Genomic DNA, 57671 nt, shown 5'->3' on the forward strand with positions numbered 1-57671 from the left:
TCAAACTCTTCATCGTTAAATTTTAAATATTATTTAAACGATTATAAATTTGTAACTCATAATGATTTATTCTCTTAATTCTAAAATATTGTTTCCAATATTTTAACGCTGTCAATTCAATATGTCTATGAACTTTTTTCTTCTCTTAAATAGTTGCTTATCTAAGCGGCTGCAAATATACACCCTATTTTGAAACTGCAAAACTTTTTTTAAAGTTTTTTTATTTTTTTTCAAAACTAAATAATCAATAAATCTAAATGAACTTTTCGTCTAAAAAACTTACTCGTTTTTAAGGAGTGCAAACATACAACTCTTTTTGTAATTCCAAAACATTTTTTTAAAAAATATTTCTTTTATTACTTCTTAATTACTCTGCAAATTTCTGAACGTTTCTCAACACGACTAGTGTGTTTCGGGGTGCAAATATAAATCCCTTTTTTAATCTGACAATACTTTTTTTTACCTTTTTTTATTTTATTTTTTCCAACCCTTTTAATTACCAAATTATCAGAGCTTTATACCAGAAACTTTTTTTTTATTTTTTTCTTCTTTACTTCTCTATTATAAAAAGAAATCCCAAACCAAGCCAAATCGAACCGTGAAATCCCTATATGGATACCCTGGTGCACTGAAATAATCTCGCCCCGTAAAACTCGAATTTAAATGCTCTGCTTTTATAATCGGTAATTTCTACCCTCATTATATATATAAAGTATTGCACGACTATATTCAACATAGTATATTTGCATTAAAATTATCACCTATATATAATGATTAAAATTACATTACCAGATGGCTCGATTAAAGAGTTTGAAAAAAACTCTACTCCTATAGACGTTGCTAAAAGTATTAGTGAAGGTTTAGCGAGAAATATTATTTCAGCAAAGTTTAATGATACCGTAGTTGAAACCACTACCCCATTAACAACCGATGGGTTATTAACGCTTTATAGCTGGAATGATACTGAGGGAAAAAAAGCCTTCTGGCATTCTTCTGCTCACGTACTAGCACAAGCTATTGAGGAATTATATAAAGGAGTCAAACTGACTATAGGTCCGGCTATTGAAAATGGATTCTATTATGACGTAGATTTTGGTGACCATGTAGTTTCTGATAAAGATTTCAAAACTATAGAAAACAAAATGATTGAAATTGCTCGTGGAAAACATGAGTTTAGTATGAGAGAAGCTTCAAAAGCTGAAGCACTTCAACTCTATAAAGATAATCCTTACAAGACTGAATTAATTGAAAATCTTGAAGATGGTACAATTACATTTTGCGACCATTCCACATTTACTGACTTATGTAGAGGAGGACATATCCCAAACACAGGGATTATAAAAGCCGTAAAAATTTTATCTGTTGCAGGAGCTTATTGGAGAGGTGATGAAAAGAACAAACAATTAACTCGAGTGTATGGAATTAGCTTCCCAAAACAAAAAGAACTTACAGAATACCTGGAACTATTAGAAGAAGCGAAAAGAAGAGATCACAGAAAATTAGGAAAAGAACTTCAACTTTTCACTTTTTCACAAAAAGTAGGACAAGGTTTACCTTTATGGTTGCCTAAAGGAGCTGCTTTAAGAGAACGTTTAGAAAACTTTCTAAAGAAAGCGCAGAAGAAGGCTGGATACGAAATGGTTGTTACCCCACATATTGGACAAAAAGAACTTTATGTTACTTCTGGACACTATGCTAAGTATGGCGAAGATAGTTTTCAACCAATTACTACTCCAAAAGCAGATGAAGAGTTTTTGTTAAAACCTATGAACTGCCCACACCATTGCGAAATATATAATAATCAACAATGGTCTTATAAAGATTTACCTAAGCGTTTTGCTGAATTTGGAACGGTGTATCGATATGAACAAAGTGGAGAATTACACGGTTTAACCCGAGTTAGAGGGTTTACCCAAGATGATGCTCATATATTTTGTACTCCAGAACAACTAGATAGTGAGTTTAAAAATGTAATTGATCTTGTCCTATATGTATTTGGATCTTTAGGCTTTGAAAACTTTACAGCACAAGTATCTATTAGAGACCCTAAAACTCCTAAGAAATATATTGGAGAGGTTGCCAACTGGGAAAAAGCAGAACAAGCGATAATTAATGCAGCTAAAGACAAAGGATTAAATTTTGTAATTGAAGAAGGTGAAGCTGCTTTTTACGGACCGAAACTTGACTTTATGGTTAAAGATGCCTTAGGAAGACAGTGGCAACTTGGAACTATACAAGTAGATTACAACCTGCCAGAGCGTTTTGAATTAACTTACAAAGGAAGTGACAATGAAACTCACCGACCTGTGATGATTCATAGAGCTCCGTTTGGCAGTATGGAACGTTTTATAGCTATTTTATTAGAGCATACCGCTGGTAATTTCCCACTTTGGTTAATGCCAACTCAAGTTTCTGTGTTAACTTTAAGCGAAAAATATGAGAATTACGGTCAAAAAGTTTTAGATTTGCTTGAAAATCACGAAATTCGCGCCGTAATTGATAACAGAAGCGAGACGATTGGTAAGAAAATTCGCGAAGCAGAAATGAATAAAGTGCCCTACATGGTCATTTTAGGAGAAAGTGAAGAAAACGAAGGAACCATTTCGGTTAGAAAACACGGCGGAGAGGATTTAGGCACGATTAGTGTAGATAAATTCTCAGAATTAATTACTGCCGAGATAAATAAAACATTGAAGCAATTTTAAAATAAAGTTTAATTTAAATTATAAAGTCATAGCAATTAGAAGAAGAAATTCAAGAGGCCCATTAAGAGTTGTAAAAGAAGATCAACACAAAATTAATAGAAATATTAGATCTGAAAAAGTACGATTAGTTGGCGACAATGTAGAGATTGGTGTTTACGACACAAGAGATGCATTAAAAATAGCGCAAGAACAGGAACTTGATCTTGTAGAAATTTCACCTAAAGCAGATCCTCCTGTTTGTAAAGTCATGGACTATAAAAAGTTCCTTTATGAGCAAAAGAAGCGTGATAAAGCGATAAAAGCTAAAGCAAGTAAAGTTGTGGTTAAAGAAATTAGATTTGGACCACAAACGGATGATCATGACTATGAGTTTAAAAAGAAACATGCCGAAAAATTCTTAAAAGAAGGTGCCAAATTAAAAGCATTTGTATTCTTTAAAGGACGATCTATCGTTTTTAAAGAACAAGGACAAATCCTTTTATTACGTTTAGCACAAGATTTAGAAGAGTTTGGTAAGGTTGAACAAATGCCTAAATTAGAAGGTAAGCGTATGACCATGTTTTTAGCTCCAAAAAAATAAATTACAGTTACATTAGTAACTAAATCATATTACGCTGAAAAAATTTCAGTGTTACCTTATTATAAGTGAAATAATAAAACCTAGGAAACAAGATGCCTAAAATGAAAACAAAATCTAGTGCTAAAAAGCGTTTCAAGCTTACTGGTACTGGTAAAATTAAAAGAAAGCACGCGTTTAAAAGCCACATCTTAACAAAGAAGTCTAAAAAACGTAAGCTAGCTCTAACGCATGATGGATTAGTTCATAAAGCGGACGAGAATAACATTAAAATTCAATTACGTTTAAAGTAATTAAATTTTAATCGGTTAAATTAATATTTATAAACCCTGGAGTTAGGCATTCTTAATTGAATATAAAATATCACCTAGTGATTGCCTACTACAAAAAAACAATTAAACTATGCCTAGATCAGTAAATTCTGTAGCCAAAAGAGCCAGAAGAAAAAAGGTGCTTAAACAAGCAAAAGGTTACTTCGGACGTCGTAAAAACGTTTGGACAGTAGCAAAAAATGCGGTTGACAAAGCTATGCAATATGCATACAGAGACCGTAGAAACAAGAAAAGAACTTTCCGTGCATTATGGATTACGCGTATTAACGCAGGTGCAAGATTACATGGAATGTCTTATTCAAAATTTATGGGGAAACTTAAAGCTAATAATATCGAATTAAACCGTAAGGTTTTAGCAGATTTAGCGATGAATAACCCAGAAGCTTTTGAAGCAATTGTAAACAAAGTAAAATAAGGCTTTTGCCTAATTAATAACTTTTTCACTTATAATTTAAAATCCGATTCTTACGAATCGGATTTTTTTATTTTTAAAGCATTAATCCTTAATATATAGCCACAAAAAAAGCCCTAATAAAGTATTAGGACTCTTTTTAAAATTTATTAATCTAAACTATTTCTTAATGACTCTCTTAACTATTTCAATTGAGTTCGTACGTATTTTAACAATATAAACTCCGGTTGCTAAGTTTCCAAGATTCATTTCTGAATGAGTTTCATTAAAACTCTTAGACATTAGAACTCTTCCATTTATATCTATTATATCTACATTGCACTTAGACCTTTTTGCGTTTGAAATTTTTAAAATATCAGCTGTAGGGTTTGGATAAAGTTTGAAATTTTCCTCTATAACAGTATAGTCGTTTACAGATAGCGTTGTACATTGATTTCCCGTCATAACAACACTTCCAGATTTCCAGTTTGAAGTTGCATTATTAAGTGAAAAGTTTGACAATGTCCCATTATTTGCACTGTTTGAAATATCAGGTAATGTTGTGACAGACATATTGTTAGCGCTGTCAAACCCTTGATTAAACTGATAATAACGTAACAGTCCATTTTGTGTACTTACGTTTGGTAATTCACAATTCATATTATTTTGTATTTCTGCTACAGGCAATGCTCTATTCCAAACTCTAAGCTCATCAATATCTCCTAAGAAAACTTCTGTTGAATAACCTGAAGCTCCAATTGCATACGTTTGAGATGAATTAATTAATGAGTAACTTAAAGGTACGTTAGTACTAGCAACTTCCACTCCATCTAAATATAGTTTTAAAGTAGAATCGTTATAAACCATTGCTACATGATACCATGTATTTACAGATAGAGTGTTAGACCCAGAATTAGCTACATAAGTACCAAATCCCATAAAACCTTCTAAGGTATTATTATTAACTCTTAAATTAAGTTGTGTATTAGGTCCTCCATCATGATTATTAAAAATAGTTTTTAAACCTGTAGTATTTGGAATATTAATATACGCTTCAACCGTAAAGAAGTTTCCTCCATTAAATGTAGTTGCTAATGTATTTCCAATATTAACTCTATCATCTGTTCCATCAAAATTTAAATGAGTAGCGGTTGCATTAACATTAACTACCATCTCTACTCTATCACTTTCACAACCATTTGCATTAACGCTAGAAACCCAATATGACGTACTACCTGAACTTGCAGTACTTGGTGTTGGTGCAGTTGAAGATCCTGTTCCTCCTGTTGCAGAAGTATACCATAATAAACCTGTACCATTTGCTCCGACAGTTGCTGTTAAAGGTGTTGCAGTATCTCCTTCATTATAAGTTACAGGAGAAGTTACACTAGGAATTGAAGGCACTATAGAGCCAGTTGTTACTACAGAACCTGACAACCAGTTTGAACTTGCTCCATTTAAGGTAAAATTAGTTAAATTACCGTCATAGCCATTAGAAGTATTATCTATTAAAGTAGTTACACCACTGTTATCTGCTTGACTTATTCCTTGATTGAAGTTATAATACGCTAATAAACCAGATTCATTTCCTTGAAGTTCACAGTCTTTAGAACCATTAATTTGCTCAATAGCCCTAGTAATATCCCAAATACGAAGATCATCGATATCTCCATCAAATTTTTCATTAGCTCCGGAAAATGCATTATATCCTATTGCAAATTCATTAGGTGATGCAGGAAAAGCGCCTGAATGAGTTGTTGAAGCTACTAAAGCTCCATCTAAATAAATTCTCATTGTGGTACCATCCCATGTACCTGCAACGTGTTGCCAAGTATTTAGTAACACACTTCCTGGTGCTGTCTGAACGTTTGTAAAACCAGATCCATTATCTACCCAAAACGCATAAGCACCAGCATCTCTTCTTAATAACATTTGCATAGTTCCATTAGAAGTAGGATTAGAATAGTTACCTACAATAACCCCTAACTCTGATGTGGTTTCAGATCTCACCCAAGCTTCTAAAGTAACTTCAGTTCTTCCAGTAAAATATGTAGTTAAAGAATTCCCTAAATCTACAGAATCATTTATTCCGTCAAAATTTAAATGTGTTGCAGGGGTTGGGGTAGCAACAAAAGTTTTAAACCATAAATCGTAACTATTTGCTAAAGCAGTATTACCATTGGCAAAAAAGAAATCTCCGCTATATCCAGGATTAGCTCCTTGGATGCCAACCGTTCCGTCTATACCCCTAAAATCTATAGTATATTGATTTCCTGATGTAATAGGGATTGCACTTGAAAGTGTAATGACTTGCTCAATATAGCTCGTAGGAACACTAGTTATATTAATTACTGTTGTATTTAATACGGTACCTCCATAACCGCTACCTTCAAAAATTCTAAGCTGAAAATCACCTGGTATAAAAGTGGTAGATGGTGCAGCAGTACTATTTATTAATCTTAAATTAACTTGGCTTAAATTTCCATTTAGTCCAGCTGTAAATGATTGACCTACATTTTGAGTAGAACTTACAGAAAAAATTCCGCCACCCATACTAGCCGGTGCATAAGATTGATCTAAAGTTTGAGAATAGCTACTCAAGTGAAAAAGAGTACATAATAAAAAGTAAAGTTTTAGTTTCATAATAATATAGATTAGTTATGAAACAAACTTATGAGTCTAATTTAAATTATATATGCGCAAATCAACCTGAAATTAGAGTAGTATTTTAAAATTCAGGTAGAAACAGGTTGTTTTTCATTGCAAATACAACAAGTCCTACTAAATTTTTTGATTCTGTTTTAAGTAACAAATTATTTCTATGTCCGTCTACTGTTCTTGGGCTAATATGTAGTAGTTCTCCAATTTCTACAGCACTTTTTTGACTACAAATTAATTTAAGTACTTCTATTTCTCTTGGAGTTAATTGTTCTTTAAATAAAATACTTGTAGAGGATTTTTGTTTTTTGTATAATAGATTTAATATGTCATTATCATAATAAAAACCATTTGTTATGACTAAATTTAATGTTTTAAAAAGTTGATCTGGCGTTACACTCTTGGGTAAATAGCCTGCTGCACCAACACCAAGCATATTTGTTACAAATATATTAGATACATAATTGGACAGAGCAATAATTTTTAAATCTGGAAATTGTTCTATGACTTGTTTTGTAGCTTCAACTCCGTTTAAAACAGGCATCCTTATATCCATTAAAACTATATCTGGTAATGTTTTAGCTTTAAGTATATATTCTAAAAAAGTATTTCCATTGTTAAATTCTTTTACTACTCTGTACTTTTTTTCTTGAGAAAGTATAGCTTTAATACCTTCTCGTATTAAAATTTCATCCTCTACTATATAAATATCTATCAAATTCAATTAAAATTAAATTTTATTTCAAACCCTTTTCCAATAAATGTATTTAAAACAAAACTCCCATTCATATCATCAATTCTGTTTTTAATATTCGAAAAACCTAATCCTGTATTTAAATCTAATTTAGTAGCATCAAATCCAATCCCATCATCTCTATAAGTACAATAATTTAAATCATCAAAAAAAATATCAATATGTTTTGCTTCTCCATGTTTTACTGAATTATTAATTAATTCCTGTAAAATTCTAAAAATATGCATATTCTTTTGTTTGTTTAATAGCTGGAAATTACAATTATTGTTAATCCTAATTTGTAGTTGTCCACTTGAATTATACATATCTACTAATTCTTCTAAAGCTTGTTCTAAACCAAATTTCTCTAAAACTGGGGGAAATAAATTATGTGCAATCTTTCTAGAAGAATCAATTGTACTTTTTGTAATTTCTATAACTTTTTTAATAGTTACTGCTTTTTTATTTATTGATGTTTTATCAGATTCTAACAAATATGAATTTAATAAAATTGCGGTTAAGTTTGAGCTTATGTCATCATGCAAATCTTGAGCAATTCGTTTTCTTTCATCTTCTTGTGCAAGTATTGTTTTTTGTAAAATTTCTTTCTGAAATTTTAATTCTAAATCTTTTTTCTCAATCTCCTTATCATATACTTTTTTTCTAGATTTTACAATAAATACCACTATGATAATGCTTATAAAAAAAAGAAAAATTACAAGTACTGTAATGAGCAATAAAAATTGATTTTTAATTATTATTTGCATTTACTTGACGTATATATCTCCATTCCTTAAATATTAAAATTTGATAGACTATAAAGAATAAGGAATTAAAAACCCAAATGTCTATATATGGGTTTTCGTAAAAAACCAACTCAATATTTCCCGTTAAAAATATTAAGCTACTCGAAAGCATATATGTAGACAAACCTATTGTAAAATAAAAGTATTTTTTATTTTCACCCAAATTGTTATAGATATGTATAAGCGTGTAGCCTATAATTGCAAATGAAATATATGATATTTCAAATAAATTGAACTCCCAAAACAATTGTGGTCTTAAAAAATATAATAAACCGTTAATTATTATATAAATAACATAAGCTACAATTACCATTTTTTTTATGCCGTTCTGATTAAATAATTTATAAAAGAAAGCACTTAATAATAAAAACTGTATGTTAAAAGCAAAATGGGAAACAAATATATTTGAAGCGGGTTTTAGAAACCCTAATATATTACATATAAATTCTATTATAAAATAGGATATTAAAAACACAACTAGTAAGTTGAAAGTAATATTAGTAGCAATATTTTTTTTTAAGTATACAAATAACAGCGTATTTATTAACAACAAAAATAAACCCAAAACGCTTATTAAAAACCCAATTAAAAAAGGATTATCCATATTAATTGTAAAAAAATTAAACATTTTAAATATACATATTATCTTGTACAATTTTAAAAAAACAACTTTTTATAAATCTATTTAAAAACTTTATGCTTAAACAAGCTAATATTAAACTTATCGTTTCCGATATGGATGGTACCCTGTTAAATGCAGATCATGAAGTGAGTACAAAGTTTTTTAGTTTATTTAAACAACTAAAAGCTAAAAATATATTATTTGTTGCCGCAAGTGGACGTACACATAAAAGTATATCAGAAAAATTAAACGCTATAAAAAAAGACATCATTGTAGTTTCTGAAAATGGTGCAATTGCTATACAAAAAGAAAAACTACTAGTTTCTACTCCAATTCTAACTCATAATTTTAAAAATTTAGTACACTTAATTTCTCAATTAGATAATACATTTCCGGTATACTGTGGTAGACATCAAGTGTATATTAAAAAAAGTAATGAAGTATTTAGATCTTTACTTAAAGAATATTATCCAGAATATGTCTGTGTTTCGGATGAGGCCGAAATTAAGGAACCTATTTATAAAATTGCCTTATTTCATAGTGAAAGTTCTGAACAATTTATATACCCACATGTGAAACATTTAGAAAATGAATTTAAAGTTAAAGTTAGTGCAAATCATTGGGTAGATATTTCTGAAAACTTAGCGCATAAGGGTCATGCTATTTCTTACATACAAGAAAAATTTGACATTTTACCCGAAGAAACTATGGTATTTGGAGACTATAAAAATGATATAGAAATGCTGCAACGTGCTAAATATAGCTATGCTATGGCAAATGCGCATCCAGATGTTAAAGCTGTTGCAACGTATCTCACCTTAAGCCATAAAGAGCAAGGTGTGGAACATATTTTGTCTCAGTTAATTTGAGATAATCATTAATTTGAAAGACAAATACTTTAATTTTATTCAAGCTCTACCGAATAAATTTTTAGTGGTTCCTCTTTTCCTTTTAATAAAATGTTCCCTAGGTTGCTGAACTTGTAAGTGGATTTTTTCACCTCTTTAAAAATATCATCTGAAATTAAAAGTGATACACCATAAGTATTACATTCTTCTTGAATACGTGAACACGTATTAATTACATCTCCATGATAGGCAATTTCCTTTTTAACAACACCAACCTCTGTTACAGTTAAAATTCCGCCATGTACGCCTGCTTTAAAGTTAGGTAAAACACCATATTTTTTTAAGTAGTATTTTTTTCTACGTTGAATTCTAGCATTAAAAGCAAAATAAATTTTCAAACAATTGTTGTTTTTAATGCCTCGTTTATATTTCCAATTAATAACCGCTTCATCACCTACATATTGATAAACTTCAGCACTATACCTATTTAAAACCATATTAAGATCGTAAAAACAATCTTGAATAAGTCTACTATATTTTAAATGTCCTAATTGCTCAGCTATTGTTGTTGAAGATTTTAAATCTAGAAACATAAAAATTCGCTTTTCTTCCTGCGGATTTTTATAGTATCCAATTAATAAATTGAATAAAACCCCATTTCCAAATTTTTTGTTTGCCATTTTATAAAAAGCCAAAATTTGAGACATAATAATAAAATACCCAACTACAAGCCAAAAGGTATTACTCCTTAACCACCATAAAGAACCATTAGGAATATCTTTATCTAATCTACTTTCAACCAAAAAAGAAATAAACGTAGTAGATAAAATTAAAATAATAAGATACAGGAAGGCCTTTTCTAAAATAATTAAAAAAATAGATTGCTTTTTTAAAAGATAACGCTCAAACAAAAACTCTATAATGCCATAAAAAATACCTAAAACTACACCTATCCAAATACCAAAGTCTAACCATTGGGTTATTGGGATTTGGTCGTTATTGTTTTCTGTAATTTCTTGGCTAAAAGCAAAATAACGTATCATTATAAAAAAAGAAAACGCTAAACACCAGAATATTATGGATGTAAAAAGTAATGAAAAAAATCGTTTTATATAAAACCCTATATTGTACATGTAATAAATCTACAAAATTAAATCGAATGTAAAGTTATAGTTTGTTTTATCAAACGATTTAATTTTTTTTTATGAATCTTAATTAAGAATTATCAAAATTCCATTAAAAAAAAGAGGCTACCTTTAAGGATAACCTCTTTTAAAATCTAATTTTTTAAGCTCAACTAAAATATAGATTTAAAGCAACTACAAGTACTATTATATAGATAAGTACTAACAATACATTTATATTAGTTTTTATTATAGATTTCATTAAATTTTAATCATTTTAATTGTTGCAAATTGTCCTAAATTATTTTTTAAATGAATTAGATAAAGTCCTGCTTCTTGTTTTTCTAAAGAAAGTGTTTTTGTGGTTTGTAAGGCATCTTTTAAAATTAATCTTCCTGTGACATCATACACCTCAACATTTAATGCTTTATCTGTTTTTATAGTAAATAGTCCTGATGTTGGGTTTGGGTAGATTTTAAAATTATCTAACTCAAAACTAGAAGTACTTAACGTGGTAACATCTACATTTACAGGAACTCTGTTGGTTTCTGTTGCATTAAATTGAAGAATTCGTTTTACAAGATTGTCGTTAGAATCTGTTAAAATAATATTATCATTTGCTTCAATTGCAAGACCTATTGGTGAGTTAAGTCCATTAATTAAAGTAACAATGTTTGTTCCATCGGCATTCATGCGTTTTATGGCATCATTCCCAGTATCTGAAATTATAATTTTTCCATCAGGTTGGACTTCTGCTTTGTGAGGTGAATTAAATCCACTTCCTAGAGTAACAATGTTTAAACCATTAGCATCCATTCTTTTAATAGCATTATTTCCTGTATCTGCAATAATTATTTTACCGTCTGCTTGAACTGCAACGCCTCTTGGGTTATTAAATCCGCTTCCAAGAATTTCAATATTTGAACCATCTGGGTTCATTCTTTTTACGGAATTGGTAAAGTTATCTGTAAACAATATCTTCCCATCTGTTTGCACTGCTATACCATATGATCTTATATATTCTACTGGAAATGTAGACGTATCTGCTTCTAATAATATTTCAATATTTGAACCGTCTGAATTCATTCTCTTAATGGTATAATCGTTACTCGACACTATTATTTTACCATCAGATTGTGTAGTAACACCAATAGGAACTCCAAAAACTCCTAATGATTCTATATTTGTGCCGTCTGCATCCATACGTTTCACAACGTTATTTTGTGAGTCTGCAACTAAAATTTTTCCGTCTTGTTGTACAGTTGTATCAAATGGATTAATAAAACCAGAACCTAAGTCTTCAGTATTAAATCCGTGAGTTACTTGAGTTACATAATAAATGCCATTCGTTATAGGTGTTCCTGTTGCAATAGGTGATGTTGCAGTTTCGGTTTCAAACCAACTACCATATGTATTTGGAAGTGGATCACTTACTAAATTAGCAACCGTTGCAGGGTAATTAAATGTTTGAGAATTATCTGAAATTCTATTTACTGTTACATCTAACCTTAATGAGCTTTCGCTTCCATTTATTGTTTGTGAAGCATAATAAGTCGCTTCATCTACCAAACTTGTATTACTTGGTAATAAGCTTCCACCGGTTGGAGAATTATACCATTGAATACTGTCTCCTGTTATTTCTACATCGGCTAAAGTTTTATCGTCTCCAGTGTATATCTGTGAATTTAATATTGAAGTAATTAAAACAGGAACTCTATTGCTTGGAGCAACTATTCTTTTTATTGAATGGTTATCATAATCTGCAATTACAATTCTTCCGTCTTGTTGTATAGCCATTTGTTGTGGAACATTAAAACCTGTTGCCAGAGTAATGATATTTGTACCGTCTGCATCTATTCTCTTAATTGTATTACTGCTAATATCTGAAAAAACAATTTTATCATCAATTTGAATTGCTACACCTCCGAAAGAACCAGTAATTAAGGTTTCTAAATTAGAACCATCTGAATAAATACGTTTGATTCCATTTTGATCAACTACAATTATCTTACCGTCTGATTGTACTGCTACATCAGATGGATTACTAAATACGCTACCTAATGTTATGATGTTAGAACCATCCGCATCCATTCGTTTAACAACGTTGTTATTATAATCTGCTACAATTATTTTACCATCTGTTTGTATTGCAACTCCACTTGGTCCGTTAAAACCACCACCTAATTGTAATATGTTTGAGCCGTCTTGATTCATAATTTTAACAGCATTATTAAACATATCTGCAATAATTATTTTATTGTCTGGCTGTATCGCTATACCACGAGGCATTAAAAACCCACTACCTAGTGTTTCTAAATTACTGCCATCAGCATCTATTCTTCTTACCTGACTATCTGAAAAATTAAATTTTGAATAAACTATTTTACCATCAGATTGAATGTCAATTCCAAAGGGATCTATTTCACTATACACCGTTTCAACATAATCCAAGCTATTTTGCTCTACATAATATGTACCTGTACTTAAAACATCAGTACTTTGTAAAGAAACTCCACCAGTAGGACTTGTAAACCATTGCACACCAGAACCTAAACTTGGAGTGGTAACAATATCATTAATTGTACTATTAGAATTTATGGTTTGCGAGTCATCTAAAATTCTATTAACTACTATAGGTAAACGAGTATAGCTTTCTGTTCCGCTAATAGTTTGCGAAGCGAAATATGTACTATCATCTGTTAAAATTGTTGAAATTGGCAATAAATTTCCATCGGTTAAAGCATCATACCATTTTATAGAGGTACCTGTTACTTGTAAATCTGCCAAAGTTTTATCATTACCAGTATAGATTTGAGTTAACCATAAAGTTTTAGGTGGAGAAACTGAAGGATTAACAGTTACAACAATTTCAACTCTTGAACTTTCACAACCATTTGAATTAGTTGAAGAAACCCAATACGAAGTATTCCCTACAATTGCTGTAGATGGTGTTGGTGCTGTAGTAGAGCCTGAACCTCCATTTGAACTCGTGTACCATAATAATCCTGTACCATTTGCACCAACATTTGCTGTTAAAGGTGAAGCTGTATCTCCTAAATTATATGCAATGTTTGGTGATACTATGGGATTATTTGGAATTATCGAACCAGAATTTACAGGAGAACCCGATAACCAATTTGAAGTTGAACCATTTAAAGCAAAATTATTTAAAACGCCATTATTACTATTTGTAGTTTTATCTATTAAACTGTTAATACCAGAATTATCGGCAGGATCTTGACCTTGATTAAACTGATAGTAAGCTATTAAGCCTAACTCATTACCAAATAACTCGCAATTCATTTCAGCATTTATTTGAGTAGTGTTTCTTACTATATTCCAAATACGAAGGTCATCTATATTTCCTTTAAAATATCTGCCTGTAGATTCAAGATTTTCACCTATTGCGACATTAAATGTAGAGTTGTTTATAAAAGCTGTAGCTCCAACTTGATTTTCTAAAACACCATCCACATATATTTTTGCAGTTGTTCCATCGTAAGTTGTTGCAATATGATGCCAATTTCCATCGGTTACAGAAGTAGTCGAATAAAAATCTGTAAAAGCGTTCGTACCAGCAAAAGCAATTGTTCCTGTAGCTGTTAAAGCAACTCTCCAGCTATTATCTCCTTTTGTTATTAATGCGTCCCATTGTTCTGGTAACGTATTAGAATTCATCCAAAATTCAATGGTCATTTGATTTGTAAAATCAAAATTACTTTCATTAGGAATCTGCACATAATCGTTAACACCATCAAAATTTAAATGCGTAGCAAGATAAGTTACATTTACATCAATTTTTGATCGAGTACTCTCACAACCATCATTATATGTGCTTGAAACCCAGTAGGAAGTTGTCCCAGAAATTGTAGTATCTGGAGTTGGCGCAGTCGACGAACCTGTTCCTCCAGTTTCACTGGTATACCATAACAATCCAGATCCTCCTGAAGTGGCTATTAATGGAGCAGTTGTTTCTCCATAGGCATAATTTATAGGTGTACTAACTAATGGCGCTTCTAATGATGATAATGGAGAACCACCTAACCAATTTGAATTAGAACCAGACAAAGCAAAATTATTTAATGTCCCGTTAAAACCATTAGCTGTTGCATCATAAATAGTTGTTTCACTTGTATTAGATCCTGAATCTACACCTTGATTAAATTTATAATACGCAACTAATCCTGCTTCATTACCTTCTAATTCACAATTAAAATCTGAAGTAACTAAGCCATTCCAAATTCTAACATCTTCAATATGCCCTTTAAAATATTCGTTTAAATCTACTCCATTACTAGATGGTGCTCCAATAGTTAAAGGTACATTTATTGATACATCATTTATAGTTTTAAAAACAAAACCCTGTAAATTTCCATTTACAAAAACTGACGTTCTAGTAGAATTAATACTCCATCTTATATGATACCAAGTATTTGGATTTAAAGTATAAAAAATTGAGCTGTAAGAAGTTCCATCGTAAATACCAATTCTGTTATCATTTTCATTGATAAATAAACTCCATCGCGTTTGAGATGAATTTGCATTTTCTCTATAACTAACAACAGATTTATTATCAGAATTTGCCTCTATATAAACCCAAGCTTCTACGGTACCGATAGTAAAATTAAATGCATTATTATATGGTATAGTAACTCTATCATCTAATCCATCAAAATTTAAGTGTGTAGCATTTTGAGATTTAACAAAACAACTTAGAAAAAGTACAATAAATGTGGTGTAAAACTTCTGTTTCATAAACTTAAAATTTGTGGTTGATGAAACAAAAGTATTTTTTTAAAGAATATCTGTAATTTATATGTTATGGAATACAGACTTTTGTATGTGAATTACATTTCTATATTTTTTTTGTAATTTCTTGAAATAGGCAATTCCGTAGTATATATAAACACACTTGTAGCCGTTTTTTTGGTAATTTTATTTTGATTTATAATTATAGAACGATGTATTCTAAGAAATTGATTTTCATCTAACTTTTCATAAAATTTTTCTAAAGATTCACGGATACTTATTTTTTTTGTATTAGTATAAATATCTATATAATTTCCATCGCTTTTAATAAATAATAAATCGTCTAAAGAAAGTTTAATTTCTTCAAAACCATCTTTTATTAGTATGCTTTGAGTTTTAGTTTTAAAATTTGCTAACTGTATTGCGGCTAAAAGATCGGTTTTTTTTAAAGGCTTTGTAAGGTAAGTTATTGGATTTGTAGCTATAGCTTTTTGTATAGTTGCATTGTCGTTTTGGGCTGTTATATAAATAACGTTTGCTTCTATGTTTTTTTGTTTAGCTAATTCTATTCCAGAATCTTTTCCTTCAACATTAATATCTAAAAGTAAAATTTCTGGTTTGAAATTATTTATTGTGAATAATGCATCTTCGCTATTATTTGCAACTTTAACGTTGGTAAAACCAGAATTGTTTAACATTTTAAAAATAAAATCTGAAATCATTATTTCATCTTCTACAATTAGAATTTTTTTAGAAAAAACCATATTGTTAGATGTTTTTTAAAAATTTAATTTTAAAGCCTGATGACGTTTCAATTTCAAAATTAACTTTTAGCTGGCGGCAAATTGTAGAAATTAATTTTGGTGTATCGTTTTTATCCATTTTATTTTCACCATTATTAGAATATATAAAAGTAAAATTATTTTCGTTTTTAATAAGATGAAACTCTACTTCTCTTTTTAATTGGTTTTTTTGAAAAGCATGTTTTATGGTATTAATGTAAAGCTCTGTTAATAAAAGACCTAAATACATAGAAACATCGGTATCTACTTCAAAAGATTCTACGTCGAATAGATGATTTATATGATGTTCTTTAAATAAATCGTGAAAATTATTTTTAATTTCTAATAAGTATTGTTGAATATTTATCTTCTTCTTATTTTCAGATTTATATAAGTGCCGATGTAAAGTTGAAATAGACTCCACTTTTGAAAGAATCTTTTTTATACCATCAGAATTACTTTCGTTATACTTTTCTAATTCTTCAGAAATTAAAATGGTTATAAGCTGTAAATTATTATTAATTCTATGATTGGCTTCGCCTAACAAAAACTCATTTTCATTAGATAAATGTTTTAATTCTTTATTTTTCTTATTTATTTTATTATTGTAAAAAATCAAAACACATAAACTTATTAAAACCATAAAGACTATTAAATAAAATAATTTTTGAGTTTTTTTAGCATCTATAAGTTTTTGTTTTTGGAGATTAAGTTCGTTTTGTTTATTAGATATTTTATTTTCAAATTCAAGTTGCTTTATATAAAGATTGTTTTTTCTACTTTCAATTTCAATATTTTTAGATGAAGTTTTTTTATAATAATCATAAGCTTCTTCAAACTCTCCTCTTAAAGCATATAAATCGGTTAAATATTGATAAAATTGAGACGCTTGATGTGTATCGTTATTTAATGTTATATACTTTTCTGCCTCTAACAAAATGTCTATGGCTTTTTTAGAATCTAGTTCTTTAATTTGATAATATCTAGCATAGTTTATACTATTATCTACATAAGGTAACCAAAGTTCATTATCTTTTGAATATTGCTCTGCCTTTTTGTAATGCTCTAAGCTTAATTTATCGTTAATTTTATATTCGTAAATCTGTGCAATTTCGTTTAATGTGTATGCAATAATCTCTTTATTTTCAACTTGAGAATCTAAATTAAATATTTGTTTTGAAGTCTCTAAAATGAGTTGTAAGGTATCTTTGTTATTGGCATGAAATGCGTTAAAACTTGCTATTTTTCTATTAAGATAATAAGCTACAATATTTACGTTATTAAATTTATTTTTGTTTGTATTATAAAATAGTTCTGAATCTTTTAAAGTACTGTTATTTAATGCTGGAGATACCGTACTTCTAGAAAGTTCTGCTTTTAGGGCATAAATAAGTAAAACACTATCTGGAACATTGTTTTTTATAATTTGCTTTTCTGCTTTATCTAAATAAAAATAACTACTATCTAATTTTCCTAAAGTTTTTAAAACTTTAGCATATAAAATATCATATTTAGAATTTGTGTTTTTTGATATTTTAGAGGCCTTTCTGTAGTAATAAGCAGCAGAATCTATGTTATTATTTTCAAGACTATTTACAGATTTTTTAAATAATAAGTCTGACTGTGAATAATTGAAATTGATTGTTAATAGGAAGAAAAAAATAAAAAAGCGCATACTAAGTCTTTTGTTTTTTCTTTTTGGCTGCAGGAAACAAAATGTTGTTTAAAATTAATCGATAACCTGGAGAGGTTGGATGTAATTCTAGTTCGGTTTTAGGATCTCCTACTCTATGCTGGTAATCTTCTGGATCATGTCCGCCATAAAAGGTGAAAAAACCTTTTCCTTTTATACCATGAATGTATTTGGCTTCACCATTTGCTCTGTTTTCGCCTAAAACTAATACATTACTCTTAATTTCTTCTCTTGTAAATGATGTGGTTTGCCCCATAAAGCCTTTTACTAAAGCGGTATGATTCTGGTTAAGCATGGTTGGAATAGGATCCCATTTTGCAGAAAAATCCATTAAAGAAAAATAATCTAACTCTTTTGGGATGTCTCTTTTATTAGTCATGTCTATACTAGAGAATTCATATACCATAGGACTTCTTTCCAAAATATAATCTTTAAAAGCAAAGGTTTTATTATAATCTATTTTAGACTGGTAATTAGGCTCACTCGCATCTCCGTCAAACATAGGCTCACAAATATCTACACCTTCGGCCGATAATGCAATATCAAAACTATCGGTTGCACTACACATGGCAAACATGAATCCGCCACCAAGAACATAGTTTCTTATTTTTAAAGCGACATCACGTTTTGCTTCAGACACTTTTGCATAACCTAATTTTTCGGCAAGCGCTTCAGCTTCTTTTTTTTCTTCAATGTACCAGGAAGCCGTTCTAAAGCTTCTATAAAATTTACCAAATTGCCCCGTAAAATCTTCATGATGAAGATGTAACCAATCATATAAAATCAATTCATCATTTAAAACTTCTTCGTCATATACTTTTTCATAAGGAATCTCGGCATATTCTAAAACCATAGTAACGGCATCATCCCAAGGTAATTTACCTTTAGGTGTATAAACCGCAATTTTTGGTGCTTTTTCGAGGTCAATAGCTTCCATATTCTGGCTAGGACTTTCTATTTCTTCCAAAATTTGTTGCGTGTTACTGTCTGAAATAACTTCAAAACTAACACCTCTAATCTGGCATTCACGCCTAAACGTTTCAGCATCTGGTAATAAAAAAGAACCTCCACGATAATTTAAAAGCCATTTCACTTTAACATTTTGAAGTAAAACCCAATAGGTAATACCGTAAGCTTTTAAGTGATTTTCCTGAGATTCTGCATCCATAGGAATTAGAATTGAGGATGCAACCGCTTTAAACGAAAACAGTAGAATAAATAAAGTAATTATAAAAGATTTTTTGCTCATAGATGATAGACAACAGATGTATGACCCTTAAAGTTTAAAGATAAACAAATTTTGTGCCTTACACTTATTTTAAAAAAATCTATTTAGGTGAAGCCGATAATAGCGAGGCTACAAATTTTGTATTTGGAAATTGTTCGAATATAATTTTGAAAAACACTGTTATTGGAATAGCCATAATTAATCCTGGAATACCCCAAATGAAGCCCCAAAACATTAGCATAACCAAAACTGTTATAATATTTATAGAGAAAGATTTCCCCATAAAAACGGGCTCTAATATACTTCCAAAAAGCACCTGTACCATTGTAATTGATAGTACGAAGAAAAATAATACACTATTAAATTCTAACTCCACAAAAGCAAAAAGACTACACAGTATAACAGTCACGAAAGACCCAACCATCTGCACAAAATTGATTAAAAAACCAAACAGTCCCCAAAAAATTGGAAAACTCACATCAAAAAAGTAACACGCTAAACCTGTACCTAAACCGGTTAAAGCACTTACTAAAAACTTAACTTTTATAAACTTAATTAAATCTTTTTCAATTTTTCTGAAGGTCTTAACGGATGTATGCTTTTTCTTTAAAATGGTCGCATTCAATACTTTTTGAATATCTATAGAATCTGCCAACCATAATACCGAAAAGAAAACCGTCATTAAAATAGCCGTTAAAAAACTACCTAAAAAACCTACCGTTGGAAACAGCTGTTTCATAGCTGCGTCTTTATTTATAAGTCGTAATAAACTGGTATCTTTATTTGTAGATTCTACACCAAAAACCTGATTGATATCACTAATTAAATTATTTATTTTTAATTGTGCTTTATCAAAAAATGTAGCGTCGGACGCTAATATTTGTTGTCCAGATAATTTTACAAGTTCTAAACCAAGTTTTAATCCCAAAGCTATAATTACTATAACAATTAGAATACTTATAATTTTTGGGATTCCTTTTTTTCTAAGAAAACGCATTAATGGTAAAAACAACAATGCAATAAACATTGACGACACCAATGGAATTAATATAAACGATAGCGTTTTTGCTAAATAAAATATAACAGGAATGACTAAAACTAATAATAGTCGGTTTGTGGTTTTAATAGTATCCATTGGGGCAGGATTTACAAGTGTTCTTTATTAATTAAAATGGTATTCCATCATCTTCATCGTCATTAAAATCTCCAAAAGCATCATTCGGACTAGCTCCTGGAAAACTATCTGGTGTAAACGTTTTATCGTTAGCTGCAGCATTCATTTTACTATGAAATTCTTGTCCGAAAGGCGAGCTAAAGTCGTCTAAATTATCAAATTTTCCTAAATGACCAATAAACTTTAATCTTATATTTTCTAAACCACCATTTCTGTGTTTAGCCACAATAAATTCGGCTTGACCTTCAGTTGGGCTTTGCTCATCATCATCCCACTCATCAATCTTATAATATTCTGGTCTGTAAATAAAACTTACAATATCGGCATCCTGCTCAATCGCTCCAGATTCACGTAAATCGGATAATAATGGTCGTTTACTACCACCACGGGTTTCTACAGCACGCGACAATTGTGAAAGCGCTATAACAGGAACACTTAATTCTTTAGCTAAAGCCTTTAAGTTTCTAGAAATTGTAGAAATTTCTTGTTCACGATTACCTCCATTACCAGCAGCCGTCATTAACTGCAAGTAATCTATAATAATCATTTTTATACCGTGTTGCGAGGCTAAACGTCTTGCTTTTGCACGTAAATCGAAAATAGAAAGAGATGGTGTATCATCTATAAAAAGCGGTGCTTTTTCTAAATCCTTAACTTTTACATTAAGCTGTTCCCACTCGTGCTTTTCTAATTTTCCAGTTCTTAATTTTTCTGAAGAAAGCCCGGTTTCACTAGAAATAAGTCGGGTAATTAATTGTACCGAAGCCATCTCTAAAGAGAAAAATGCCACGGGAATATTTTGGTTTACAGCAATATTTCGAGCCATAGAAAGTGTTAGAGCGGTTTTACCCATACCTGGACGGGCTGCTACAATAATTAAATCACTTTCCTGCCACCCTGAAGTTAAAGCATCTAACTTATCGAAGCCAGAAGGAATTCCACTCATTCCTTCTTTTTTTGAAATTTCTTCAATTTTAGTTTTTGCTTGGCGTACTAAGTCCTGTGCGGTTTCGCTGGATTTCTTTATATTTCCTTGCGTCACTTCATATAACCTAGATTCTGCTTTATCTAATAAATCGAAAACATCTTTAGTTTCATCGTAAGAATCTTCAATTATTTCATTAGAAATTTTTATTAAACTTCTTTGAATAAATTTTTGAAGAATGATACGTGCATGAAATTCAATATGTGCCGAAGATGATACTTTTTGTGTTAAGGAAATTAAATAAAAATCGCCTCCAGATAATTCTAATTTCCCATTTGTTTTTAACTGATTGGAAACTGTTAATAAATCGATAGGCTGACTTTCTTGAAACAACATAAAAATAGCTTCAAAAATATGCTGATGTGCTTCTTTGTAAAACGCATCGGGACTTAAAATGTCAATAACCTCATCAACTCCCTTTTTATCAATCATCATGGCTCCTAAAACAACCTCCTCCAGGTCTATTGCCTGAGGTGGTATTTTACCTTTTTCCAGATTAATGATAGTACTTTTATTAACCTGGTAGCCCTTTAATTGATTAGGTTGTTGCATAATGTGCTAACGATTTTATTAAATTAATGTTTTTTTAATAAGTAAAAAAAATAGTGCATTTACAAATTTACAGTGAGCGAATTTAGACTATTACTTTTTAAAATAGTTGGTTTTTAAACTTTGAATCTTCACAAGTGTTAAACAATTAAACTGTTAATAAGTCGAAATAATTGTTAACAAGACAAAAAAAATCTGAAACCGCTAAGCTTCAGATTTTAATTAATGTATAAAGTTGAAGATTTTAGCCTTTTACAACACCAATATTTGCGTATTTTTCGATTCTTTGATTTACTAAATCTTTTTCTGAGAATCCTTTTAATTGGTCGTAGGTTTCTAAAATAGCATTCTTAACCGTTGAATACGTTGTTTCTCTATCCTTATGAGCTCCACCTAAAGGTTCTTTCACGATCTCATCGACAATTTTCATTTTCTTCATGTCGGTTGCAGTTAACTTTAAAGCATCTGCTGCACGCTCTTTAAATTCCCAGCTACGCCATAAAATAGACGAACACGATTCTGGAGAAATTACAGAATACCAAGTATTCTCTAACATTAAAATTTTATCTCCTACACCAATTCCTAAAGCTCCACCCGAAGCTCCTTCACCAATAACAACAGTAATAATTGGCACTTTTAAACGTGTCATTTCTAATATGTTACGTGCAATTGCTTCACCTTGTCCGCGTTCTTCCGCTTCTAAACCTGGATAAGCACCTGGTGTATCTAATAAAGTTAAAACTGGGATACCAAACTTTTCAGCAGACTTCATTAAACGTAAAGCTTTACGGTAACCTTCAGGGTTTGCCATACCAAAGTTTCGGTATTGACGTGTTTTGGTATTATACCCTTTTTGCTGACCAATAATCATGAAGCTCTGGTCTCCAATTTTACCTAAGCCACCAATCATAGCTTTATCATCTTTGAAATTACGATCCCCATGAAGCTCTAAAAAGGTATCGCCACATAAAGCTTTTACGTAATCTAAAGTATAAGGTCTATCTGGATGACGTGATAATTGTACACGTTGCCAAGCTGTTAAATTTTTATATATATCTTTTTTGGTCGCTTGTAATTTTTTCTCTATTTGTTTACAAGTTTGAGTTACATCTACATCACTTTCTTCTCCAATAACCTGACATTTTTGTAGTTGCTCTTCAAGCTCTTTAATAGGTAATTCAAAATCTAAATATTCCATATGGGACTATTTTATGTTTAAATTGTTAGCTCACAAAATTACATAAATTACTCGTAAAATTCAGCAAAAAAAATAGCTTTTTATCTTTTTTTGGTTCTGTTTTTAAATATGGCATTTAATAAAACCGTGAATAAAATAAGGCTTGCACCAAGATAAAATGAGGTCGACATGGTCTCGGTCTCTGGAAAAATTAGCAAAGCTAAAATAATACCATAAATAGGCTCTAGATTATAAGTTAAGACAACGGTATATGGACTTATATATCTCATTACGTGTACAGAAGCTATAAAAGCATAGGCTGTACACACAGAAGCCAAAATAAACAAATAACCTATGTCGCTTAAACTAATATTAAAAAATTCTTTAGAAAATCCGTTAGGAAAAAATAGTAATAGAATACTAATAAAACAGACCCCTGAAATAAATTCGTAAAATGAAATTTTTGTTGCAGAATGGGTTTCTAAAAATTTACCATTTAGAACTGCAAAAAGTGATGATAAAAATGCCGAAAGTACTCCAAGAAGCATTCCCCATAAATATTTAAACTCGCTTTGAACTATTAAATATATACCTATAATAACTACGAGCCCAAATACAATTTCATAAATAATAAGCTTACGCTTATATATTATAGGTTCTAAAATTGAAGCAAAAAATGCTCCGGTAGAAAACATGGCCAATGCAATAGAAGCGTTTGCCACTTTTATAGCTCCAAAAAATGTGATCCAATGCAAGGCTATAACAATTCCTGCAAGACTAAGTTTTACTAATGATGTTCTGGTGATTTTTATGTCTATATGTTTCAGTTTGATGTATAAAAACATTAACCCAGTTGCAATTAGCATTCTATACCATACTAAAGGAATAGCATCTATACTAATAGCTTTTCCTATAATAGCTGTAAATCCAGCTATAAACACTAAAAAGTGAAGATGGATAAAATTTTTAAGTTTATCGCTTTGCATTTCGAAGAAGAAAAACAGCTAAAACACCAAAAATAACATTAGGAAACCAAACCGCTACCAATGGAGAAAAATCCGATTGTGAGGCGAGAGTTCCGAAGATTTTATCAAAAAACACAAAAATCATTGCAACACCAATTCCAAAAGCTAAATTGGTTCCCATACCACCGCGACGTTTAATAGAAGATACCGATACTGCAATAATAGTTAGTATAAATACAGAAACAGGCAAACTCCATTTACGATATAATTCCAACTTATAACGTCCCATATTTTTGGAACCTCTTTTTTCCTCTCGTTCTATAAAACGAACCAAATCTCCATAAGGCAATGTTTCTGCGATATAGGAAACTGGTGTTAAGTCTTCTAAGTCAAAAGTAAAAACCGTATCTTTTTTTCGTTCAATTTGAAAGTCATCATTATTTTTACCTATGTCTCTCTTAAAATAACTTCTTAGAACATAAGTAGAATCCTCTTCGTTATACTTTATAGTAGTTGCTGTAATTTTATGAGTCATTTTGCCTTTTTCAAAATGCTCCAGACTAAAATTATAACCTATATTTTGTTGGTTATCAAAACTGCTTAAATAGATAATTTCGTTATCATTAATTTGCTTTAAAACTGTACCACTTTCAACAGTCTTATCTCTAGATAAGTATTTATATTTAAAATTGTTAAAACCTTTACTTGCATTTGGTGCTAAGTAAAGCCCTAAAATTATAGAAAAAGCACCTACTATAAGACCTCCATAAATGTAAGGTCTTAAAAAACGACTAAAAGAAACCCCACTACTTAAAAAAGCTACAATCTCGGTATTATTGGCAAGTTTTGAGGTAAACCAAATTACAGATAGAAATAAAAATAATGGGAATAATAAGTGGGCAAAGTAGATGGTAAAATCTAAAAAGTACTGAGCAATTTCTGCTCCAGTAGCTTCACTTTCTAGTATTTTCCCAATTTTTTCAGCTAAATGAACCGTTATAGCTATTGGTATAAAAAGCAACAACATTCCTAAGAATGTAAATAAATAACGCTTTAATATGTACCAATCGAGAATCTTCAAAATTTATAAAATATTATAAACGGTTATCCATTTGTTTTACCATTTTATCTTTCCATGTTCTAAAATCGCCCGCAAGAATATGTTTTCTTGCTTCACGAGTTAACCACAAATAAAAGCCTAAATTATGAATAGTTGCAATTTGTTTTCCTAATAATTCGTTAACATGAAATAAATGTCTCAAGTAAGCTTTTGAATATTCGGTATCTACCCAAGTGATATTCATTTCGTCTATAGGTGAAAAATCGTCCTTCCACTTTAGATTTTTAATATTTATAGAACCGTATGCTGTAAATAACATTCCATTTCTGGCATTACGGGTTGGCATCACACAATCAAACATATCTACCCCTAAAGCAATATTTTCTAATATATTTATAGGTGTACCAACACCCATAAGATAACGTGGTTTGTCTTCCGGAAGTATTTCTGTTACAATTTCTGTCATAGCATACAGTTCCTCTGCAGGTTCTCCAACAGATAAACCACCAATTGCATTTCCCAAAGCTCCAGCATTTGCAATATATTCGGCAGACTGGCGTCTTAAATCTTTGTAAGTACTTCCTTGTACAATAGGAAAAAAAGCTTGAGAGTAATCATACTTATAAGGTACTTTGTGCAAGTGATCAATGCATCGGTCTAACCAGCGATGCGTCATATGCATACTACGTTTTGCATAGTTGTAATCACAAGGGTAAGGTGTACATTCATCAAAAGCCATAATAATGTCTGCTCCAATAGAACGTTGTGTTTCCATGACATTTTCTGGAGTAAACACGTGGTAAGAACCATCTATATGAGATTTAAACTTAACACCTTCTTCTTTAATTTTTCGTCTTCCAGATAAAGAATAGACTTGGTAACCACCAGAATCGGTTAAAATATTACGATCCCAGTTCATGAATTTATGTAATCCTCCAGCTTTTTCTAAAGTTTCAATACCTGGTCTTAAATACAAATGATAGGTATTCCCTAAAATTATATCTGGATTAATTTCGTCTTTTAGTTCACGTTGATGTACACCTTTTACAGTTCCAACTGTTCCTACAGGCATAAAAATAGGTGTTTCTATTACCCCATGGTCTGTTGTTATCTTCCCTGCTCTAGCACTACTTTGTGCATCTTTTCCCTCTAAATTAAATATCATAAATAGGCTGTAAAAATCTATGGACAAATATAACTAACTTAAATGCTTTGTGCTTTAATTTTTCAAAATTGTTAGCAAAAGGTCGTTTTAGTTAATAAATGACTTGAAAAATCTTTAGCTAAAACGTTGTAAAAAGTTAATTTTGCAATATAAACATAACACACAACTAATGGCAACGACAACGCAACTCGAAGCGCTAACAACTCAAGTACGTAGAGACATTTTACGTATGGTACACAAAGTAAACTCTGGACATCCAGGTGGATCTCTTGGATGTGCAGAATTTTTTGTAACCCTTTATCAGGACATTATGGACCGAAAAGACGGTTTTGACATGGATGGTATTGGAGAAGATTTATTTTTCCTATCTAACGGACATATTTCTCCTGTTTTTTATAGTGTTTTGGCAAGATCGGGTTATTTTCCTATAGAAGAATTAAACACATTTAGGTTATTAAATTCAAGATTACAAGGTCACCCAACTACTCATGAAGGTTTACCTGGTATAAGAATGGCTTCTGGGTCTTTAGGACAAGGTTTAAGTGTTGCTATTGGTGCTGCACAGTCTAAAAAATTGAATAATTGCGGACATACCGTTTTTGCTCTTACTGGTGATGGTGAGTTACAAGAAGGACAAAACTGGGAAGCTATCATGTACGCAGCAGCAAATAATGTAGATAATTTAATTGCTACGGTAGATTTAAATGGGCAGCAAATTGATGGCTCTACAGATGTGGTTCTGGATCTAGGTAATGTTAAAGCTAAATTTGAAGCATTTGGATGGATTGTTCTTGAAATTGAAAAAGGTAACGATATTGAAAGTATTAAAGCTGGATTAACTGAAGCTAAAGCAAAATCTGGAAATGGGAAGCCTGTAGCGATTTTACTAAAAACGGTTATGGGTAATGGCGTAGATTTTATGATGCATACTCACGCTTGGCATGGTAAAGCACCAAATGATGAGCAATTAGCAGAAGGGCTAAAACAAAACCCAGAAACTTTAGGCGATTACTAACAAACTAGACTTTAAGACTTATGAAAACATACGAAAATACAGGAAGTAAAGATACGCGTTCAGGTTTTGGAGCTGGACTAACCGAATTAGGAAAAACAAACGAAAACGTTGTGGCGCTTTGTGCGGATTTAATTGGCTCATTAAAAATGGACGATTTTAAAGCCAACCATCCGGAACGTTTTTTCCAAGCTGGTATTGCAGAAGCAAATATGATTGGAATGGCAGCAGGATTAACAATTGGTGGTAAAATTCCATTTACCGGAACATTTGCAAACTTTTCTACAGGTCGTGTTTACGATCAAATTAGACAAAGTGTAGCTTACTCTGGAAAAAATGTAAAAATTTGTGCCTCTCATGCCGGATTGACTTTAGGAGAAGATGGTGCTACACACCAAATTTTAGAAGATATTGGGTTAATGAAAATGCTACCAGGCATGACTGTAATTAATACTTGCGATTACAACCAAACCAAAGCCGCAACTATTGCGATTGCAGATCATGAAGGACCAGTTTACTTGCGTTTTGGTAGACCAAAAGTACCAAATTTTACTCCAGAAAATCAAACTTTTGAAATTGGTAAAGCTTTACATTTAACCGAAGGTTCTGATGTTACTATTGTAGCTACAGGACATTTAGTTTGGGAAGCTTTAGAAGCGGCTAAAACCTTACACGAAAAAGATATTTCGGCGGAAGTTATAGATATTCATACCATAAAGCCATTAGACGCTAAAGCCATTTTAGAATCTGTTGCAAAAACAAGATGTATTGTTACTGCAGAAGAACACAACCATTTAGGTGGCTTAGGAGAAAGTGTTGCCAGAGTGTTATCGCAACACAACCCTACTCCTCAAGAATTTGTAGCTACAAATGACACATTTGGAGAGTCTGGAACACCAGAGCAACTTATGGACAAATACGGATTAAATGCAGCAGCTATTGTTAAAGCAGTAAATAAAGTATTAAAGCGTAAGTAATTTGCTTAATTAAACTATTTAAAAAATCCGCTTTAGCAGTTATGTTGAAGCGGATTTTATTTTATCTAAGTCTTAAATTTAGATTATTTTTAATCTAACTTCGTTAAACATCAGATATAAAATATTAAAACGATTTCATATCAAGTTGTTAGCAAATATTAAAAAATACCCTATAGTAGGTATTGACTAATTCTAATAATTAAAAGATATTGTCAATTTAAATTTTAATAATATGAAATCACTAATATTAACTGCTCTATTTGTTTTAATTTCTCATCTTTCGTTTGGTCAAACTCCAAAAGTTACTGCAGACGGCAATGGATTAACTGAATCCGAAAATAAAAAACGAAATGAGTTGTATGAAGAAATAGAAGATTTGAGAAAACTTCGAGAAACCGCTGAAAACAAACTTCCTTCTGTAGGTGCTATGAGCGGTGATTGTTCTGATATGGATAGAGTAAATATATACATAAATCAACTAGAACAAGCTGTAAATGCATATGAAAAAACAGAAGCAAGAGGATTGTGTAGGCAGATGGCGGAAAAATACAAAGAACTTAATGGTAATAAATATAATCCAAACCTGCACAAATGCGATCAATATGATTACAAACTAAATATAGCAAAAGAAAATTTACAGAAGTATAGAGATTGTTTAAATAATCGTACGAATTCCAATACATCTATAGATAGTAACGCAAAGGATAGTAATAATATAAATTCCAGTATAACAAGCATCAATAACTTCGAAACTAGTTATGAGGTTTACAACAACCAACTGCAAAGTGCTTTTAATAATAGTTTAAATTCTAATGGAGATATTGATGTTGCAAATTTTGTAAGCAATCTGCCTCAAGCCACGAACAAAACACAGGCTTATACTAATGTGGCTGCAACTGGTATAGCAATTGCTGGTCAACTTATGCAAGCAAGAAATGCAAGGAAAGAAAAAGAAGCTCGTGAATGGCAATCTAAATATGAAGCTTGGAAAGAGATGTATAAAAGCGTTAAAAATGGTATTGGCTCAAAAAATGAAAATGGTCAAAAAACAGGAACTTGGATTTATTTTAATGATTTCTTTCTAATTGATAAAATTGTAAATTATGAAAATGGCAAGATAGACGGCGTTCTGCTGACTTATAAAAAAATAAGATTCCTAAATTATTTTATGTACGAAGATTTTATGCCTGTAGCTCGTGCAATTCAACTAGATATTTATAAGGATGGAGATAAAATTGGTGCTCTTCCTGAAAAATTGCTGCATCGTAAAGTTAAGGAACCGAATTATTATGAGGATGTTAACAGCTGGTATAGAGGCTTTAATAAATATATTAAAGAAAATAGTAAAAATATAGATATACTAGATATAGGTTTTTATAATAGTCAAGATTTAGACTTCACAAAAAAAAATCGATTTAAACAATATAAAATTAAAAAATTGAGATTTGCCAATATTAATGAAAAAAATTTTCCGATAGGAGTCTTTCAGTTATTAAACAAACATAATGTCTCAATTCAAGAAGGTTTATATAATGGTAAAGGTCAAAAAATAGGAAATTGGTATACATTTAATCCTAATAATACTTATCCTGAATACGATGAAGATTCTAATACTGAACCAATAGAAAAGATAAGTTATAGCGAAGGGAAAAAACAAGGCGAATATTTTAGCCAATTTTGGATAGGACAATTTAGCAATGATAGAAAAGTGGGGCTTTGGAAAAGTAAAGAAAATAATGGTGTCACCATAAAATTTTCGTCAGATGGACACACTGGCTTATTGGAAAAAAAAGATAGCAATGGCTCTATTTTAGAGAAGGCAATAGTTTATGATACTATATATAATGGGGAGTACTTATCATTTTACCCCAATGGGTCAATAAAATCCAAAGGACAATATAAAATGGGTGAAAAAACTGGTGAGTGGACATTTTATGATGAAAATGGCAATCTAACAAATACACAAAAAATTTAATTCTAGTTTTAAAAATTATACTAAATAATATTTACTTATAACGTATAAAATTCATAGCCAATGAGTTACTAGACTAAAGTGAGACATACTTTAAAGTCCATTAAACGAAGTTAACAACTTAATTTTTATAAGCTATAAGCATTCAAACCCTGAAACAAAAAAGCAGCTAAAAACTAAATTTTAGCTGCTTTTTTAATTAAATTATGATGTGAAATTTATTTTGCTTTCAAATAAGCCAACACATTTTGTTCTATACGGTCTTGAATGTTTGAGACATCTGCTTTTACAAATGGTTCTCCCATAATATTCTCGTAAAGCTCTATGTAACGCTCACTTACAGTTTCAATATACTCGTCACTCATTACAGGAACGGTTTGTCCTTCTAAACCTTGAAAATTGTTAGAAATTAACCATTGGCGCACAAATTCTTTACTTAATTGTTTTTGTGCTTCACCTTTATCTTGTCTTTCTTGGTAACCTTCTGCATAAAAATAACGTGAAGAATCTGGTGTATGTATTTCGTCTATTAAAACAATTTTCCCATCCTTTGTTTTTCCAAACTCGTATTTAGTATCTACTAAAATTAAACCTCTTGAAGCTGCTATTTCTGTGCCGCGTGCAAATAATTTACGGGTATAATCTTCAAGAACCTCGTAATCTTCTTTACTTACAATGCCTTTTGCTAAAATATCTTCGCGAGAAATATCTTCATCATGATCTCCCATTTCAGCTTTTGTAGCTGGCGTAATAATAGGAGTTGGAAATTTATCATTTTCTTTCATGCCTTCTGGCATTGCTACACCGCAAAGCATTCGTTTTCCTGCTTTATATTCTCTAGCGGCATGACCAGACATATAACCACGTATAACCATTTCTACTTTAAAAGGCTCACATAAATGACCAACCGCAACATTAGGATCTGGAGTTGCTGTAAGCCAATTAGGTACTAAATCTTCAGTCTGAGCCATAAATTTAGTGGCTATTTGATTTAGAATTTGTCCTTTATAAGGAATTCCTTTAGGCATGACCACATCGAAAGCACTTAAGCGGTCTGTAGCAATCATAATTAACTGTTCGTCATTAATATTATAAACTTCACGAACTTTACCTTTATAAACACTTTTTTGACCTGGAAAGTTAAAATGACTTTCGGTTATGGTTTTACTCATTATTAGATGGTTTTGTTATTTGAGGCAAAAATAATTTATTAATCGACATTTTCAATATTTTTATATGCCGCAATTATTTTTTTAACCAATTTATGTCTTATCACATCTTTATCATCTAAATAGACCATTCCAACACCTTCAGTATCTTTCAATATTAATAAAGCTTCCTTTAATCCTGAGATGGTACGTCTTGGTAAATCAACCTGTCCAGGATCTCCTGTAATTATAAATTTTGCGTTTTTACCCATACGGGTTAAAAACATTTTCATTTGGGCATGTGTGGTATTTTGTCCTTCATCTAAAATTACAAAAGCATTATCTAAGGTTCTACCACGCATAAATGCTAATGGTGCTATTTGAATGGTTCCATTTTCAATGTACTGTTCCAAGCGCTCTGCTGCAATCATATCACGTAATCCATCATAAAGCGGTTGCATATAAGGATCTAACTTTTCTTTTAAATCTCCAGGTAAAAAACCCAAATTTTCTCCAGCTTCTACAGCAGGTCTAGTTAAAATAATACGCTTAACTTCTTTATTTTTTAAAGCTTGTACGGCTAATGCTACACCTGTATAAGTTTTACCTGTACCAGCCGGACCTACAGCAAATAACATGTCATTTGTGCGCATTAATTCCACCATCTTACGTTGGTTTGCCGTTTGCGCTTTTATAAGTTTTCCTCCTGCGCCATGTACTAATACTTCACCACTTTTTGCAGAGGTTTCATAGTCTGAACTTTGCTCGCTAGTTAAAACGCGTTCAATACTATTTTCATCTAACTTATTATATTTTGCGAAGTGTTTTATGAGCATATCCATGCGTTTTTCAAACTCTTCCAATAATTCTTCTTCACCAAAAGCTTTAATTTTATTTCCTCTTGCTACTAATTTTAATTTTGGAAAATATTTTTTTAAAGCTGTAATATTATCATTCTGGGCTCCAAAAAAATCATTAGCCGAGATGTCTTCTAATTCTATTATTATTTCATTCAAAAGCGTTGTAGTTTTTAATGGTTATCTAATCTATTTTATTAGCTTTGTTTAAGATAACTAATTAATAAAAATTACAGGATATTTTTAAGTTATTTTTAGATTATTATTTCAAAATAAGGAATGGCCATAATTACATTAACGACAGATTTTGGAGAAAAAGATCATTTTGCAGGTGCTGTAAAAGGTGCTATTTACAGTGAGCATCCTGAAGTTAGAATTGTAGATATTTCGCATTCTGTTTCGCCATTTAATATTCCTGAAGCCGCTTATATTATCCAAAATGCATATGCAAATTTTCCAAAAGGTACCATACATATTATAGGTATAGATTCTGAGCTTAACCAAGAAAATAAACATATTGCAATTAAGCTAGATGACCATTACTTTATATGTGCCAATAATGGTATTTTAAGTATGATTACTTCATTTATTTTACCGGAAAAAATGGTGGAAATTAACATCCATAACACCATTAAAACTACTTTTCCCGTTTTAGACACCTTTGTTAAAGTTGCTTGTCATATAGCACGCGGTGGAACTCTAGAAGTTATTGGAAAACCTATTGAAAAAATAAAGGAATTAAAAAATTTAGTACCTTATGTAAATGAGGAGAAAACACAGCTTATTGGTAGCGTTATTTATATAGATAATTATGGCAATGTTGTGACTAACATAACAAAAGCTTTTTTTGACAGTGTACAAAAAGGGCGGGCTTTCGAAATTTCTGCGAGAAATCATAAGTTTAAAAAAATTGCAAAATCTTATAGTGATGTGTTAGACTTTTCCTTAGAAGAACATAAACGTCACGCAGATGGTAGAGGCTTAGTCCTGTTTAATAGTTCTAATTATCTTGAGATTGCTATTTATAAAAGTAATACACAAACTGTGGGTGGCGCCAGTACACTTATGGGCTTAAGTTTTAGAGACACCATTACTATTAATTTTGAAAAGCCAAAACCAATAATTTATAACCACTAATTTGAAGATATGCTAGTTAGAATTGTAAAATTGAGTATTGAAGACCAATTTATAGAAGCTTTTTTAAATAATTTTGAAAATAATAAGCAAAAAATTCGTGGTTTTGAAGGTTGCCAGTTTTTAGAACTCTACCAAGAACAACATACTAAAAATGTGTTTTTTACGTATAGTTATTGGGATGATGAAGCTGCTTTATACACTTATAGAAACTCAGATTTATTTAGAGGTATTTGGGCTAAAACAAAACCCATGTTTAATGCTAAACCCGAAGCCTGGAGTGTTAATAAATTACATAGTTTAGATTAAGTAAAAAAACAGTATAATTCTAAAAGGAAATAACCACCAACAAAACACAAAAAAATATGTTTGCATTATTAAAAAAAGAATTCAATTCGTTTTTTGCATCTCCTATTGCTTATTTGGTCATTGGATTATTTTTAGTTTTAAATGGCTTGTTTTTATGGGTGTTTAAAGGCGATTTTAATATTCTTGATAGCGGATTTACCGACTTAAGCCCATTTTTCCTTTTGGCTCCATGGATTTTGATTTTTTTAATTCCAGCAATTACCATGCGCTGTTTTAGCGACGAAAAAAAACAAGGCACTCTAGAACTTTTATTGACCAAACCAATTAGTAAACTTCAAATTGTATTAGGCAAGTTTTTTGGTTCTCTTATATTAATTCTTATTGCTTTATTACCAACCATTTTATACGCTTACACACTAAATCAACTAGGTAATCCTGTTGGTAATTTAGATTTTGGGAGCACCTTAGGCTCCTACTTTGGGTTATTTTTCTTGGTACTGTCTTACACTGCAATAGGTGTTTTTTCTTCAACATTATCAGACAATCAGATAGTTGCTTTTTTAATAGCTGTATTTACTTGTTTTATCTTTTATATAGGTTTTGAAGGTTTATATGATATGACTTCATTTAAGGCTTTTGACTATTTAAGCATGAGTGCTCACTTTAGAAGTATGAGTCGTGGGGTTTTAGATACAAGAGATTTGGTTTATTTCTTATTAATTACAGTGGCTTTTATTATTTTAACTATTGCTGTATTATACCGCGAACAAGGAAAGAAAACCAATTGGAAAACTTTAAGCCTTTCTGCTTTTATATTACTATGTATTGGTTTTTTAAGTGTAAACACATATAAACGTTTTGATTTAACTGAAGACCAAAGATATACCTTAAGTGATGCGGCTTTAAATATTGTAGAAAAAGCCGATTCTCCACTAATTATAGATATCTTTCTTGAAGGCGAAAACTTTCCTTCTGAGTTTAAACGTCTTCAATCTGAAACCAAACAATTGCTTGAAGAATTTTCAGCTTATAACGATAATATTCAGTTTCAGTTTATTAATCCTACTGAAGATGAAGCTAAAAGCGATGAAAACATAAAACAATTGATACAGCGCGGTTTACAACCAATGCAATTAAGTATTGAAGAAAATGGCAAAACCTCTCAAGCTGTTATTTTTCCTTGGGCTTTAGCTAGTTATAATGACGCTACTGTTAAAATCCCATTGGTAAAAAATAAATTAGGCGCTTCACAACAAGAACTTGTAACCAATTCGGTACAACATCTTGAATATGCGTTTGCAGAAGGCTTTAGTAAACTTACCAACCCAAAGAGTAAAAGAATTGCTGTTTTAAAAGGAAACAACCAGCTTCCCAACATGAATGTTGTCGATTTTCTTAAAGACATTAGAGAGTATTATTTAATTGCACCTTTTACTTTGGATAGTGTCACAACAAATCCTTCAAAAACTTTAAAGGAATTAAATACATACGACCTCATCATATCGGCTAAACCAACTGAAGCTTTTACAGAAAAAGAAAAACTGGTTTTAGATCAGTTTACTATGAATGGCGGGAAAAGCTTATGGCTCATTGATCAAGTTGCTATGGACAAAGACAGTCTATATAACGATAGAGGGAAAAATGTGGCCATACCAAACGATTTAAATTTAACCGATTTCTTTTTTAAATACGGACTTAGAATAAATCCTGTACTGGTAAGTGACTTATATTCTGCACAAATTACTTTGGCATCTGGAGATGGTAGTCAGGCTCAATTTCAGCAATACCCATGGTTTTATTCGCCTTTAGCAAATCCAGTTATAAATCACCCCATAGTTAACAATATCAATTACGTTAAGTTCGACTTTGCAAATCAGATTGACACTATTAAGACATCCCATAGCAACATAAAAAAAACTATTTTATTACAAAGTTCTAACCTTTCAAAATTAGAAGGCGTACCAAGAGAGATAAGTTTGGAAACCGCAACTCAAGAACCGAATCCTGAAGAATTTGCCCGTACAAATATTCCACTTGCGGTCTTGTTGGAAGGCGAGTTTACTTCAGCTTACAATAACCGTGTAAAACCTTTTGAGTTAGAAAAACCTCTTAAAAAAAGTAAGCCCACAAAAATGGTTGTTATTTCTGACGGTGACGTTATTAAAAATGACGTTAGTCGAAAAGGACCTGAAGAACTTGGCTTCGATAAATGGACAGGACAAACTTATGGAAACAAAGAATTTCTAATAAATACGGTTAATTATCTGCTAGATGAAAATGGACTTATAAACATTAGAACCAAAGAAGTTAAAGTTGCTTTTTTAGACCCACAAAAAGTAAGCGCAGAAAAAGGCAAGTGGCAGGCTTTAAATATTGCATTACCACTACTCTTTTTAGCCTTATTTGGAATTGGTTTTAACTTTATTAGAAAGAAAAAATACCGTAAGTAAATGTTAATAAGTTTGTTTCATTAATTTAAGGCGAAACGGTATCTTTGTTAGTAGAACAAAAACAAAACCAAAATTTGGTTTTTAATATTATATAGATTCAAAAAAGGATGAAATTTATTGTATCAAGCACCTATTTATTAAAGCAATTACAAGTTTTAGGAGGCGTAATAAACAGCTCTAATACATTACCTATTTTAGATAATTTCTTATTCGATATACAACAAAATAAATTGGTTGTTTCTGCGAGTGACTTAGAAACTACCATGTCTGCAACTTTAGATATAGAAAGTGATAATGAAGGTAGCGTAGCTATTCCTGCAAAATTACTCTTAGATACTTTAAAAACATTTCCAGAGCAGCCTTTAACTTTTGTGGTTGAAGAGAACAACACCGTAGAGATTAGCTCTAATCATGGTAAATATGCTTTAGCTTATGCTGATGGGAATGAGTTTCCTAAATCGGTTTCATTAGAAGATCCAAGTGCTACAAAAATGGCTGGTCATATTTTAGCAACTGCAATTAATAAAACTATTTTTGCAGCTGGTAATGATGATTTAAGACCTGTAATGAGTGGTGTGTTTTTTCAGTTTTCTACAGAAGGTTTAACATTTGTTGCTACAGATGCACACAAATTGGTGAAATATACCAGAGAAGATGTAACAGCATCTCAAACCGCTGAATTTATCATGCCCAAAAAACCATTAAATTTACTAAAAGGTATTTTGGCTGCAAGCGAAGAAGATGTTACTATTGAGTACAACGATTCTAATGCTAAATTTACGTTTGAAAACACCGTTTTAATTTGTCGTTTAATTGATGGAAAATACCCTAATTACGAAGCGGTAATTCCTAAAGAAAATCCGAATAAATTAAATATACAGCGTACTCAATTTTTAAGCTCTGTTAGACGTGTAAGTATTTTCTCTAATAAAACAACACATCAAATTCGTTTAAAAATTGCTGGTGCAGAGCTTAATATTTCTGCCGAAGATATTGACTATTCTAATAAAGCCGAAGAACGTTTAACTTGTGATTATCAAGGTGATGATATGCAAATTGGTTTTAACTCTCGTTTCTTAGTTGAAATGCTTAACAATTTAACTTCGGATGATGTACAGTTAGAAATGAGTATGCCAAATCGCGCAGGTATTTTAACTCCTGTAGATGGTTTAGATGCTGGAGAACAAGTGACTATGCTAGTGATGCCTGTTATGCTTAATAGTTAGCAGTTAGCAGTTAGCAAAAATAAAATATAAAAAAATCCGCTTTAATTTTAAAGTGGATTTTTTTATGTTTTTAATTGAACCGAGAATATATGATGGTTTATTTTAATGCGTCAACTAACTGTTCTAAATTTAAAGATTCCTGAGAACCTTCAATCATATTTTTTAAGGTGTAAGTACTTGCTTTCATTTCTTCTTCTCCAACTAACACCACAAATGGCAAATTACGCTTGTTAGCATAGTTCATTTGCTTTTTCATTTTAGCATTATCTGGATATAATTCGGCATTAATATGTTTTGATCTTAATCTCTTAATCGCTTTCATAGCGTATAGCGCTTCGCTATCTCCAAAATTAATAAACAATACTTTTGTGGTATCTAAAACAGTTTCTGGAAATAAATTTAATTCTTCTAAAACTAAGTAAATACGATCTAGTCCAAAACTAATTCCAATACCACTAACATTATTCAACCCAAAAATACCCGTTAAATCGTCGTAACGACCACCTCCGCCAATTGAGCCCATACTTACACCTTTTGGTGCAGAAACCTCAAATATAGCACCTGTATAGTAATTTAAGCCACGTGCTAAAGTAACATCTAATTGTAAGTTAGCCGTTTTTAAACCTAATTCTAAAATAGCATTATTGACAAACTCTAATTCTTCAATCCCTTTTAAACCTTCTTCCGAAGTACTTAAAATAGATTTCAAACTTTCTATTTGAGCTCCAAAATCACCCGCTAAAGTAAATAAAGGTTGTAGTTTTGAAATACCTTCTTCCGAAATGCCTTTAGATAACATTTCTTCTTTTACTTTAGCTTCGCCTATTTTATCTAGTTTATCTAACGCAACTGTAAAATCAATTAACTTATCGCTTGCACCAATCACCTCAGCAATACCAGATAAAATCTTACGATTATTTATTTTTATAGTAACGCCTTCCAATTTTAAAGCTGAAAATACATTATCATACAACTGAATAAATTCTACTTCCTGCCATAAAGAGTTACTACCAACCACATCGGCATCGCACTGGTAAAACTCTCTAAAACGTCCTTTTTGAGGTCTATCGGCCCTCCAAACTGGCTGGATTTGATAACGTTTAAAAGGAAAGTCGATATCATTTTGATGTTGTACCACATAACGCGCAAAAGGTACAGTTAAATCGTAGCGTAAAGCTTTTTCAGAAATACTAGAGGTTAACAAATTAGAGTCCTCATTTTTTAAAGCCTCTTTATTTGATTTTGACAAATAATCCCCAGAATTTAATATCTTAAAAATTAAACGATCACCTTCTTCACCATACTTACCCATTAAGGTGTCCGAGTTTTCAAAACTTGGTGTTTCTATAGGCTGAAAACCAAACTGCTTAAATTGCTGTTTAATAACGTCTGTAATATAATGACGTTTTGCCACTTCTGTGGGGTTAAAATCTCTGGTGCCTTTTGGTATTACTGGTTTTTGTGCCATTTGTTAAGTCTGTAGTTTTTAATGTTTAGTCTTTAGATATTAGTAATTTATTTAAAATAACTAAACATGTATAATTTTAAGAAAATAATTATAAAGTTCGCCTTTAGTAATATGAGCACCTTGTTGTATAAGTGTAAATTTATCTAAATTTTTATTTTCGGAATACTCTTTTGTAGCCGTTACAAACTCTACATTATCATCTAATAAATTGTCGCGTAACCATGCAAAACCTTCTTTGGTCGTTAAATCTATATCGTTTTTTAATTTAACCCCAATAAGGTGCATATTAGCATCATTTAATGCAAATAAGTGCATGCTTTGAGGCGAAATGTGCTCTAAATATTTAGCTTGTTTTAATACGCCTTCCCAAACCAAATCGCTAAACACATCTAGTTCCTGCTCGGCAACTTCTGGTTTTGTTTCTTTTATGGTTTGCCATTCTTTAGCGTCTATAGATTGTGTGGCTAAAAAATTAATAAATTCTTGGTGTAGTTCTTCGAATTGTTCTTTTGTTAATCTGGCGTACGTCATTCTAAAATAAAATTTAAACTAAAAAAACCGTTTAAAGCGAGCCTTAAACGGTTTGTATGTATAACTCGTTAATGAATTAGTCTGCTTGCGCTACTACTTCAAAAGGAAAATCTACAGTTACTTCTCTGTGTAAACGAATTACTGAGTCGTATTTACCAGTACGTTTAACCGTACCACCAATTACTGTAATATATTTTTTCTCGATATTTTGTCCTTCTTTAGCTAAAGCATCTGCTAAATCTGCATTGTTTACAGAACCGAATAATTTATCTCCAGCTCCTGTTTTTGCAGGTATTTTAATTTCTAAAGCTTTAAGCGCTTCAGCAATTACATTTGCTTCTTCTACTACTTTAGCTTCTTTGTATGCACGTTGCTTTAAGTTTTCAGCTAATACTTTCTTTGCAGAAGCAGTTGCTAAAATAGCATGTCCTGTTGGAATTAAAAAGTTTCTACCATAACCGTTCTTAACCGTTACAACATCGTCTTTAAATCCTAAATTTTCAACGTCTTGTTTTAATATAAGTTCCATTGTTATGATTATTTTATTTTAATAAATCGGTTACGTAAGGTAATAAAGCTAAGTGACGAGCTCTTTTTACAGCTACAGACACTTTTCTTTGATACTTTAAAGAAGTTCCTGTTAAACGTCTTGGTAAAATTTTACCTTGCTCGTTTACGAAATTCAATAACCACTCACCATCTTTATAGTCTACGTACTTAATACCAGACTTTTTAAAACGGCAATATTTTTTAGTCTTGTTAGTTTCTATATTTAACGGCGTTAAATATCTAACATCTCCGTCTTTTTTTCCTTTTGCTTGTTGTTCTATAGATGCCATAATTATGCCTTTTGTTTAAGTTTAGCTCTTCTTCTTTCTGCCCAAGAAACAGCGTGCTTATCTAAAGCTACTGTTAAATAACGCATAAAACGCTCATCACGTCTAAACTCTAATTCTAAAGTTTCGATTACTTCACCTTCTACTTGAAATTCAAATAAATGGTAAAAACCGCTTTTCTTGTTTTGTATTGGGTAAGCTATTTTTTTTAGTCCCCAATCTTCTTTTGCTACCATCTTAGCGCCTTTAGAAACAAGAAAATCTTCGTATTTCTTTACTGTCTCCTTTATCTGAGTTTCAGATAAAACGGGATTTAAGATGAAAACAGTTTCATAATGATTCATATAAAATCTATTTAATTTGTTAAAAATGAGTGCAAAAATAGAATAAATTTTAGTTTATTACAAATATTAATCCTTTTAAATTAATATAATAAGCAGATAAGAGTTATTCGGAAATTTTTTTAAGTTAATTATATTTTGTAAACTTGTAAGTTACGTATAAATACACCAACATATTATGTCGTTAAATTGTATTGTTGTAGACGATTCATCTATACAAAGATTATCCCTTATAAAACTCATTGAAAGTAATTCAAATTTAAATTTAATTGCTGAATATAAAAATGCGGTTGATGCCAAAAATGGCATTGGTGCTAAAAAAATCGATCTTATCTTCTTGGATGTTGAAATGCCTGTTATTAATGGTTTTGAGTTTCTAGATGTTTTAACCAATAAGCCTCAAATTATTTTTGTTACTGGTAAAGCAGAATATGCTATGAAAGCTTTTGAATATGAAGCTACGGATTACCTAAAAAAACCTATTGAAAAAGAACGATTTAATATTGCTGTAGAAAAAGCACTTCAAAAACACCTTTTAAATAAAGACCAAAATGTTAAAGAAGGTGAATATATATTTATAAAAAGTAATTTAAAAAAACGTAAAGTTTTTATAGACGATATTAAATGGATTGAAGCATTAGGAGATTACGTAAAGGTCTTTACAATTGACAATAACTACGTCGTGCTTTCTACCATGAAGTCTTTTGAAAAAGAATTACCTGAAAAACAGTTTTTAAGAGTACACAAATCTTACATTGTAAACCTGAAAAAAATTGAAAGGTTTGATAGTAAGCATATTGAAATTGCAGGAATGAACATTCCTTTAAGTAGAACTAAAAAAACTATTTTAGCAGAAGCTTTAGAGCAATTCTCTTAGTAATAATCTACATTAAATATCACTCTTACGCCTTTAAAGTCTGATATAGCCTGAAAACTTGAGTTAATCTTCAACAGTACTTCCTTAGTTTTTTGCAAATTTTGTTGCTGCGGAATTTTAATCATAACATGTTTTAAATACATGTTTCTTATTCTAGAAACCGGAGGAAATTCTGGCCCCAATATATGCTGTTTAAACGTTTGTCTTAATGATTTTGCAAACCATTCACTTGAGCGCTCTACCTTATTATAATCTCTATGTTTAAATGTAATTTTTAATAGCCTGTAAAATGGTGGATATTTAAAGTTTGTTCGTTCTTGCAGCTGTTCATTAAACATTTTTAAATAGTGATGTTCTGATACTTGTTGTAAAATATTATGTAACGGATTATAAGTTTGTATTAACACCTTGCCTTGTACGTCTGTTCTTCCTGCTCTACCTGCCACTTGTTGAAACAATTGAAAGCTACGTTCGTGAGCTCTAAAATCTGGGAAATTCAACATATTATCGGCATTCATTATACCAACCAGTTTTACATTTCTAAAGTCCAAGCCTTTAGTTAACATTTGCGTACCAACTAATATTTGGGTCTCTTTCTGCTCAAATGCTGTTATAATTTTTTCATATCCATATTTTCCCCTAGTGGTATCCAAATCCATTCGAGCTATCTTGTACTTAGGGAAAATTGATTTGACTTCCTGCTCTATTTGTTCTGTCCCAAACCCTTTAGTGTTTAAAGTTGGTTGGTAACATGCCATACATTTTTGCAGCATAGCCATAGTATAACCACAATAATGACATCGTAACTGACTCCTATAATGGTGATAGGTTAAACTTACATCGCAATTAGGACATTGTGGCGCATGGCCACAAGTATTACATTCTACAATTGGAGAGTAACCTCGTCTATTTTGAAATAAAATAACCTGCAGACCTTCTCCTAACGTAAGCTCCATTTCTTCTATTAAACGGTCGCTAAAATGACCATTCATTAACTTGCGTTTATGCTTCACTTTAATATCTACAAGCTCAATATCTGGAAGCTGTACATTATTATAGCGTTTTTTCAATTCTACCAAGCCATATTTTCCAATTTGAGTATTATAATAAGACTCTATACTTGGCGTAGCACTACCTAATAATGTTTTAGCCTTATACATATGTGCCAATACTATTGCCGTATCTCTTGCGTGATATCGAGGTGCAGGATCATATTGTTTGTAAGATTGTTCATGCTCTTCGTCTACAATAACAAGCCCTAAATTAGAAAAAGGCAAAAACAAACTTGATCGGGCTCCAATTATAATTTTTGCTTTATCTAAACTATTTAAAACGTTATTGTAAACCTCAACCCTTTCATGTATGGTATATTTAGAATGAAACACAGCTACTTGCTCTCCAAAATAATTTTGCAGTCTGTTTACCAGTTGTGTGGTTAAAGCAATCTCTGGTAGTAAATACAAAACCTGCTCGCCTTTTTCCAACGCATTCTCAATAAGCTTTACATAAACTTCAGTTTTTCCGGAAGATGTTACACCATGCAACAGCACCACATTCTGAGTTTCAAATTGATTTAGTATTTGCGTGAGAGCTACAGATTGTTCTTCGTTTAAATGCTTGGAATTTGTCGTATCATCTTCAAAATTTATACGATCGGTTTGTATGTAATAAGATTGTAAAACCTCTTTATCTATTAAAGTCTTAATAATCTGATTTGAAGCTTGACTTTGCTCCGATAAATCTGAAACCTTAAAGGGCAACTTAGATTTGGATTGCATCATAAAAAGAGACAGTACTACTTCGCGTTGTTTTGGAGCGCGACTTAAAGTTTCTAATAATTGCTGAAGCTGGTCTTCTTTTAAATGTTGTTCATGCAACTTTACATATTGCACCAGTTTGGGCTTATACTTTTCGTAAATTTCTTCTTCTAAATGAATTAGAGATTTTTCAATAAGTCCCTTAACCACTGGGAGCACATTTCTTTTATTTAAAACAGCTTCTAATTCATTAATCTTTATAGATGACGATTTCTGAAGCGCTTCATATACCAAAAACTCATCATCTTTTAAACTGGCTGCATCAAACTCTTTGACCGTATTTTTAACCACTAAGGTTTCAGACTCTAATAGAAAGGCATTAGGCAAAGCCGCACGCATCACTTCACCTTCAGAACACAGATAATAATTTGAAATCCATGCCCAAAGCTCTAATTGTTTTAAAGACACTAAAGGCGTTTCGTCTAAAATTTGATGAATCTCTTTTGCCTCATATACCAACGGTGCAGTGGTGTGTATACCAGCCACAATAGCAGTATATACTTTAGATTTTCCAAAAGGAACTGCAACACGCATACCTACTTGCAAAAATTCCGACTCCGCTTTTGTTATGCTGTATGTAAAGCGTTTTTCTAACGGTATGGGCAGTATGACGTCTATAAAATGAATAGTAGTAAGTTTTTAGATTTAAATGCGAAAGGAGAAATTGTTTAAAAGGTTTATTTTACGCGCTTCCAATATTGTGTAGAATATAAAAATGCCAAATAACCTCTTACTTGGAGTGTATTATCGTCTTCTAATGCAATACGGCAGCGATATTCCTCTCCATTTTCTGGATCAAAAATAGTTCCGTTTCTATAATATTTACCTTCTTTTTCCAAGTTCTTTATTAATGTTAAGCCCAAGTAAGGCTTGTCTTTTTCATCGCCAACACACTTCTTACAAACTGCATTTTTTTCCTTTTCAATTAAAACCTCAACAATTTTACCATAAACTTTTCCGTCTTTTTCAAAAATTTGAACCACACATTTTGAAACGCCATTTTTATCGACTGTTTTCCATTTTCCTAATACAGTTTGAGCGTTAGAAAAATTAAAAACCAATAAAAAACCAATAAAAACTAATTGTAACTTTTTCATTTTCCGTGTCGTTTTCTTATTAAATTTATAGACATATTGAGTTCAAAACCCAACAACAAGATATTAGAATTTATCCATAAATAAATTAATAATATCAATAAAGCTCCAATTGAACCATATAACTCGTTATATTTTGAAAAATTTTCAATGTAAATTCCGAATAAAAACGATGTAATTATAATTAAAAAAGTAGTAAGCAAAGCTCCTAAAGAAAAGAACTTGGTCGTTTTACCTTCTTTAGTCCCAAAATAATATAACGTAGCCGTACCAATATAAATCATTATTATAAAAAAGACATAATTTGCTAAAGTGGTCCAAAGACTAGTTTGTCTTGCTTGTATATAACCGTAAGATTCTAAATTACCAATTACATAAATATTAAAGTAACCTAATACTGCTACCGTAAAAATAAGTAAGAAAGCTATTATTAAAGCAATACCTAAAGCAAACAAATATTGTCTTACAAAATGACGCTTTAACTGCTCATGGTATGAGCTTTCGAATCCTGCAAAAAGCGCGTTAACACCATTGGCCATTAAAAGTATTGAAAGTATAAGTACCGATGAGATAATACTGGCATTTTCATTATTATCGTTTAAATTTTTAAAAATATTCTCGTAAAAAAAGTCTGAAGTCGTTGGAGGAAGAAAAGACTCTAAAAACACTAAAAAATCCGTTTGAAACTCTTCTATAGGAATGTGTGGAATTAAAATAATAAGGAATAGTAAAAACGGAAAAAGCGCCATAAAAAAACTATAAGCTATAGCACTCGCTCTTGCTCCAATTGCACCTTTTGCAACTCCCGTAACGTAAAGATTTAAAAGATCAAACAAGGATAAACCTTCTAAAAATTTTGGCTTAACATTATTTAAAAGTTTTACAATAACATTGACTAATGGAATTTTAAGTAAAAAAGATTTTAACTGGAATGTCATAAACTATTACACCGCTTTTAAACTAAGATCTAAATTATACACCGAATGGGTTAAAGCTCCTGAAGAAATATAGTCAACACCACATAAAGCATAAGCTCTAATGGTTTTCTCGTTTATTCCACCAGAACTTTCTGTTAGACATTGGTTTCCTATAAGCTTAACAGCAGTTTTGGTATCTTCATAATTAAAATTGTCTATTAAGATACGATATACACCATCTGTTTTTAAAATTTCTTTAATTTCATCTAAGTTTCTAGCTTCAACAATAATTTTTAAATCTCTTTGAGTGTCTTTTAGGTAAGCTTTCGTTTTCTCTATGGCTTTGGTTATGCCTCCTGCAAAATCGATATGGTTATCTTTAAGCATAATCATATCATATAAGGCAAATCTATGGTTTTCGCCACCACCAATTTTTACTGCCCATTTTTCTAAAGCACGTATTCCTGGGGTTGTCTTTCTCGTATCCAAAATTTTTGTTCCTGTCCCTTTTAATAAATCTACAAAAAAAGCAGTCTTAGTTGCAATAGCACTCATACGTTGCATAGCATTTAAAACCAAACGCTCTGCTTTAAGAATAGATTGTGATGATCCTTCTACATAAAACACAATATCGCCATATTTAACTGGGCTTCCATCCTTAATTAAAGTTTCTACTCTTAAATTTGGGTCTACATAAGCAAAAACCTGTTTTGCAAATTCAACTCCTGCAATGACACCTTCGTCTTTTACCAATAATTTTGCTTTTCCTGTTGCAGTATCTGGAATACAAGAAAGTGAACTATGGTCACCATCACCCACATCTTCTCTTATAGCATTAGCAATTATTAATTCTATTTCGGTGTTAAATTGTTCTTCTGAAATCATTAGACTACTGTTTCATGCTAAATTAATAAAATGAACGGTCATTTTAGTTTCTTATTAAAGCTTTAGAGTAAAAAAATTAAAATTTCACTTTCAAATTGTAAATTTGCTTATGACTATTAAACTACTCACCATAGGAAAAACCGACAATGCGCATTTGGAAACATTGATGAATGATTATCAAAGCAGGCTCAACCATTACATTAAATTTGAATTGGAAATTATCCCCGATTTAAAAAAAGTAAAACATTTAAGCGAAGAACAACAAAAACAAAAAGAAGGCGAGCTTATATTAAATAAGTTAAAACCAACCGATGTTTTAGTTTTATTAGATGAAAATGGCAAACAGTTTAGCTCGGTTAATTTTGCAGACTACTTGCAAAAACATATGAACTCTGGTATAAAACAATTGGTTTTGGTTATTGGTGGACCTTACGGATTTTCTCAAGAAGTCTATGCAAAAGCACAAGGCAAAATAAGTTTATCTAAAATGACATTTTCTCATCAAATGGTTAGGTTATTTGTAATAGAACAACTGTATCGAGGTTTTACCATTTTAAAAAACGAACCTTATCACCATAGATAAAAGGACCATTATTTCTCATAGTATTAAATTATTAAGATGTATTTTTATAAAAAAACATATGAAATATACAGTTATTCTTTGCTTAGTTTTTACCCTTAATCTTTTTGCTCAAGGTAAGACCGATGGATTTTATCGTGGTAAAGGAAATGTTTTAACCGCTATAGGAGCTGGTTTTGAAGATTATAAATCTTACTACGCAGGTAAAGAACAATTAGATTTACAACGTACAGCTTATTATATTAATATTTTTGCAGCCTATGGCATAACAAAAGATCTAGATGTTCAAGTAGCTTTACCATACATAGCCAGCGACGAAAATAAAAACTTGCAAGATGTTTCCTTATTTTTAAAATACCGCTTTTTAACTGTTAAAAATGAAAAACACGCTTTAGAATTAAGTTTAGGATCTGGAGTATCTACACCAGTTAGCGACTATAAACTGGGCGGACTTAACGATATTGGACAACAAGCTACAGTAATAGATACCCGTTTTTTAGTACATTACCAATATAATTACAACTGGTTTGTTACCGCACAAAGTGGTTATGCCTTTAAATCTAATCCTACACCTAATAGTATTCCATTTACCTTAAAACTAGGCACTACACAAAGCAGTTGGTATTTTGATGTGTATTATGACTACCAACATTCTTTTGGAGGCATAGACTATAGAGGCACGCCATTTCCACAAGATTTTAGAGCCTTAGGCTCAGACTTTAATAAAGTTGGAACCACCATTTTCAAATCTATAACAAACAACCTTGGGGCATATACCTCTGCGTCTTATATTTTATCTGGAAGAAACACTTTTGAAGGTCCTGCTTATAGCTTTGGATTAACTTACGACTTTAAAAAAACAGACCCTAAACAATAATAACATAAATGAAACTTGTATTTGCCACGAATAATTTAAATAAGGTTAAAGAACTTCAATCGCTTATTCCTTCTCATATAACCATTTTAAGTTTGGAAGATATTGGTTGTAAAGAAAACATTCCCGAAACACAGGATACTATTGAAGGTAATGCCATGCAAAAATCGGCTTACGTAAAACGAAATTATGGCTACGATTGTTTTGCAGACGATACAGGTCTAGAAGTAGAAAGTTTAAATAACGAACCTGGTGTTTATAGTGCCCGTTATGCGGGAGAACAACGTAGTGCTAAAGACAACATGGACCTACTTTTAAAAAAACTTAAAGATAAACCTAACCGAAATGCCCGTTTTAAAACTGTAATTTCTTTAGAGCTAAATGGTGCTACAAGAACGTTTACAGGATTATGTGAAGGCGAAATTACTACAGAAAAAAAAGGTACAGACGGATTTGGATACGACCCCATTTTTAAACCACACAACTACAACGAAACTTTTGCAGAAATGGATTTGAGTTTAAAAAACAACATTGGACATCGTGGTAAGGCTGTAAGAGCTTTAGTTGAATATTTAAATAATATTTAGAATAGAAAAAGAATTTTATCTTTATGGGATAACAGTAACAATAATCTTAGCATATCCTGACTTATTTACGGGATATGAGTAATAAAATTAATTATATAACGAGTTACCACACATTAAAACCAAACAATGAGCTTTTTAAACAATTTAGCGAAAGGATTTGTACGTTCAGCAGTAAACCAAGTTGGTAGAGACGGAGGAAAAGTAATCAGCAATAACATTTACGGAGATGCTCACGCTACACCAATACGTGGAACTGGAAGTAGAAACGGAAAATCGGAATTTATAAATAAATATGTCGAAATTCCCGAAAACAATACTCGCGGAGCACTTTTAGAAGCTGGATATGAAGCGGACATATTCAAAACTGGATTTTGGAGTAACTTCTTTGCATTAATTGGTTCGTTTATATTACCATTTTTAGGTTCTATTTATTGGTTTTTTATCGGAATTCGGAACATATTTAAAACCAAAACGGACTTTTACGGTTATGAAAAAAAGTCTGTTTATAAAAGCGACAAGAGATATAAAACCGGAGCGAGACACGTTGGATACCAGAAAGTAAAATCTTATGCTGACCAGTCTGTTCCCGCAACAAAAAGTGAACGAATAGTTTATATTCTAAAAGGTGCATTTGCCTTATTAATTGCTTTTGTAACTTTTTCATTTTGGTACGGAATTTTTAAAAATTGGGACAGTAGTGAACCAATGCAAATTGAAATCATCCAATCAGAAAATATTGGAATTGCAAAAACATTCACGGACTTGAAAAAAGAACCAAATAACGAATCGGAGACGCTATCAAGCATTTTTTCAAAAGACACAATTCAGTTGCTTGAGGAAACAAAAATTAATGCGGACTCAACCGAAATTTGGTATAAAGTAAAATATAAAGAAAAAGAGGGTTGGACTTCCAATCCGATTAACAAAAAAGAGGAATAATAACGTGTGGTAACAATGGCTATAAACAATTGCTATTACAGGCTTGTCCTGAAAATTCCTGCGGAATTTTCAGTTTATTGTGTACTTTCAAAAGCCCGTACTAACCCACGCAACTGTTCATAGCCGAGACCGTTGGCATTAATTAAAATAAACATAGACTATGAAAAAATACTTAACAATTTTATTATCGCTATTAGTTTTTAATTCATACTCACAAGAAAATAATACGGGTTTATTATTTTCAGACCCTAATGAATATGAAAAAATTGGTGTTGCCTCTCTTCCTTTTGGAACTGGAGAAATTCCTAGCAAAATTGATTTGTCCCCAAATATGCCACCAGTTGGAAATCAAAATCCGCAAAATTCTTGTGTTGCTTGGGCTACAACATACTCTTGTCTATCATATTATGAAAAAGGAATTAGAAACAAACCCTACTATATAAACGGCTCTATAAACTATGACAATATTCTATCTCCATCATATGTTTACAATCAAATAAATAATGGTCAGAATAAGGGCACGTACTTTGAAGATGCCTTTAGAATACTAATAAATGAGGGAACTTGTACTTACAGTTCAATGCCATATGTTCCCAATGACTGGGTTTCTCAACCTAATATAAATCAAGAAAACGAAGCAAAAAATTTCAAAATAGAAACTTACAGAAGACTGAATCTATCGGATGCATTAACAAGTATAAAAGCGGAATTAATCAACAAAAACCCTGTAATAGTTGCATCTGTTTTCGATGAAACTTATTATAATTCTGGTTTTAATTTTACTGGTTCTGATTATAAATGGAATTCTATCGGAAATGTTAATAATCTTATGGGACACGCTATTTTGATTGTAGGTTTTGATGACACTAAAAATGCATTTAAAATAATGAATTCTTGGGGGCAGAATTGGGGAAATAATGGTTATGGATGGATAAACTACAATATAATTAATCAAGTAGTAAGAGAAGCCTATATTATTAAACCAAAATATAAAGATGCAAGTACTAATGAAGAAACTCCTGAATATGTAACTACAACATCAAATGAACTAAACAATAATGACATAAATAATGTTGGTCTGAACTTTATAATTAATAATATTTCTCACCAAAATAGTTTTAATAGTCCTGGAATTCCCGTTCATATGAGACAAATGGGATTTAATGGAGCAATAACTTTACCTTCTAATATTGGTAGAAATGCTCAAATTGTTATTAATTTTTATTTTAACAATAATGGAATTAAAGGAATGCCAATTGGAAGTAACAATTTGAACTATTCTTTGCCAAATAGACAAGCTGCTACTGGAACACCTATTCTTAATCTAATACCAAATCAAAATACGAATACAACTTTTTGGGCTTCTATACCTTATTCTATATTGAATATTCCAAGAGGGCAATGGATGCAAACTCCATTTGGACCAAAGTATCAAGAAAGATTGTCGAATTTAATAGCTGAACCTGTTCTGTTTATCGATAATTTTCCAATCAGAACTGGTCAATTGATATATTTTACGGTATCTCAATAAAAACTAATGCCAACAATGTATAAAAATAATAGCGGGTTTAGTGCTGAATCCAAAGTTAGTAAAATTAAAAAAGGTTCTATGTTTAACCGTAAAGTTAGTGTGTTTTAATCCGCTACTATTCTTATACTAGAACGTTAGCCACAATATAACAAAGCATACTCAGAATTAAAAAATCCTAATGGAACAATCTAAAATTATATTAACTACCATTGTTGGAATACTGTGCTATTTGATATTTTCCAAATTCATCGATTTGTTTATTCGACTTTTTTCTTGGATAGATGTGGAATTTGAAATAGATAAAGTCTCACATTTGATTTTAGCTTATTTAATATTCGGATTTTTATCTGTTGGGCTTTTAATATTTCTCTTTAACAGATATTTAAAAAACGGGAATATCAAAATTCGTTTTTTGCATCAATTAATTCCTGTGTTAATTATATTGACAATTGGAATAATCGGAGTTGAAAAAGGTTATAATAATTATCTTATTAATATTTCACCAGGAAGGAGCGATATACCGAATGTAGAGTTTAGGATTAGATTTTCGAATATCGTCTTTTCGACAATTGGACTTATATTATTCTTGCGGAAAACGAAAAACAAATAAAAACTGTGGCTAACACCAGAATATAAGTAATAAAAATATCGTACAATAAATATCGCACTGCGTTAACGGTAGAAGCGGCATCCTTTTTTTGCTTTAGCAAATGGCAAAAAAAGATAGAGCGTATAACGTGTTAAAACGCCCAGAAACAAATAGTTGCAAATCTCAAATAAAAGACTACCTTTGCAACTTGAAAAAATAACTCCTCAGAGTGAGGATGTGTTACTAGAAGTTTTAAGTTTAAGTATTTTCGATGCGCTTCTTTATGTAACACCTACATGACGCAATTGAATACTTATAAATTAGAATGAGCACATTCCAAGAACTTGGTCTTGACGCAAACTTGCTACAAGCCATTACAGATTTAGGTTTTGTAAAACCTAGTGAGGTCCAAGCACAAGCAATCCCATTATTATTAGAAAACGAAGACAGCGATTTGGTGGCTTTGGCACAAACCGGAACTGGTAAAACAGCTGCTTTTGGTTTCCCAATGTTACATAAAATTGATGTATCGGACCGCACCACTCAAGGTTTAATCCTATCTCCTACCAGAGAACTTTGTTTGCAAATTGCAAACGAAATGAAACTTTATGGTAAATACTATAAAGGTTTAAATGTTACCGCTATTTATGGTGGTGCAAGTATTACAGACCAGGCACGTGAAGTAAAACGTGGCGCACAAATTATTGTAGCGACTCCAGGTCGTATGAAAGATATGATTAACCGTAAATTGGTAGATATTACAAAAATACAGTATGCGGTTTTAGATGAAGCGGATGAGATGCTTAACATGGGGTTTTATGATGACATTGTAGATATCTTATCGGATACGCCCGAGGATAAAAACACCTGGTTATTTTCGGCAACTATGCCTAAAGAAGTGGCTGCTATTGCTAAAAAGTTTATGAAGAGTCCGTTAGAAGTAACGGTAGGCCATAAAAATGAAGGTAGTAAAAATGTCTCTCACGAATATTACATGGTTAATGCCAGAGACCGCTATCAAGCTTTAAAACGTTTGTGTGATGCGAATCCAGATATATTTTCGGTAATTTTTTGTCGTACCAAAAGAGATACTCAAAAAGTTGCTGAAAACTTAATTGAAGATGGCTACAGTGCTGGTGCTTTACATGGCGATTTAAGCCAGAACCAGCGTGACATTGTCATGAAGCAATTTAGAACACAACAAATCCAGATGCTAGTAGCTACAGATGTTGCTGCGCGTGGTATTGATGTGGATGATATTACTCACGTAATTAACTACCAATTACCTGACGAACCAGAAGTGTACACACACCGATCTGGACGTACAGGACGTGCCGGAAAATCTGGTATTTCTATGGTGATTGTGTCTAAAAGTGAGGTTAGAAAAATTAAGAGCATTGAGCGTATTATTAAAAAAGACTTTATTAAAAAGGAAATTCCTAATGGGATTGAAATTTGTGAGGTACAATTAAAGTCTCTAGCCAATAAAGTTCATAATACAGATGTAAATCATGAAATTGATCCATATCTTGAAGAAATCAATACGCTTTTTGAAAACGATACAAAGGAAGATTTAATTAAAAAATTCTTCTCGGTAGAGTTTACACGTTTTTTTAATTACTACAACAAATCTAAAGACTTAAATGTTCAGGATAATGGACGTGGAGATAGAGATGGCGGTCGTGATAGTGGTAAATCTTACGGCGGAAATGCTACCCGTTACTTTATTAATGTAGGGGAAAAAGATGGTTACGACTGGATGAAGCTAAAAGACTTTTTAAAAGAGGCTTTAGATTTAGGACGTGATGATGTCTTTAAAGTAGATTGTAAGGAAACCTTTTCTTTCTTTAATACGGAGAAGGAACACCAAGAAAAAGTGTTAGCATTTTTTACAGATTATAAAGAAAATGGACGTTTTATTAACGTTGAAGTGACTGAAGATAAAGGCGGTCGCGGTGGTCGTAGTCGAGGTGGCGGAAGACGTCGTGATGGTGGAAAAGGTGGTGATAGAAAGCGTCGTAGCGATGGACCAAGAGGAGAAAGACGTAGTTCTGGAGGAAGAAGTGACCGTAGAAGTGGTGCCGATTCTAAACCAAGAAGACGTTCTGGAGAACGAAGTGGTGGCGAAAGAAGTCCTTCTTTTTCGGGAGAATCTAGACCAAGACGTTCAAGACGTAGAGAAGATTAATAAAATAGAAAGCCTGAAATTTAATTTCGGGCTTTTTTTATTTATAAATCTTTCTAAAAGTTTAATGTTTGTTAATTTATAGTACAAAACCACTTATATAACAGATTGTTTTATATTTTTATATCTTAAATAATTTTAAAATGAAATTTTACTTATCCTTTGTGTTACTTTGTTTTGTTGGCTTTTTAGCTTCAGCTCAAACAACCACTACAAAAAAACAGGATTCTAGTAAAATTGTAAAAACAGGTACCGTTAAAGGTATTGTTATAGATGCCACATCTAGAAGACCTATTCAGGATGTTAATATTACCAACTTAAACCAAGTAGTTGGTGCTGCCAGTAATAGTAAAGGTGAATTTGAACTGAAGGCAGCTGCTGGAGACACCTTAAACTTTTCTTTTATTGGTTTTAAATCAGTTAAAGTCCGTGTAACTAATGACTGGGTTAATCGTATAGAAAAATCAACCATAACCCTTACAGAATTAGCTTTAGCTTTGGAAGAAGTGGTATTAAACCAGTTAAAACTTACAGGGTATTTGGAGATAGACATTAAACAAGTGGTGGTTAATGATAATTACCGCTATAGAATTCCAGGTTTAAATTCTGGTTACGAGGTTGGAAAAAAACAACCTGGTGCGCTGTCTAAGGTTTTAGGATCAATATTTAATCCGCTAGATTTTTTATACAACACCTTTAGTAAAAAGGAAAAACAAATGCGTAAGTTAAAACAGATGAAACAAGACGATGAAATTCGTCGTACGCTATCTGAACGTTATGACCGCGATTTGTTAACCGCACTACTTCAGATAAATAAAGCCGAATTAGATGAAATTGTGACACAATGCAACTATTCTAAAGAATTTATTGATAGTGCTAACGACTTACAAGTTTTAGACGCCATTAGCGAGTGCTATGAGGAGTACAAAATTTTAAGTAAAAGCAGACGATAGAGTTTTTGGTTTATAGTGTTTGGTGTTTGGTTTTTGGTTTTTGGTTTTTGGTTTTTGGTTTTTGGTTTTTGGTTTTTGGTTTTTGGTTTAAATATTAATTACTTTTTAACTGAAAACTGTTTACTGATAATTGATAATTGATAATTGTAAACTTATTTATCTGCATAAAATCTTTCAATGATCTCTTCGTGACTTTTTAAAGTCTTTTTACACCAGTCCAATCGTTTTTCCAATTGTTCTTCTTCTGTTAAACGCCAATCTATATTGGTTTTCTTTAATTTTGAAGTGACGTGTTGTAAAATAATTGCCGCACTTACAGAAATGTTTAAACTTTCGGTAAAACCAGACATTGGTATTTTTAAAAACATATCCGCTTCATCTAAAACCTCTTTAGACAAACCTTCGGTTTCTCTTCCAAAGAAAAAACAGGATTTCTTTGTGACATCAAAATCAAATAACTCGCAATCGTTAGTGTGCGGTGTTGTAGCAACAATTTGATAGCCTTTACTTTTGATATCTTTTAAACTCTCTTTTACTGTATGATATCGATTTAAATCGACCCATTTTTGTGCGCCCATAGCAATTTCTCTGTCAATACGCTTAGAGTTTATTTCTTCTACAATATTAACCTCTTGTATACCAAAGACGTCACAACTTCTAATAACTGCGCTAGTATTATGAAGCTGATACACATCTTCTGTAGCTACCGTAAAATGTTTGGTACGTTGGTTTACTACCTGATGAAAACGCTTCAAACGATTTTCAGATAACAAAGATTCTAAATACTGTACTAATTTAATATCGGTCATAACCTTTTAATAGAACTTCGAAATTAAAAAAATTAGCGAGACTATCTTTATTTCTTTATTTTTAAAATATGAAAAAACACATTGTTGTATTATCTGGCGCAGGTATGAGTGCCGAAAGCGGTTTAAAAACCTTTAGAGATTCTAATGGTTTATGGGAAGGACATGATGTTATGAGCGTGGCTTCTCCTGAAGGTTTCGCTAAGAATCCTGCTTTGGTTTTAGACTTTTATAACCAGAGAAGGCGACAACTTCTTGAAGTAGAACCTAACCAAGCCCATTTGAATTTAGCACAACTAGAAAACGATTTTAAAGTATCTATCATAACTCAAAATGTAGACGATTTGCATGAACGTGCTGGAAGTACAAACGTGATACATTTACATGGCGAATTATTAAAATCTCGAAATGTAGAAACAGATGCTGTTATTTATGATTGTAAAACTGATATTTGCTTAGACGATAAAGATCCAAATGGCATACAACTAAGGCCTCACATAGTTTGGTTTGGAGAAGCAGTTCCCTTAATTGATAAAGCTTTGGACATATGCCAGACTGCAGATATTTTAATAATTATTGGCACATCTTTACAAGTCTACCCAGCTGCTAGTTTAATGCACTATGTCCCAGAACACATACCGAAGTTCTATATTGATAATAACCCAGCTCCAACTCATGACGCATCTATTAAAGTTATTGCTGAAAGAGCAAGTATTGGAGTTTCTAAAGTGATTAAAGAATTACTCAAATAAATGAAAAGATCTTTAAAATTTAAAAACCCAAAACACGAATGTTTTGGGTTTACATTAATTTAATCTACTAAATTAACTAATCAACTATTTCTTTGGCATTACAACGGTATCGATTGCATGGATTAATCCATTAGAAGCTTCAACATCAGTCATCACAACTGTAGATGTATTTCCATTAGCATCTTTTAGCATTACCTTTCCATCTTTCATCATAGCTGTTAAAGTTTCACCCTGCACCGTTTTAATTACAAATGCATTATTGTTTTCCTCTATAGCTGTCATTACTGCTGCTGCATCAAATTTTCCAGCAACCACATGGTAGGTTAAAACGCTTTTAAGCATTTCCTTGTTTTCTGGTTTTAATAAATTATCTAACGCTCCAGCCGGTAATTTTGCAAATGCATCATTAGTTGGTGCAAATACTGTAAATGGTCCTTCGCTATTTAACGTTTCAGCTAGATCTGCAGCCTTAACTCCTGCTACTAACGTAGAAAAGCTGTCGTTTGACATAGCTACTCCTGCAATTGTTGGGATTTCGGTTAATTCTTCTTCAACTTCCATTTCAACGACTTCTTCAGTCATTTCCATTTCCTGTTCAGTTTCTTTTGCTTCATCTTTACAAGATGTACTAAATAATAAAGCACAAACTGAAAGTGATAACATGGCATTTTTAAGTTTCATAATAGTATATTTTTGATTTTGTTTAGTCAAATGTACAATACTATTAAACAAAGTATTATAAAATTACGTTAAATGTATCGTTAACAATAAGTTAACACAAAAAGTTAAAACTAATTCATTTGTAAAAATATTGTAGATTTATCTTTTGAAATAATTCATCCATATTTATGAAAAGAACTATAGTAAAGTTTCGGAATAGTGCATTCCGACAATTTATTGCGAGGCATGAAAAATATGCTGCTTTACTGTTTTTTATTGGTGGATTTATTTTTGACACACTTACTTTAGGACGCATTGACCGAACTTATGATTTAGTAGTCCTTTGCCTATACATGACTTTATTACCTATTACTATTTATTTATTTAATCTAGCTGATGATGGTAAATGGAAGAATACTTTTTTAGAGCGCTATGAAGTCTATTTTCCGCTAGGGATACAGTTCTTTTTTGGAGGTTTAATTAGTGCTTATGTCATTTATTTTTCCAGAAGTGTATCGCTCTCCAAAACTATTTCTTTTTTTATCATTCTAGTCGCTTTGTTATTGGCTAACAACTTTTTAAAAAAACGTATTTCTAACAAATATCTTCAATTCGGGATTTTCTTTTTTGTAAACTTTACGTTTTTTGCTTTTATGATTCCTGTATTTATAAAACTAATGAACACTTATGTTTTTATAGCCTCGGGATTAATTAGTTTAACGGTCACATTAGGATTGATTTTTTTAATTTATAGATCTAGTCCTAGTACTCGAAGAGAAATTAGTTTATTTAAAACTATTTCGATTATTACCATTATGTTTTTAACTATAAACTGTTTCTATATATTTAATATGATTCCTCCTGTTCCTTTAGCTTTAGATACTGGAATTGTTGCCCATGAAATAGTAAAAAAGAATGGAGATTATCATATTACTTATGAAAAAAGTAAGTGGTATTATTTTTGGAGAGACCACAAAATAACATATGCCTATACCAGTGGGCAACCGGTTTATATTTTCACCTCTATTTTTGCACCTACAG

General features: G+C 31.4%; 49 protein-coding genes, 1 rRNA gene and 1 pseudogene (2 of these 51 cut by a window edge). 22 read left to right on the forward strand and 29 right to left on the reverse strand.

All coding sequences use genetic code 11. From position 1 onward, the window contains the following. Both C7H52_RS06485 and C7H52_RS06490 read right to left on the reverse strand, forming a co-directional pair. Positions 1-16, reverse strand: a 16S ribosomal RNA gene (locus C7H52_RS06485) (it extends 1502 nt beyond the left edge of the window). Between the two features lie 545 nt (positions 17-561). Then, positions 562-678: pseudogene (locus tag C7H52_RS06490) on the reverse strand (putative porin); the annotation flags it as partial. 92 nt (positions 679-770) lie between these two features. Here C7H52_RS06490 and thrS point away from each other — a divergent pair. The 4 genes from thrS to rplT all read left to right on the forward strand — a co-directional run bounded on the left by thrS (position 771) and on the right by rplT (position 4029). Further along, complete coding sequence (thrS, locus tag C7H52_RS06495; protein ID WP_106463093.1) at positions 771-2705, forward strand: threonine--tRNA ligase; 1935 nt, start codon at positions 771-773, stop codon at positions 2703-2705. Between the two features lie 34 nt (positions 2706-2739). Further along, positions 2740-3285 (forward strand): translation initiation factor IF-3, encoded by a 546-nt coding sequence (gene infC / locus C7H52_RS06500; protein WP_262494500.1) that lies wholly within the window; start codon positions 2740-2742, stop codon positions 3283-3285. Positions 3286-3377: 92 nt separating this feature from the next. Continuing rightward, positions 3378-3575 (forward strand): 50S ribosomal protein L35, encoded by a 198-nt coding sequence (gene rpmI / locus C7H52_RS06505; protein WP_106463095.1) that lies wholly within the window; start codon positions 3378-3380, stop codon positions 3573-3575. 109 nt (positions 3576-3684) lie between these two features. After that, positions 3685-4029 carry a 50S ribosomal protein L20 gene (gene rplT, locus C7H52_RS06510; protein ID WP_106463096.1) on the forward strand — a complete coding sequence of 115 codons (345 nt, stop codon included), beginning with the start codon at positions 3685-3687 and terminating at the stop codon, positions 4027-4029. A 156-nt stretch (positions 4030-4185) separates the two neighbouring features. On the opposite strand, the gene C7H52_RS06515 is transcribed toward rplT, so the two are convergent. The 3 genes from C7H52_RS06515 to C7H52_RS06525 form a co-directional block, all read right to left on the reverse strand. Beyond that, the gene (locus C7H52_RS06515; protein WP_106463097.1) at positions 4186-6648 is read right to left on the reverse strand and encodes a LamG-like jellyroll fold domain-containing protein; all 2463 of its coding nucleotides are present in this window, start codon (positions 6646-6648) and stop codon (positions 4186-4188) included. 85 nt (positions 6649-6733) lie between these two features. Then, positions 6734-7387 carry a response regulator gene (locus C7H52_RS06520; protein WP_106463098.1) on the reverse strand — a complete coding sequence of 218 codons (654 nt, stop codon included), beginning with the start codon at positions 7385-7387 and terminating at the stop codon, positions 6734-6736. Beyond that, positions 7384-8163 (reverse strand): sensor histidine kinase, encoded by a 780-nt coding sequence (locus C7H52_RS06525; RefSeq protein ID WP_106463099.1) that lies wholly within the window; start codon positions 8161-8163, stop codon positions 7384-7386. Before C7H52_RS06525 ends, C7H52_RS06520 begins: the two co-directional genes overlap by 4 nt. 735 nt (positions 8164-8898) lie before the next feature. On the opposite strand from C7H52_RS06525, the gene C7H52_RS06535 reads away from it, so the two are divergent. After that, complete coding sequence (locus C7H52_RS06535; protein WP_106463101.1) at positions 8899-9693, forward strand: HAD family hydrolase; 795 nt, start codon at positions 8899-8901, stop codon at positions 9691-9693. Between the two features lie 35 nt (positions 9694-9728). Here C7H52_RS06535 and C7H52_RS06540 read toward each other — a convergent pair whose 3' ends face one another. The 11 genes from C7H52_RS06540 to tgt all read right to left on the reverse strand — a co-directional run bounded on the left by C7H52_RS06540 (position 9729) and on the right by tgt (position 26323). Further along, complete coding sequence (locus C7H52_RS06540; RefSeq protein ID WP_245918573.1) at positions 9729-10715, reverse strand: adenylate/guanylate cyclase domain-containing protein; 987 nt, start codon at positions 10713-10715, stop codon at positions 9729-9731. Between the two features lie 342 nt (positions 10716-11057). Continuing rightward, complete coding sequence (locus tag C7H52_RS06545; protein ID WP_106463103.1) at positions 11058-15551, reverse strand: LamG-like jellyroll fold domain-containing protein; 4494 nt, start codon at positions 15549-15551, stop codon at positions 11058-11060. A gap of 92 nt (positions 15552-15643) precedes the next feature. Next, positions 15644-16309 carry a LytR/AlgR family response regulator transcription factor gene (locus tag C7H52_RS06550; RefSeq protein WP_106463104.1) on the reverse strand — a complete coding sequence of 222 codons (666 nt, stop codon included), beginning with the start codon at positions 16307-16309 and terminating at the stop codon, positions 15644-15646. 4 nt (positions 16310-16313) lie between these two features. Continuing rightward, entirely contained in the window at positions 16314-18002 is a 1689-nt protein-coding gene (locus tag C7H52_RS06555) for a sensor histidine kinase (RefSeq protein ID WP_106463105.1), read from the reverse strand. 1 nt (position 18003) lies between these two features. Next, complete coding sequence (locus C7H52_RS06560) at positions 18004-19188, reverse strand: asparagine synthetase B (RefSeq protein ID WP_106463106.1); 1185 nt, start codon at positions 19186-19188, stop codon at positions 18004-18006. 160 nt (positions 19189-19348) lie between these two features. Further along, positions 19349-20383, reverse strand: coding sequence for an AI-2E family transporter (locus C7H52_RS06565; protein ID WP_106463107.1), 1035 nt, complete (start codon positions 20381-20383; stop codon positions 19349-19351). Positions 20384-20414: 31 nt separating this feature from the next. After that, the gene (gene dnaB, locus C7H52_RS06570) at positions 20415-21959 is read right to left on the reverse strand and encodes a replicative DNA helicase (RefSeq protein WP_106463108.1); all 1545 of its coding nucleotides are present in this window, start codon (positions 21957-21959) and stop codon (positions 20415-20417) included. Positions 21960-22200: 241 nt separating this feature from the next. After that, entirely contained in the window at positions 22201-23154 is a 954-nt protein-coding gene (locus C7H52_RS06575; RefSeq protein WP_106463109.1) for an acetyl-CoA carboxylase carboxyltransferase subunit alpha, read from the reverse strand. An 80-nt stretch (positions 23155-23234) separates the two neighbouring features. Continuing rightward, positions 23235-24119: a DMT family transporter gene (locus C7H52_RS06580; protein ID WP_106463110.1), complete on the reverse strand. Its 885-nt coding sequence runs from the start codon at positions 24117-24119 to the stop codon at positions 23235-23237. Next, positions 24106-25179, reverse strand: a complete 1074-nt coding sequence (locus C7H52_RS06585; RefSeq protein ID WP_106463111.1) for an LptF/LptG family permease — start codon at positions 25177-25179, stop codon at positions 24106-24108. Before C7H52_RS06585 ends, C7H52_RS06580 begins: the two co-directional genes overlap by 14 nt. Before the next feature lie 13 nt (positions 25180-25192). Beyond that, positions 25193-26323 (reverse strand): tRNA guanosine(34) transglycosylase Tgt, encoded by a 1131-nt coding sequence (gene tgt, locus C7H52_RS06590; protein ID WP_106463112.1) that lies wholly within the window; start codon positions 26321-26323, stop codon positions 25193-25195. 169 nt (positions 26324-26492) lie between these two features. On the opposite strand from tgt, the gene C7H52_RS06595 reads away from it, so the two are divergent. The 3 genes from C7H52_RS06595 to C7H52_RS06605 all read left to right on the forward strand — a co-directional run bounded on the left by C7H52_RS06595 (position 26493) and on the right by C7H52_RS06605 (position 30287). Continuing rightward, positions 26493-27338 (forward strand): transketolase, encoded by an 846-nt coding sequence (locus C7H52_RS06595; protein WP_106463113.1) that lies wholly within the window; start codon positions 26493-26495, stop codon positions 27336-27338. Between the two features lie 20 nt (positions 27339-27358). Next, positions 27359-28312, forward strand: a complete 954-nt coding sequence (locus tag C7H52_RS06600) for a transketolase family protein (RefSeq protein ID WP_106463114.1) — start codon at positions 27359-27361, stop codon at positions 28310-28312. A 232-nt stretch (positions 28313-28544) separates the two neighbouring features. Further along, the gene (locus C7H52_RS06605; RefSeq protein ID WP_106463115.1) at positions 28545-30287 is read left to right on the forward strand and encodes a toxin-antitoxin system YwqK family antitoxin; all 1743 of its coding nucleotides are present in this window, start codon (positions 28545-28547) and stop codon (positions 30285-30287) included. A gap of 215 nt (positions 30288-30502) precedes the next feature. Here the strand turns inward: C7H52_RS06605 and C7H52_RS06610 are convergent, their stop codons facing one another. Together C7H52_RS06610 and C7H52_RS06615 are read right to left on the reverse strand one after the other, a co-directional pair. Further along, positions 30503-31456 (reverse strand): phosphoribosylaminoimidazolesuccinocarboxamide synthase, encoded by a 954-nt coding sequence (locus C7H52_RS06610; RefSeq protein WP_106463116.1) that lies wholly within the window; start codon positions 31454-31456, stop codon positions 30503-30505. Between the two features lie 38 nt (positions 31457-31494). After that, positions 31495-32448, reverse strand: coding sequence for a PhoH family protein (locus C7H52_RS06615; RefSeq protein ID WP_106463117.1), 954 nt, complete (start codon positions 32446-32448; stop codon positions 31495-31497). Between the two features lie 120 nt (positions 32449-32568). Between C7H52_RS06615 and C7H52_RS06620 the strand changes: the two genes are divergently transcribed. From C7H52_RS06620 to dnaN, 4 genes are all read left to right on the forward strand, one after another. Next, entirely contained in the window at positions 32569-33426 is an 858-nt protein-coding gene (locus C7H52_RS06620) for an SAM hydrolase/SAM-dependent halogenase family protein (protein WP_106463118.1), read from the forward strand. 9 nt (positions 33427-33435) lie between these two features. Then, positions 33436-33732 carry a putative quinol monooxygenase gene (locus C7H52_RS06625; RefSeq protein ID WP_106463119.1) on the forward strand — a complete coding sequence of 99 codons (297 nt, stop codon included), beginning with the start codon at positions 33436-33438 and terminating at the stop codon, positions 33730-33732. Between the two features lie 56 nt (positions 33733-33788). After that, entirely contained in the window at positions 33789-36182 is a 2394-nt protein-coding gene (gene gldG, locus C7H52_RS06630) for a gliding motility-associated ABC transporter substrate-binding protein GldG (protein ID WP_106463120.1), read from the forward strand. Between the two features lie 107 nt (positions 36183-36289). Then, positions 36290-37408: a DNA polymerase III subunit beta gene (gene dnaN, locus C7H52_RS06635; protein WP_106463121.1), complete on the forward strand. Its 1119-nt coding sequence runs from the start codon at positions 36290-36292 to the stop codon at positions 37406-37408. Positions 37409-37505: 97 nt separating this feature from the next. On the opposite strand, the gene hisS is transcribed toward dnaN, so the two are convergent. From hisS to rpsF, 5 genes are all read right to left on the reverse strand, one after another. After that, the gene (hisS, locus tag C7H52_RS06640; RefSeq protein WP_106463122.1) at positions 37506-38876 is read right to left on the reverse strand and encodes a histidine--tRNA ligase; all 1371 of its coding nucleotides are present in this window, start codon (positions 38874-38876) and stop codon (positions 37506-37508) included. 60 nt (positions 38877-38936) lie between these two features. Further along, positions 38937-39407: a DUF6495 family protein gene (locus tag C7H52_RS06645; RefSeq protein WP_106463123.1), complete on the reverse strand. Its 471-nt coding sequence runs from the start codon at positions 39405-39407 to the stop codon at positions 38937-38939. A gap of 76 nt (positions 39408-39483) precedes the next feature. Continuing rightward, entirely contained in the window at positions 39484-39936 is a 453-nt protein-coding gene (gene rplI, locus C7H52_RS06650) for a 50S ribosomal protein L9 (RefSeq protein ID WP_106463124.1), read from the reverse strand. 13 nt (positions 39937-39949) lie between these two features. Further along, the gene (gene rpsR, locus C7H52_RS06655) at positions 39950-40246 is read right to left on the reverse strand and encodes a 30S ribosomal protein S18 (RefSeq protein WP_106463125.1); all 297 of its coding nucleotides are present in this window, start codon (positions 40244-40246) and stop codon (positions 39950-39952) included. Between the two features lie 2 nt (positions 40247-40248). Beyond that, on the reverse strand, positions 40249-40587 hold the full coding sequence (gene rpsF / locus C7H52_RS06660) for a 30S ribosomal protein S6 (protein WP_106463126.1): 339 nt from the start codon (positions 40585-40587) through the stop codon (positions 40249-40251). A 175-nt stretch (positions 40588-40762) separates the two neighbouring features. Here rpsF and C7H52_RS06665 point away from each other — a divergent pair, with 175 nt between their 5' ends. Beyond that, positions 40763-41461, forward strand: coding sequence for a LytR/AlgR family response regulator transcription factor (locus tag C7H52_RS06665; protein WP_106463127.1), 699 nt, complete (start codon positions 40763-40765; stop codon positions 41459-41461). Here C7H52_RS06665 and priA read toward each other — a convergent pair. The 4 genes from priA to nadC are packed head-to-tail and all read right to left on the reverse strand — an operon-like array spanning position 41458 to position 46174. Further along, a complete protein-coding gene (priA, locus tag C7H52_RS06670) occupies positions 41458-43905 on the reverse strand; it encodes a replication restart helicase PriA (RefSeq protein ID WP_106463128.1) in 2448 nt (815 codons plus the stop codon). The genes C7H52_RS06665 and priA overlap by 4 nt on opposite strands. A 50-nt stretch (positions 43906-43955) precedes the next feature. Further along, on the reverse strand, positions 43956-44375 hold the full coding sequence (locus C7H52_RS06675; RefSeq protein WP_106463129.1) for a DUF2147 domain-containing protein: 420 nt from the start codon (positions 44373-44375) through the stop codon (positions 43956-43958). After that, positions 44372-45310, reverse strand: a complete 939-nt coding sequence (locus tag C7H52_RS06680; protein ID WP_106463130.1) for a YihY/virulence factor BrkB family protein — start codon at positions 45308-45310, stop codon at positions 44372-44374. The genes C7H52_RS06675 and C7H52_RS06680 overlap by 4 nt, the downstream gene beginning before the upstream one ends. Before the next feature lie 6 nt (positions 45311-45316). Then, on the reverse strand, positions 45317-46174 hold the full coding sequence (gene nadC, locus C7H52_RS06685; RefSeq protein WP_106463131.1) for a carboxylating nicotinate-nucleotide diphosphorylase: 858 nt from the start codon (positions 46172-46174) through the stop codon (positions 45317-45319). 109 nt (positions 46175-46283) lie between these two features. Between nadC and rlmH the strand changes: the two genes are divergently transcribed. The 7 genes from rlmH to C7H52_RS06720 all read left to right on the forward strand — a co-directional run bounded on the left by rlmH (position 46284) and on the right by C7H52_RS06720 (position 54412). Then, a complete protein-coding gene (rlmH, locus tag C7H52_RS06690; RefSeq protein WP_106463132.1) occupies positions 46284-46757 on the forward strand; it encodes a 23S rRNA (pseudouridine(1915)-N(3))-methyltransferase RlmH in 474 nt (157 codons plus the stop codon). 58 nt (positions 46758-46815) lie between these two features. Beyond that, the gene (locus C7H52_RS06695; RefSeq protein ID WP_106463133.1) at positions 46816-47631 is read left to right on the forward strand and encodes a transporter; all 816 of its coding nucleotides are present in this window, start codon (positions 46816-46818) and stop codon (positions 47629-47631) included. Between the two features lie 8 nt (positions 47632-47639). Further along, positions 47640-48215 carry a non-canonical purine NTP diphosphatase gene (locus C7H52_RS06700; protein WP_106463134.1) on the forward strand — a complete coding sequence of 192 codons (576 nt, stop codon included), beginning with the start codon at positions 47640-47642 and terminating at the stop codon, positions 48213-48215. 126 nt (positions 48216-48341) lie between these two features. Then, positions 48342-49154 carry a hypothetical protein gene (locus C7H52_RS06705; RefSeq protein ID WP_106463135.1) on the forward strand — a complete coding sequence of 271 codons (813 nt, stop codon included), beginning with the start codon at positions 48342-48344 and terminating at the stop codon, positions 49152-49154. Positions 49155-49314: 160 nt separating this feature from the next. Continuing rightward, the gene (locus tag C7H52_RS06710) at positions 49315-50685 is read left to right on the forward strand and encodes a C1 family peptidase (RefSeq protein ID WP_106463136.1); all 1371 of its coding nucleotides are present in this window, start codon (positions 49315-49317) and stop codon (positions 50683-50685) included. A gap of 914 nt (positions 50686-51599) precedes the next feature. Further along, positions 51600-53462: a DEAD/DEAH box helicase gene (locus tag C7H52_RS06715; RefSeq protein WP_106463137.1), complete on the forward strand. Its 1863-nt coding sequence runs from the start codon at positions 51600-51602 to the stop codon at positions 53460-53462. 140 nt (positions 53463-53602) lie between these two features. Next, complete coding sequence (locus tag C7H52_RS06720) at positions 53603-54412, forward strand: carboxypeptidase-like regulatory domain-containing protein (RefSeq protein ID WP_106463138.1); 810 nt, start codon at positions 53603-53605, stop codon at positions 54410-54412. A gap of 152 nt (positions 54413-54564) precedes the next feature. Here C7H52_RS06720 and C7H52_RS06725 read toward each other — a convergent pair whose 3' ends face one another. Next, positions 54565-55221 carry a TrmH family RNA methyltransferase gene (locus C7H52_RS06725; RefSeq protein ID WP_106463139.1) on the reverse strand — a complete coding sequence of 219 codons (657 nt, stop codon included), beginning with the start codon at positions 55219-55221 and terminating at the stop codon, positions 54565-54567. 68 nt (positions 55222-55289) lie between these two features. Here C7H52_RS06725 and C7H52_RS06730 point away from each other — a divergent pair, with 68 nt between their 5' ends. Further along, positions 55290-55970 carry an SIR2 family NAD-dependent protein deacylase gene (locus C7H52_RS06730; protein ID WP_106463140.1) on the forward strand — a complete coding sequence of 227 codons (681 nt, stop codon included), beginning with the start codon at positions 55290-55292 and terminating at the stop codon, positions 55968-55970. A gap of 84 nt (positions 55971-56054) precedes the next feature. Here C7H52_RS06730 and C7H52_RS06735 read toward each other — a convergent pair whose 3' ends face one another. Next, positions 56055-56651 carry a fasciclin domain-containing protein gene (locus C7H52_RS06735; RefSeq protein WP_106463141.1) on the reverse strand — a complete coding sequence of 199 codons (597 nt, stop codon included), beginning with the start codon at positions 56649-56651 and terminating at the stop codon, positions 56055-56057. A gap of 167 nt (positions 56652-56818) precedes the next feature. On the opposite strand from C7H52_RS06735, the gene C7H52_RS06740 reads away from it, so the two are divergent. Next, a protein-coding gene (locus tag C7H52_RS06740) for a DUF2914 domain-containing protein (protein ID WP_106463142.1) crosses the window boundary here: on the forward strand, positions 56819-57671 show its 5' portion. The gene runs 263 nt beyond the window's last position; only the first 853 of its 1116 coding nucleotides appear in the window; it begins with the start codon at positions 56819-56821; the stop codon falls past the right edge of the window.

It is taken from the genome of Aurantibacter aestuarii, assembly GCF_003008425.1.
Lineage (GTDB): Bacteria > Bacteroidota > Bacteroidia > Flavobacteriales > Flavobacteriaceae > Aurantibacter > Aurantibacter aestuarii.

Bases quoted from the DNA above. Each gene is read 5' to 3' on its own strand.
- thrS (WP_106463093.1), top strand. From the start codon at position 771: ATGATTAAAATTACATTACCAGATGGCTCGATTAAAGAGTTTGAAAAA.
- rpmI (WP_106463095.1), top strand. From the start codon at position 3,378: ATGCCTAAAATGAAAACAAAATCTAGTGCTAAAAAGCGTTTCAAGCTT.
- rplT (WP_106463096.1), top strand. From the start codon at position 3,685: ATGCCTAGATCAGTAAATTCTGTAGCCAAAAGAGCCAGAAGAAAAAAG.
- C7H52_RS06515 (WP_106463097.1), bottom strand. From the start codon at position 6,648: ATGAAACTAAAACTTTACTTTTTATTATGTACTCTTTTTCACTTGAGT.
- C7H52_RS06525 (WP_106463099.1), bottom strand. From the start codon at position 8,163: ATGCAAATAATAATTAAAAATCAATTTTTATTGCTCATTACAGTACTT.
- C7H52_RS06535 (WP_106463101.1), top strand. From the start codon at position 8,899: ATGCTTAAACAAGCTAATATTAAACTTATCGTTTCCGATATGGATGGT.
- C7H52_RS06540 (WP_245918573.1), bottom strand. From the start codon at position 10,715: ATGATACGTTATTTTGCTTTTAGCCAAGAAATTACAGAAAACAATAAC.
- C7H52_RS06545 (WP_106463103.1), bottom strand. From the start codon at position 15,551: ATGAAACAGAAGTTTTACACCACATTTATTGTACTTTTTCTAAGTTGT.
- C7H52_RS06550 (WP_106463104.1), bottom strand. From the start codon at position 16,309: ATGGTTTTTTCTAAAAAAATTCTAATTGTAGAAGATGAAATAATGATT.
- C7H52_RS06555 (WP_106463105.1), bottom strand. From the start codon at position 18,002: ATGCGCTTTTTTATTTTTTTCTTCCTATTAACAATCAATTTCAATTAT.
- C7H52_RS06560 (WP_106463106.1), bottom strand. From the start codon at position 19,188: ATGGATGCAGAATCTCAGGAAAATCACTTAAAAGCTTACGGTATTACC.
- C7H52_RS06565 (WP_106463107.1), bottom strand. From the start codon at position 20,383: ATGGATACTATTAAAACCACAAACCGACTATTATTAGTTTTAGTCATT.
- dnaB (WP_106463108.1), bottom strand. From the start codon at position 21,959: ATGCAACAACCTAATCAATTAAAGGGCTACCAGGTTAATAAAAGTACT.
- C7H52_RS06575 (WP_106463109.1), bottom strand. From the start codon at position 23,154: ATGGAATATTTAGATTTTGAATTACCTATTAAAGAGCTTGAAGAGCAA.
- C7H52_RS06580 (WP_106463110.1), bottom strand. From the start codon at position 24,119: ATGCAAAGCGATAAACTTAAAAATTTTATCCATCTTCACTTTTTAGTG.
- tgt (WP_106463112.1), bottom strand. From the start codon at position 26,323: ATGATATTTAATTTAGAGGGAAAAGATGCACAAAGTAGTGCTAGAGCA.
- C7H52_RS06595 (WP_106463113.1), top strand. From the start codon at position 26,493: ATGGCAACGACAACGCAACTCGAAGCGCTAACAACTCAAGTACGTAGA.
- C7H52_RS06600 (WP_106463114.1), top strand. From the start codon at position 27,359: ATGAAAACATACGAAAATACAGGAAGTAAAGATACGCGTTCAGGTTTT.
- C7H52_RS06605 (WP_106463115.1), top strand. From the start codon at position 28,545: ATGAAATCACTAATATTAACTGCTCTATTTGTTTTAATTTCTCATCTT.
- C7H52_RS06610 (WP_106463116.1), bottom strand. From the start codon at position 31,456: ATGAGTAAAACCATAACCGAAAGTCATTTTAACTTTCCAGGTCAAAAA.
- C7H52_RS06620 (WP_106463118.1), top strand. From the start codon at position 32,569: ATGGCCATAATTACATTAACGACAGATTTTGGAGAAAAAGATCATTTT.
- C7H52_RS06625 (WP_106463119.1), top strand. From the start codon at position 33,436: ATGCTAGTTAGAATTGTAAAATTGAGTATTGAAGACCAATTTATAGAA.
- gldG (WP_106463120.1), top strand. From the start codon at position 33,789: ATGTTTGCATTATTAAAAAAAGAATTCAATTCGTTTTTTGCATCTCCT.
- dnaN (WP_106463121.1), top strand. From the start codon at position 36,290: ATGAAATTTATTGTATCAAGCACCTATTTATTAAAGCAATTACAAGTT.
- hisS (WP_106463122.1), bottom strand. From the start codon at position 38,876: ATGGCACAAAAACCAGTAATACCAAAAGGCACCAGAGATTTTAACCCC.
- C7H52_RS06645 (WP_106463123.1), bottom strand. From the start codon at position 39,407: ATGACGTACGCCAGATTAACAAAAGAACAATTCGAAGAACTACACCAA.
- rplI (WP_106463124.1), bottom strand. From the start codon at position 39,936: ATGGAACTTATATTAAAACAAGACGTTGAAAATTTAGGATTTAAAGAC.
- rpsR (WP_106463125.1), bottom strand. From the start codon at position 40,246: ATGGCATCTATAGAACAACAAGCAAAAGGAAAAAAAGACGGAGATGTT.
- rpsF (WP_106463126.1), bottom strand. From the start codon at position 40,587: ATGAATCATTATGAAACTGTTTTCATCTTAAATCCCGTTTTATCTGAA.
- C7H52_RS06665 (WP_106463127.1), top strand. From the start codon at position 40,763: ATGTCGTTAAATTGTATTGTTGTAGACGATTCATCTATACAAAGATTA.
- C7H52_RS06675 (WP_106463129.1), bottom strand. From the start codon at position 44,375: ATGAAAAAGTTACAATTAGTTTTTATTGGTTTTTTATTGGTTTTTAAT.
- C7H52_RS06680 (WP_106463130.1), bottom strand. From the start codon at position 45,310: ATGACATTCCAGTTAAAATCTTTTTTACTTAAAATTCCATTAGTCAAT.
- nadC (WP_106463131.1), bottom strand. From the start codon at position 46,174: ATGATTTCAGAAGAACAATTTAACACCGAAATAGAATTAATAATTGCT.
- rlmH (WP_106463132.1), top strand. From the start codon at position 46,284: ATGACTATTAAACTACTCACCATAGGAAAAACCGACAATGCGCATTTG.
- C7H52_RS06695 (WP_106463133.1), top strand. From the start codon at position 46,816: ATGAAATATACAGTTATTCTTTGCTTAGTTTTTACCCTTAATCTTTTT.
- C7H52_RS06700 (WP_106463134.1), top strand. From the start codon at position 47,640: ATGAAACTTGTATTTGCCACGAATAATTTAAATAAGGTTAAAGAACTT.
- C7H52_RS06705 (WP_106463135.1), top strand. From the start codon at position 48,342: ATGAGCTTTTTAAACAATTTAGCGAAAGGATTTGTACGTTCAGCAGTA.
- C7H52_RS06710 (WP_106463136.1), top strand. From the start codon at position 49,315: ATGAAAAAATACTTAACAATTTTATTATCGCTATTAGTTTTTAATTCA.
- C7H52_RS06715 (WP_106463137.1), top strand. From the start codon at position 51,600: ATGAGCACATTCCAAGAACTTGGTCTTGACGCAAACTTGCTACAAGCC.
- C7H52_RS06720 (WP_106463138.1), top strand. From the start codon at position 53,603: ATGAAATTTTACTTATCCTTTGTGTTACTTTGTTTTGTTGGCTTTTTA.
- C7H52_RS06725 (WP_106463139.1), bottom strand. From the start codon at position 55,221: ATGACCGATATTAAATTAGTACAGTATTTAGAATCTTTGTTATCTGAA.
- C7H52_RS06730 (WP_106463140.1), top strand. From the start codon at position 55,290: ATGAAAAAACACATTGTTGTATTATCTGGCGCAGGTATGAGTGCCGAA.
- C7H52_RS06735 (WP_106463141.1), bottom strand. From the start codon at position 56,651: ATGAAACTTAAAAATGCCATGTTATCACTTTCAGTTTGTGCTTTATTA.